This is a genomic window from Pseudomonas sp. FG35 (assembly GCF_057809295.1).
In genome coordinates, this window is the sequence record NZ_JBMDJR010000001.1 from 286,752 (window position 1) to 344,167 (window position 57,416).

A 57,416-nucleotide genomic window follows, 5' to 3' on the forward strand; every position below is an offset into this window, starting at 1 on the left:
TAACGAAAAGGTGTCGATCGGATTCGGGCCGACCATCAATCGTATCGGCGGAGAGATATCGGGCATGGTGCCCAATCCACTCAGCCCCGGGCGCAACGACGGCAAACTCAAAAGCACCGGCGATGACACCGCACTGGGCTTCAATGCTGGCGTGCTGGTGCAGGCGACCGATCAGACCCGCCTGGGCCTGACGTATCACTCCAAAGTCAGTTACCACCTGGACGCCAAAACCAAGGTCACCGATGGCATCTTCAGCGTGCTGGGCGTCAGCGGCCGTAGCTATGACGCATCGCTGGATGTGGACACGCCGGAGTCGGTGGACTTTTCGCTGACGCATCAATTCAACGACGACTGGACGCTCTATGTGGGCAGCACCTGGACACGCTGGAGCCGCTTCAAGGAACTGACCATTGAGAACAGCGGCTTGCCGCCGTTGCTGAGCGGGCAATTGGGGACGATCAGCGAAGAACAGAACTGGCATGACACCTGGGCTCACGCGATCGGTGCGGCCTATCGATTGAATAACCAATGGGTGCTGCGTGGCGGGTTTTCGGTCGATCAGTCACCCGCCAACAACACCAATCGGGGGCCGCGCATTCCGACGGGCGACCGTAAGGTTGTCAGCTTCGGCGCCGGCTGGACACCCGTGGACAATGTCACGATCGATCTCGCGTATTCCTATCTTTGGGAGGAAAGCGTCGAGGTCAACGACACCTCGGCATCGAGGGGGGCCTACCGTGCCAGGTACAAGAACAGTGCCAGCGGGTTCGGTACGTCGGTCAGTTATCGCTTCTAGTTGAGCGCCATCAAGCCAAATGCGGGTCGGGAGTACACGTGTCTCCCGACTCTTGAAGCGATCTGAGGTTGCTGCTCAGCGCGCCGCTACAGAACCCGGCTCAACGGGTTGCCATCCTCCACCGAGCGACTTGAATACCGCCACCGCCGCACGGGCCGATTCGGTCCGCGCTTGCGCTCTGGCGTCGGAGGCCTGCAACAGTGTTTCGTCGGCGTGCAGGACATCGATCAGGCTGGCGGTGCCTTTTTCATAGGCGGTGAACGAGGACTGGCGAGCTTGAGTCAGCGCCTCTTCGCCGCCGGTAAGGGTGGTGGTCTGAGTTTGCCGATTCACCAGTGAGGACAGCGCGTTCTCTACATCTTCGGTGGCGCGCAGTACTGACTGGCGATACGCGGCCAATGCTTCAGATTCCTGGCCTTTGGCCTGATCGATCCGGGCGTTGATGCGTGCGAAGTCGAATAGCCGCCAGCGCAAACCCAAGACACCGGCCGACTGGCTTGCGCCACTGGTGAAAAGATTGCCGCCGGAGACGGCTGTCGCGCTGCCGAGCAAGGCGCTGAGGGAAAATTTCGGGTAGTACTCGGCAATCGCTTCACCGATACGCGCGTTGGAGGCCGCAAGGCGGCGTTCGGCGACGATCAGGTCCGGTCTGCGCCGCAGCAGATCTGCCGGAGTGCCCAGCCTATTCAGCGACGGCACATCGGGAATCTCGCCCTCACGTGCCAGTTGCGTGCGGTGAGTGCCGGGAGGCGTGCCGAGCAGCACGTCCATCGCATTCATGGCCGCCTCCAGACCGCTTTGCAGTACCGGAACGGTCGCCTGGACTTGCGACAACTCACCCTCGGCCTGGCGCACCTGATACTCCGCGGCCAGACCCTTGCCGTAAAGCAGCCGGACCTTTTCCAGCAACGCGCGCCGGGTTTCGACTTGCCGGTTGGCAATCTCCAGCCGTGCCTGTAATCCGCGCAGGGTGATGTAGATATCGGCCGTTTGCGCAGCGATCGCCAACCTTGTAGCGGTGAAACCCGCTGCCGAGGACTGGTACTCGGCCAGTGCCGCCTCGCGTCCGCGGCGCAGTCCGCCAAATACATCTACTTCCCAGCCTGCCTCAAGGTTGGCCTCGTAGGCATTGCCGTAACGGTCGTAGCCGGGTGTTGAATTCAACACCTGGCCCAGTGGTGTCTCGACGGACTGATAAGCGCGTGCAGCCTGTGCGCTGATGCTCGCCGAGGGCAGCAGTGCTGCATTGGCGGCGCCCAGGCCGGCCCTGGCCTGGGTGACGCGCGCTGACGCCTGCGCCAGGTCCAGATTCTGCTGCAGCGCCTGGTTGATGAAGTCGGTCAGCAGTGGATCATTAAAGTTTTTCCACCAGGCGACAAGATTATCCGGCGTCGATTCGGACCGCGGTTCGACAGCGGACTGGCCGACGTAATGGTCCGAAATCGGGGCGTCCGGACGATGGTAATCCGGGCCTACCGCGCAACCTGACATCAAGCCGGCGGTAACCAAAAGAGCAATCGGGCGGAGGGGGGGCATGTGAGTTCCTTGGCGGGCTGTTTGTGACCATAATATGTTTTGGTCACAATCTGTCAATTAGCGACGCTCGTGAAGTTTGGCAGCTTTCAGAGGTGGGTAGAGGGTTTTCTGATTGGTAAAGCTCGGCAGGGCCTACGTGAAGTGACTATTGACGGTAATGGTCACAGGTATGAGAATATGATGATCATCCTATTTCAGTAAGGGAACCTATGCGCCGGCTCCGATCTTTCCCCATTGCCGCATGTCTGTTGCCACTCGCTCTGGTGGCGTGCGGTGATTCTTCCTCCGTAGTCGATCCGCGTACTCAAGCGCCTTTGGTCCGGGCCACCGCCGTTCAGTCAGCGGCCGACGGTTCCCGATCTTTTACGGGGGTGGTGACGGCGCGCATTCAGAGCGACCTGGGCTTTCGCGTATCGGGCAAGCTGCTCGAACGTCTGGTGGACACGGGGCAGACCGTCAAACGCGGTCAGCCGCTGATGCGGCTTGATCCCATCGACTTGGGGTTGCAGGCGCGCGCGCAACAGGAGTCGGTCACCGCCGCCCGGGCCCGGGCCAGGCAGACAGCCGATGACGAAGCCCGCTATCGCACTCTGGTCAGCGCGGGCGCCATTTCCGCATCGGCCTACGATCAGATCAGAGCCGCCGCAGATACCGCCAAGGCGCAACTAAGCGCTGCTGAAGCGCAAGCGGACGTAGCCCGCAACGCTTCCGGTTATGCGGTGCTGGTCGCCGATGCCGACGGCGTTGTGGTGGAAATACTCGCCGAACCCGGACAAGTCGTCAGCCCTGGACAACCGGTGGTTCGACTGGCGCGGGCAGGGCAGCGCGAGGCCATCGTGCACTTGCCCGAGACGTTGCGTCCCGCAGCAGGATCCACCGCGCAAGCCACGCTCTATGGTGATGCCTCGGGTGCTGTGACCGCGAAACTGAGGTTGCTTTCGGATTCGGCGGACCGCACGACGCGTACGTTCGAGGCCCGCTATGTACTGGAAGGCGCGCTGGCCAATGCGCCGATAGGTTCGACAGTCACCCTTAGAATCGCCGAGGGCTCGACACCTGCCGCGTCGTTGCAAGTGCCCATAGCCGCACTCTACGACGCCGGTAAAGGTCCTGGCGTGTGGGTCATCGCCGGGACACCGCCAACCGTGACCTGGCGTCCGGTTAAGGTGCTGGGTTTGAGCGATGATCTGGCGCGCGTGGCTGGCGATCTCCGGGTCGGCGAACAGATTGTGGCGCTGGGCGCTCATCTATTGCACGAAGGTGAACCCGTAAGAATGCCTGTGCCTGAAGCGGCCACCGTTGCCGGGAGTCGTCCATGAGCGAAGGACGATTCAACCTTTCCGCCATCGCCGTTCGCGAGCGGGCGATCACGGTCTTTCTGATTTTCCTGATTGCCGTTGCCGGCACCCTGGCGTTCTTCCAGTTGGGGCGTGCCGAAGACCCTCCATTTACGGTCAAGCAGTTGACCGTCATCACGGCATGGCCGGGGGCGACCGCACAGGAGATGCAGAATCAGGTCGCGGAGCCACTGGAAAAACGCCTGCAAGAACTCAAATGGTACGACCGCTCGGAAACCTATACGCGGCCAGGGCTCGCTTTCACGATGGTCTCGTTGCTCGATAGCACGCCGCCTTCGCAAGTGCAGGAAGAGTTCTATCAGGCGCGTAAAAAACTTGACGATGAAGCCATCAAGTTGCCGGCGGGCGTCATCGGGCCGATGGTCAACGACGAATATTCGGACGTGACCTTTGCGCTGTTCGCCCTGAAAGCCAAGGGCGAGCCACAGCGTCTGCTGGTACGCGATGCGGAGTCCATGCGCCAGCGCCTGTTGCATGTGCCGGGGGTAAAGAAGGTCAATATCATCGGCGAACAAGCCGAACGGATATTTGTTTCTTTCTCCCATGAGCGGTTGGCGACCCTGGGCTTGTCGCCGCAGGACATCTTCGCCGCGCTGAACAGCCAGAACGCACTGACCCCGGCCGGATCAATCGACACCAGCGGGCCACAGGTTTTTCTGCGTCTCGATGGTGCGTTCGACAAACTGCAGAAAATCCGCGACACCCCTGTGGTCCTGCAAGGGCGGACACTCAAGCTGTCTGATGTGGCGACGGTCGAACGCGGTTATGAAGACCCGGCCACCTTTATGGTGCGCAATAACGGTGAAGAGGCGCTGTTGCTCGGCGTGGTGATGCGCGAGGGCTGGAACGGTCTTGATCTGGGCAAGGCGCTGGATGCCGAGATCGTCAGGATCAATGAGGAAATGCCCTTGGGTATGACCCTCTCGAAAGTCACCGACCAGGCAGTGAATATCGACTCCGCCGTTGGCGAGTTCATGGTCAAGTTCTTCGTCGCGCTGCTGGTGGTCATGCTCGTCTGCTTTCTGAGCATGGGCTGGCGTGTCGGCGTGGTGGTCGCCGCTGCCGTACCTTTGACCCTGGCGATCGTGTTTGTGGTGATGGCGGCTACCGGCAAAAACTTTGACCGTATTACTTTGGGGTCGTTGATTCTCGCGCTCGGGCTGCTGGTCGATGACGCGATCATCGCCATTGAAATGATGGTGGTGAAAATGGAGGAGGGCTACGATCGCATCAAGGCGTCTGCCTATGCCTGGAGCCACACGGCGGCGCCGATGCTGTCCGGAACCCTGGTGACGGCGATCGGTTTTTTGCCGAACGGTTTCGCTCAGTCCACGGCCGGCGAATACACCAGCAACATGTTCTGGATCGTGGGCATCGCCCTCATCGCTTCGTGGGTCGTCGCAGTGGCGTTCACCCCTTATCTGGGCGTGAAACTCTTGCCGGACATCAAGGCTGTGGAGGGTGGACACGCGGCGATCTACAACACGCCGCGATACAACCGTTTTCGCCGGGTTCTGACCCGGGTCATTGCCCGCAAATGGCTGGTCGCGGGCATGGTCATTGTGCTGTTCTTTGTGGCCGCTGCGGGCATGGGCCTGGTGAAGAAACAGTTCTTTCCGACCTCTGACCGTCCTGAAGTCATGATCGAAGTGCAAATGCCCTACGGCACTTCCATCGAGCAGACCAGCGCCACGGCCGCCAAGGTCGAAGCCTGGTTGCGCCAGCAGGAGGAGGCAAAAATCGTCACGGCCTATATCGGCCAGGGTGCACCGCGTTTCTTCCTGGCGATGGCGCCCGAACTGCCCGATCCGTCGTTCGCCAAGATCGTGGTACTGACCGACAGTCAGGAGGCACGGGAAACCCTCAAGTTGCGTTTTCGTGACGCGGTGGCTCAAGGGCTTGCCCCGGAAGCGCGCCTCAGGGCATCGCAAATCGTATTTGGTCCTTATTCACCGTTTCCGGTGGCCTACCGGGTGATGGGGCCTGATCCGGCGAAGTTGCGCGTAATCGCCGAGCAGGTGCGGAGCGTGATGCAGGACAGCCCGATGATGAGAACCGTGAACACTGATTGGGGGCCGCTGACTCCGTCGTTGCATTTCAACCTGGATCAGGACCGTCTACAGGCAGTGGGGCTGACATCAACTGCGGTTGCACAGCAATTGCAGTTCCTGCTCAGCGGAGTACCGATTACGGCGGTGCGTGAAGATATCCGTTCGGTGCAGGTGATGGGGCGGGCAGCGGGCGATATCCGGCTCGATCCGCAGCAAATCGAAGGCTTCACCTTGGTCGGTGCGTCGGGACAGCGAATCCCGTTGTCGCAGATCGGCGAGGTCGATGTGCGCATGGAGGATCCGATCCTGCGCCGGCGTGATCGCACCCCGACCATCACCGTGCGCGGCGACATTGCCGAGGACTTGCAGCCACCGGATGTTTCCAGTGCGCTGCTGAAGCAACTGCAGCCGATCATCGAGAAGCTGCCTTCCGGTTACCGGATCGAGCAGGCGGGCGCGATCGAAGAATCCGGCAAGGCCGGCAAGGCGATCCTGCCGTTGTTGCCGATCATGATCGCCATGACCCTGGTCATCATCATTGTGCAGGTCCGTTCGATCTCGGCGATGATCATGGTGTTCCTGACCTCGCCGTTAGGCTTGATAGGCGTGGTGCCGACACTGCTCATCTTCAATCAGCCGTTTGGCATCAATGCGCTGGTCGGGTTGATTGCACTGTCGGGGATCCTGATGCGCAATACGCTGATTCTGATCGGCCAGATTCATCACAACGCGCAAGAAGGGCTGGATCCGTTTCACGCTGTCGTCGAAGCCACGGTGCAACGTGCGCGACCGGTACTGTTGACGGCCCTGGCGGCAATCCTGGCGTTCATTCCCCTGACGCACTCGGTATTTTGGGGGACGCTGGCCTATACCCTGATTGGCGGTACGCTCGTCGGCACCATCATGACGCTGGTGTTCCTGCCCGCGATGTACTCGATCTGGTTCAAGATCGGTCCTGACACCAGGCCGCCGGCTGCAACAGTCAAACCGGTGTAGCGATAAGTGCTGGAAATCGAGGCCTGATCCCGGAAACGACAAAGCCCTGAATAATCAGGGCTTTGTCGTATAAAAGATGGCTTCCGGCCTCACCACCCGGCGCCGCGCGGGTCGTCAATGTTCGCCGAATCGTTCTCGGCCGTTCCGATCCCGGTCCGGCGTGGCCTGTGCTTTCGAAAAACTGGATGGTAGCTGGGTCATTAGAGTAGAGCCTTCAATGAGTGGGGCGGGGCCGGGTAGTTACGCCGGGCACACCCCCTGCATTCACCGGTTCACCTGGCAGATCGATGCAGACATTCATGTGATGTGAGCGCCTGCCGCCTTCGTTGGGATCTCAAGAACGGCCCTGAGTGATTACTGGTCGACCCAGGTGCTTTTCATAATGACGAAGAAAGTGTTGCCACTCCGGTTCGCTCCAATAGGAATGGCGCCTGAGTTGCAAAATGTCGTGCCGAGCTGCCCGCAATGAGCTGATTCGCCCATGGGATTTCTCGAGATCGAGCAGCGCAAGCTCGAACTCGGGATCGCTCGACGAATTGCGAACTTTGATAAAAATGTGTTTTGAGCGCATGCAGCCATGTTGCCAGCGGCCGAGATGCATTCGTGCCATTAACGAAGCGAGTATTTCGAGCACATTGTCCAGTTGCTTGGGCGTGTATTGGTTTTTTGCACCTTCGTTGTACCAGGATTCCAAATCCTGGAAACCGTTCAAGTCCTTGGTAACCAAGATGCCGTGCCAGACCCCTTTGATTTTTTGCGCACCGTAGTAAACCGGTTGAGGGGCGTTGACCCCAAGATGGAGTAACTTTGTGAGCGCGCGGCCTTCGCGCAAGGTGGTGGGGCGCCCCAGTGGATATCTCAGGCTGCGAAACAAATGACCCGTCTGGCGCTTAACATAAACAGTGGCACCGTTATGCATCACTCGCTGCACTCCGCTCGTGCCACTCCTGCGTACGTTGGGTTCTTCTACCCAAGGGCCTGATGTATTCCACCAATAGGAAAAAAGTTGGTCGGTTTGGCTCATCGCGCACTCCATTCTTGTGTTGTTATCAGCTGCGCCATCGGCCTTTTTGTTGGCCGGCATCATGCCGTAATTCAAACAGACGTTTCAGTGCTGAGCTAGTTCCTTTTGATGACACGCTTATCCATTATTGAGCAGCAGCTACGGTTCAAAGGCAGTCGTGGGAGATGAAATGGTTTCGGCCAGGGCAGTCGTCCGCAGGGGGCAGCATTCGGCTGATAGCCATCAGTCAGGTGCCATCATCAAGGCCAGGGTCATCTTGATGAATTCCCGTATTACATGAAGAGTGTTTTATGTTCGGCAGGTCGCTGGAGAAGGGAGTGAAAGTTGCGGTTTGTGGAAAACATCCTGATGTCATCAGAATTTCTGGAACGTCAGAAACGACAAAGCCCTGAATAATCAGGGCTTTGTCGTATTTAAGATGGCGGAGGCGATGGGATTCGAACTCATGGACCTGTTACAGTCGACGGTTTTCAAGACCGTTGCCTTAAACCACTCGGCCACACCTCCGTTGCGTTGCGGGCGCCATAATACCTGAATGAAACACACTGTCAAACTCTGTGCATGGCTTGTTACAGAGCGTCTGTTATGATCTTTGCGACTGAACGTTTCAAACCAACAGGAGTGTCGCCATGCGCGAACAGGATTACGCAGTTCACAACAGCGTGCAGGCTGAGCAGCTAGAGGTTAGCCGCGTCCTGCGCAACACTTACGGTCTACTGGCGCTCACCCTCGCATTCAGCGGTGTGATGGCGTTCGTGGCCCAGCAGATGCGGGTCGGCTACCCGAACATTTTCGTGGTACTGATCGGTTTTTACGGTCTGTTCTTCCTCACCAACAAGCTTCGTGACTCTGCCTGGGGCCTGGTGTCGGCGTTTGCCCTGACCGGTTTCATGGGTTTCCTCCTCGGCCCGATCCTCAACCGTTACCTGGGCATGCAGGGCGGCGCTGAAGTGGTCAGCTCCGCGTTCGCGATGACTGCACTGGTGTTCGGTGGTCTGTCGGCCTACGTGCTGATCACCCGCAAGGACATGAGCTTCCTCGGTGGCTTCATCACCGCCGGTTTCTTCGTCCTGCTGGGCGCGACGCTGGCGAGCATGTTCTTCCAGATCAGCGGCCTGCAACTGGCGATCAGCGCAGGTTTCGTGCTGTTCTCGTCGGTCTGCATCCTGTTCCAGACCAGCGCCATCATCCACGGCGGCGAGCGCAACTACATCATGGCGACCATCAGCCTGTATGTATCGATCTACAACCTGTTCGTCAGCCTGTTGCAGATCTTCGGCATCATGAGCCGCGACGACTGATCGCTTTACCGCTACAAACAAGAAACCCGCGAAAGCGGGTTTTTTGTTGCCTGCGATAAAGAGAGCAGACGATCAATTGATCTCGATGCTGCCATCAGCCTGTTGCTTGTAGATCGTGTAGGGCAGCAGCAACGTATCGAGCACTCCCGACACGGCCGCATCGACCAGCAGACCCGGTGTCGCGTTCTTGTAGTTGAACGCATCGACGTCATCCGGCTTTTCGGCGTGCAGCATGCAGAAGTCGTACGTCACGCCACTGTAGATGCGCGGTACAGCGCCGCAGTAGGATTTTTTAGCCTTCAACTGGTCGGTGGAAAACTTATCGCTGAACGCCACGGTCTGAACCGTCCCGCACCCGGCCAGCATCAACACAGCCAGCATCGTTGCCTGAATTTTCATGCCGCCAATCCTTCGCCGGAAAAATCTCAATCTACGCCGCTCAGGCCATCGGCGGCAATCGACGTTTCACCGGGGTCTTCTTGACGATCGCGGTATTGGTTTCCGCCAGCGTATTCAGCCGGTCGAGCAAGGTGTCAAGTTGCTCCATCGAACGCACATGCAGGCGAGCGATAAAACAGTCCTCGCCGGTAACCTTGTCGCACTCGGTGAACTCGGGAATCGACATGATCTGCCGCTCGACTTCCTGCAATTGCCCCGGTAATGGCCGCACCCGGACAATCGCCTGCAACTGATAACCGAAGCATTTCGGGTCAATTTCAACGGTGTAACCCTTGAGCACACCGCGTTCCTCCAGCCGCCGCAGGCGCTCGGCCACGCTCGGCGATGACAACCCGCTGATTTGCGCCAGGGCCTTGAGCGAGCGCCGCGAATCCTCCATCAGGGCCCCGATCAGGATCTGGTCGATATCGTCGGTCATACAAGAAACTCCCGCATTAGGCGAATGGCACAAACTACCCTTGATAAAAAAGGCAGAAACCGAGTTTAGCCTGCTTTTTCCGCTGGAGAGGCCCCGATCTCGCTTGGCATACTTTTGCCACACATTAAGGAGATAGATGATGGACAAAACAATCCGTCGCGGCTCATTCGAAATGACCGCCGCCATGCTGATATCCGGGACGATCGGCTGGTTCGTGCTGGTGTCGGGGCAACCGGTGCTGGACGTGGTGTTCTGGCGCTGCCTGTTCGGCGCCGGCACCTTGTTGCTGATCTGCGCTGCGTTCGGCTTTCTGCGCCCAGGCATTCTGACCCGCACCACATTCCTGCTGGCGGTGCTCAGCGGGGTGGCAATCGTCGGCAACTGGGTGCTGCTGTTCGCCTCCTATTCAAGGGCCTCGATTGCCATCGGCACGGCGGTCTACAACGTGCAGCCGTTCATGCTGGTGGGTTTGGCGGCGCTGTTTCTCGGCGAGAGGATCACCCTGCAGAAGATGTTCTGGCTGGCGATTTCTTTCATGGGAATGCTGGCCATCGTCAGTGCCCACGGCGGGCAGGGCGAGGGTGGCAATGATTACCTGATGGGGATCGCGCTGGCGCTGGGGGCGGCGTTTCTGTACGCCATCGCCGCGTTGATCATCAAGCGCCTGACCGGCACGCCGCCGCACCTGATTGCGCTGATCCAGGTCTGCACCGGCGTGCTGTTGCTCGCGCCATTCGCCCATTTTTCAGCGATGCCCGAGGCACCGAGTGCCTGGGCCAGTCTAGTGACACTGGGCATCGTCCACACCGGTCTGATGTACGTGTTGCTCTACGGCGCGATCCAGAAGCTGCCGACCGCATTGACCGGCGCGCTGTCATTCATCTACCCGATCGCGGCGATTTTCGTTGACTGGTTTGCCTTCGGTCATCAACTGCAAACCCTGCAATGGATTGGCGTGGCGGCGATTCTATTGGCCGCTGCGGGCATGCAACAGGGTTGGGGATTGAAGGCGCGGCGCCTGGCCGCGCAGTAAGCCTCAGATGTTCCAGCGCGGCGCAGTCTTCGCCAGGCGCTGGCGCATCTCGCCGATGTTGGCCGCCAGTTGCCGGGTCAATAAACGGTAGCCATCCAGCGCGTTGTAGACCGGCGTGTCGAGGCCGGCGTCCGGCGATTCCACCGGGCGTCCCAATCGACCGGACGCACCGGTTTTCAACGCCCGGGCCATGCCGATCAATTGCACGCGAATATGCCGGTGCTCAGTCTTGAGCGCCGCTTGCAGGTGCGTCATGGCGTCGGGGTCGTTGGCGTCAGGGCGGATGTTGCCGAGGATTTCCAGGGTGCTGATGCACATGCGCAGGTTGCGCTGGATGGCGTCCAGCTCAGTCATCGAGACTTTGACTTCCTTGGACACCGACGGCATCAGCGAGCGCAGTTGCACCATCACCGCGTTCAGCCGGCTCATCAACTTCAAGTGCTCGTCGGCCGTCACCGGCTGGCCGCCGATGATCCGCCCGTACACCGTGGCGCAGTCACGCAGCGCGTCGGCCAGGTTGTAGCGCCACGAGTACACCGCGTACAGCGGCAGGGCGAAGGAAAAGGCCAGGGCCAAGGCGATACCGATCAGGATATCGACCCCGCGCCACAGCCCGTCGGTGATCGGGTTGTCGCCATGCCCGGCGACAATGAACACGGTAATGGCCGAGAGCAGGGCGGTGTAGCCGCCCTTGCCGATGGCGTGATACGAGAAAAATCCGCAGACCACTGCCATCGCAAAATAGGTCAGCCACGGCGTGCCCAGCCACGCCTGTTGCGCCACGATCAACAAACCGACGCCGGCACCGATCAAGGTGCCGGTGGCGCGCTCGGCGGCTTTCTTGCCGATGTTGCCGTGATGCTGCAAACCGCCGATCACCACCAGCATGGTCACCGATGCCCATTCGCCGTGGGGCAGATTGATGCCGGTGGTCAGCAGGATTGTTGCCAGCAACCCCAACGCGACCCGCACCGCGTGAATCGTTCGAGCATGGCGATAACGTCGATACGGGTCGAGCAACGGCCGCAGGATCCGCCGCAACAGCGGCGGCCAGCGGTGGGGGCTGAAAGTGCTCAGCGCTGATTCCTCCTCAGAAGATGTAGTCGGTGGCGATGAAGTTCGAATCCCGTCCGCGAATGATTTCGCTGATCAGATCCTTGTTGGATTCCTGGAACTTGGTCGCCACCAGGGTGCGGATCGAAAACACCCGCAGTGCATCGTGTACCGACAGCGTGCCTTCGGCGGAGTTCTTGCGACCGTTGAACGGGTAGGTGTCCGGCCCGCGCTGGCACTGGGCGTTGAGGTTGATCCGCCCGACCTGGTTGGCGAAGGTGTCGACCAGTCGGCCGACGGCCACCGGGTTGGTGCCGAAGATGCTCAGTTGCTGGCCGAAGTCCGATTCCAGCACGTAGTCGATCACGGTATCGAGGTGACGGTACGGCACAATCGGCACCACCGGCCCGAACTGCTCTTCCTGATAAACGCGCATCTGCGGCGTCACCGGGTACAGCACCGCCGGGTAGAAGAACGATTCCCGCGACTCGCCACCATTCGGATTGACCACCTGGGCGCCTTTGCTCTGCGCGTCGGCCACCAGCCCATGCAGATAGTCGACCTTGCCTGACTCTGGCAGCGGCGTCAGCGAAACCCCGCTGTCCCACGGCATGCCCGGTTTGAGGCTGGCCAGTTTGGCGTTGAATTTCTCGATGAAGCTGTCCACCACATCTTCATGCACGAACAGAATCTTCAACGCGGTGCAGCGCTGGCCGTTGAACGACAGCGAACCGGTGACCGCTTCGCTGACTGCGTTGTCGAGGTCGACTTCTGGCAGGACGATGCCGGGGTTCTTCGCATCCAGGCCCAATGCTGCGCGCAAGCGGTGTGGTTTCGGGTGCAGTTTCTTCAGGTCGCTGGCGGCCTTGTTGGTGCCGATGAAGGCGAAGATGTCGATCTTGCCGCTGGCCATCAGCGCACTGACGGTCTCGCGGCCGCTGCCGTAGATGACGTTGATCACGCCGGTGGGGAAGCTGTCGCGGAAGGCTTCAAGCAACGGACGGATCAGCAGTACGCCGAGTTTGGCCGGTTTGAATACCACGGTGTTACCCATGATCAGCGCCGGAATCAGCGTGGTGAAGGTTTCGTTCAGCGGATAGTTGTAAGGCCCCATGCACAGCGCCACGCCGAGCGGTACGCGGCGGATCTGGCCGAGGGTGTCCTGTTCCAGCTCGAAACGGCTGGAGCGGCGGTCGAGTTCTTTCAGCGCATTGATGGTGTCGACGATGTAGTCGCAGGTGCGGTCGAACTCTTTTTCCGAGTCCTTGAGGTTCTTGCCGATCTCCCACATCAGCAGTTTCACCACGGCGTCGCGTTGCTGGCGCATGCGCCCGAGGAAGGCTTCGACGTGCTGGATGCGTTCGGCCACGCGCAGGGTTGGCCACAGGCCCTGGCCCCGGTCGTAGGCACGTACGGCGGCGTCGAGGGCGGTGAGGGCGGTGTCGGCGTCCAGCAGCGGTGTGCTGCCGAGGATCACTTGTTCGTCGCCGTTATCGCCGTGCAGGTAGACCGGGCTGCGTACGGTGGCGAGCGGGCCGTCCCAGCGGCGCAACTGGCCATCGACCAGGTATTCGCGTTGCTCGACCTGACCGTCGAGGCGGTATTTTTCCGGGATGTCGCTGACAGAAGGGAACAGGTTGCCAAGGATGTTTGCTGTGGTCATGTCGCTACCCCGCGTCATTGAAAAAGTCTGTAACGGTTATACGCCTGAATGCGCCGAAATTTAAACCCGCAAATGTCACGCGAATGTCACCCAAAGGCGCAGGGCAGAGGGGATGACACCGCAGCTCCCACAGGTTTTCAGGAATACCCGATTCTTCAGGGAACCCGACTGGCCCCGGATGCCCCCCTCACTGTCCCGCAATGCCCTCAACCCGCCGCCGTTGCTGCCTTAAGGTGGGATCACAACAATAAGCGGCACCTCACGCGAGGATTTTTATGCGGGCATCCCGTTTCACCTGGCTGCTGTTGCTGGCCGTTGCACTGGCCGGTTGCGGCGAAGACGCCAAACCCCCGACCTCATCCGGCATCGCCCCTGGTGCCATGCCCTCCGACCCGGCGCTGGCGCAGATCTACGCCAACAGCTGCCAGCTCTGCCACGCCAACCCCGCCGCCAATGCGCCGCTGACCGGTGACCGCAAGGCCTGGGAACCGCGCATCCAGCAGGGTGCCGACACGCTGCTCGACCACGCCATCAACGGCTACAACGGCATGCCGCCGATGGGCCAGTGCGTCGAGTGCTCGGAAGAACAATTCCTTCAGTTGATCGGCTTCATGGCCGATCAGCCGCTCCCACAATAAGGATCCTGGCATGCCGATAGATCTGACACGCCGGCAGTTATTGCAACGGGCAAGCATCGTCGGCGCGTTCAGCGCGCTGGCCTGCAATCCGGCGCTGGGCCAGTTGATGCGCGCACCTCGGCTGATTCCCTGGCGCAACTGGTCGGGCGGGCAGAGTTGCCTGCCGGCGGCGCGAGTGGCACCGAAAAATCTGGATGAACTGACCGCAGTGATTCAGCAGGCACCGGGCAAGATTCGCCCGGTCGGTTCGGCGCATTCCTTCAGCGCGCTGGTGCCCACCGACGGCACGTTGCTGTCGCTGAGCTACTTCACCGGCCTGCTCGACCACGACCCGAAAACCCTGCAAGCCGAATTCGCTGCCGGCACGCCTATGTCGCGCATGGGCACGCCGCTCAAGGACATCGGCCAGGCCCTGCAGAACATGGCCGATATCGATTACCAGACCCTCGCCGGGGCCATTTCCACCTCGACCCACGGCACCGGCAAAACCTTCCAGTCCTATTCCGCCCACGTCTGCGGGATGCAACTGGTGACCGCCAGCGGCGAAGTGCTGGACTGCGACAGCCAGCGACATCCCGAAGTATTCAACGCCGCCCGGGTATCCCTCGGCGCGTTGGGCGTAGCCACCAAAATCCGCCTGCAAAACCGTCCGGCCTATCGCCTGCGGGAGCGCCAGTGGATCGCAAAAACCGAAGAACTGCTGGAAGACCTGGACAAGAACACCCGCGAAAACCAGCACTGGGAGATGCTCGTCGTCACCCATTCCGACTACGCCTTGTCGATTGCCCTCAACGAAACCACCGACCCGCCCACGCTGCCGATTCCGCCCGAAGAGGAGGGCGGCAACGAGTTCGTGACCCTGATCGAGAAGATCGACAAGTACGGCAGCGATTTCCCGAACCTGCGCAGTTCGCTGCTCAACAGCCTGCGGCATCTGGCGAGTTTCGACGACCGGGTCGGCGACTCGTTCGACATCTACGCCAACGTGCGCACCGTGCGTTTCAACGAAATGGAATATTCGGTGCCCGCCGAGCATGGCCCGGCCTGCCTGCGGGAGATTCTCAAACTGATTCGCGACAAGGACCTGCGCACCTGGTTTCCCATCGAGTACCGCTACGTCAAGGCCGACGACATTCCGCTGAGCATGTTCGAAGGCCGCGACAGCTGCTCAATTTCGGTCCACCAGCATTACCAGATGGACCATCACAACTTCTTCGCCGCCGTCGAGCCGATCTTCTGGAAGTACAGCGGCCGCCCGCACTGGGGCAAATTGCACACGCTCAATGCCCGTACGTTGCAAACGCTCTATCCGCGCTGGCAGGAATTCATTCAGGTACGCCAGGCGCTGGACCCGAGCGGCAAGTTTCTCAACGGGCATCTGTCGTCGATTCTGGGGGTGAGCTGATGGCGGTCAATCGACGTAATTTCGTGCTCGGAACTTTGGGTGTTGGCGCTTTGCTGGTGGGCGTGGGTGCGTTGTTAAGGCCGGGGGATCGCGGCGGGCCTTACAGTGACTATTTTCGGGCGCTGAACAACGAACTCAAGACCAAAGGCCCGATGCGTCCGGTGTTGCTGATCGACCTGGATCGCCTCGACCACAACATCGACGTGGTGATGCGCTCGGTCAAACGCGCGGGCAAGCAGTTGCGGCTGGTGGAGAAATCCCTGCCGTCACCGGGCCTGCTCAGCTATATCGGCCAAAGGGCGGGGACGCAGCGACTGATGTCGTTTCATCAGCCGTTTCTCAATCACGATGCGGTGACGTTTCCGCAGTCCGACATTCTGCTCGGCAAACCGCTGCCGGTGCGCTCGGCCGAGATTTTCTACCAGACTCACAAAGGCCCCTTCGACCCGACGAAACAACTGCAGTGGCTGATCGACAACCCCGAACGCTTGCAGCAATACCTCGCACTTGCCCAGGGCTTGGGCACGCGGATGCGGATCAACATCGAACTGGACGTCGGCCTGCACCGGGGCGGCGTCAGTGACGTGAACGTGCTCGGGCAGATGCTCGCGCTGATCGCCGCCAACCCACAGCACCTGGAGTTTGCCGGGTTCATGGGCTACGACCCGTTCGTGGGCATGGGCGTGCCGGGCATTCTCGGTTCGCCCGAGGAACTGTTCGCCAGGGTGATGGTGATTTATCAGCGCTGCGTCGATTTCACCCGGCAGCAATATCCGGCGCTGTGGCATGACGGCTTGTGCCTGAATACGGCCGGCAGCCCGAGTTATCGCATGCATGAAAACGAACGCCTGAGCAGTGAGGTGTCGGTGGGGACGGCGATGCTCAAGCCGACTCATTACGATCTGCCGTCGCTGGTCGAACATGAACCGGCCGCGTACATCGCCACGCCGGTGTTGAAAAGCACGGGTGCGGTGAACATCCCGGCGCTGGATGACAAGTCGAAACTGTTTTCGTGGTGGGACACCAACCAGCGCCAGACCTTCTTCATCTACGGTGGCAACTGGATGGCCGAATTCGAATCGCCGCCGGGGCTTCAGAGCAATGGCGTTTACGGGCGCAGTTCGAACCAGGAGATGGTCAACGGTTCGAATGCCGTGGGGCTGACTGTGGAGGATCAGGTGTTCCTTAGACCAACCCAGGCTGAAGCCGTCCTGTTGCAATTCGGCGACTTGCTGGCGGTGCGTGGCGGCAAGATCGTCGATACTTGGCCGGTTTATTCCTAACGCTGAATCGCGATGAAACCCTGTGGGAGCCAGCCGGCTCCCACAGGTTTTTTTATGCCCGCAATTCCCCGATCAATTTCTGTAATGAAGCTTTTATGACAAAAGTTCGGTAGCACATCGCCAGTCCGGTCATGCCTATGTAACGCGCTTGAGGGGCCCTGAGGGGCGCTTTTCACAAGCCGAGGCGGGACGCCGGGAGTGAGGCAATGGGGACTATGGAACGCTACTCGAAAGTGGGCATGCAGGAACTCGATCAACGCCTGTCGAAGATCGTCGAAGCCGCGCGCAAGAAGCCGGTTTCGGTGTATCGCTACGGCGCGCCGTGGGTCTGGATCGTCTCGCAGGATGACTGGCAGGGCGCCTTGAAAGAGGTCTCCAGCTACATTCCGCCGGGTCATTCGCTGGTGCTGCTGCGCCCGCAGATCGATGACTTGCTCGACGCCCACCGCGATCTCTTGCACGACCTCAATGCCCAACCCGGCATGCTGATCGCCCCGCAGACGGTCATGCACATCCTGCTGCTGCAACTGCTGTATTCGGTGCCCAGCGAGCAGCAGCTCTACGAACAGCTCAATTACAACCTGCTGTTTCGCTGGTTCGTCGGTCTGGGCCTGAACCAGAAAGTCTGGAGCTTCAACGTCCTCAGTCGCGACATCGCCACGCTGCTCAACGAGCCGCGTGCGGTGCAGCTCATCCAGAAAATCATCGGTGAAGTGTTCTGCGGCGCGCTGCTGCAAATGCCCGAGTTCTCCTTGAACTTCGCGCTGCTGCACACCTGGCTGGGCAAGCACACCGGGGCCTGCACTTCAGCAATCAAGAACGCCAGTAACTGACGCACACGCAAGGCGCATGAGCGCCAACAGGTCATCGAGAAATTCAGGGGGTAGTGTGGAGCAGATTTTCACGTCACGGCTGGCGCTGTGGGGCTGGCTGCTGGTGACGGCCGGCGCGCAGCCGGCGTTCGCCGATGAGGCCGGGAACGCAGCGGCGCAGCGTCTGGTGGACGTCAACGAATACTTCGTGCGCGGCAACACCGTGCTCGATGCGCGGGCGATCGAAGAAGCGGTGTACCCGTTCCTCGGCCCGCAAAAAGCCTTGAGCGATATCGAAGGCGCGCGGGATGCCCTGCAAAAGGCCTATCAGGAGCGCGGTTATCAATCGGTGTTCGTCGAACTGCCGGAGCAGGCGGTGGCCGACGGCATCGTCTACCTGCAAGTCAGCGAAACCAAGGTCGGCCGGGTGCGTGTGGTTGGCGCCAAACACTATTCGCCGCTGGATATTCGCGACAACGTCCCAGCTCTCAAAGAAGGCGAGGTGCCGGACTTCGCCAAGGTCCAGGGCGAACTGGCCCAACTCAACAAGACCCCGGGCCGCCAAGTGATGCCGCTGGTGCGTGAAGGTCAGCGCCCCGGCACCATGGACGTGGACCTGCAGGTCGAAGACCAGAACCCGTGGACCGCCAGCGTCGGGCTGAACAACGACTACAGCGCCGACACCGAAAAACTGCGCACCGTCACCAGTCTCGGCTACAACAACCTTTGGCAGTTGGGGCACAGCGTCAACCTGACGTTCTTCACCGCACCCCAGGAAACCGACAACGCCAAGGTCTGGTCGGGCTCCTACACCGCGCCGCTGACCGAGCGCTGGAGTGTGCAGTTCTCCGGTTACCAGTCCGACAGCAACGTCGCCACCATCGGCGGCAGCAACGTGCTCGGCAAGGGCCACTCCTACGGCGTAGCGGCGATCTACACGATCCCGTCCAGCGGCAACTGGTCGAACTCGCTGTCGGTGGGCATCGATTTCAAGGACTTCGACGAACGCCTGACCCTGTCCGGTGAGAGCGACAAGGTGCCGCTCAAGTACGCGCCGTTCACCTTCGCCTACAACGGCTATCGCTACAGCGAAAAGAGCCAGCTCGGCCTCGGCCTGAGCCTGGTCGCGGCCACTCGCAGCATCTTCGGCTACGGCAGTTCCGACGAAGACTTCGACTACAAACGCTACCGCGCCAACCCGAGTTTCGCCGTGCTCAAGGGCGATACCAACTTCACCTGGACCTTCGACAGCGACTGGCAGAGCGCAAGCAAAGCCGCGTTCCAGCTGGCATCGGGACCGCTGGTTTCCAACGAGCAATTCTCCGCCGGCGGCGCGACTTCGGTGCGCGGTTATCTGGCCGCCGAACGCACCGCCGATGACGGCTTCCTGCTGAGCGAAGAACTGCGCACACCGTCACTGGCCAAGTACGCCGGCACCTGGATGCAGGACTGGCGCTTCTACGCCTTCGCCGAAGGTGCGCAACTCTATCTGCGCGACGAACTGCCGGACCAGGACGCCAATTACGCCCTGGCCAGCGTCGGCCTCGGCACCCGCGCCAGCCTGAGCAAATGGCTGTCCGGCAGCCTCGACTGGGGCTACCCGCTACTCGAAGGGCCGAACACCTCGAAACAGGAATCGCGCCTGCACTTCAACCTTCAGGCCACTTTCTAACAGGAGCACTTTTCATGCAGCGCCTATTCCTTTCGTTGTTGATCTGCCTGGGCTTCGTGCTCCCGGCCACGGCTCAAGCCTGGTGGCAGGACGACTGGCATTACCGCAAACAGATCGCCGTCGACACCACGCCGCAAGGCGCCGCGATCAATCAGGCCCTGGGCCGCACCGCGCTGCTGGTGCGCCTGCACACCGGCAATTTCACCTTCGACGGCGTGAAAGAGGACGGCTCGGACCTGCGCTTCGTCGCCGCCGATGACAAGACCGTGCTCAACCACCAGATCGAAAGCTTCGACGCGCTGATGGGCATTGCGCTGATCTGGGTCGATGTGCCGAATGTCGAGGGCGGTCAGCGTCAGGACATCTGGATGTATTACGGCAATCAGAAAGCCCCGGCCACCGGCAACGGCCAACTGACGTTCGATCCGAATTACACCGCGCTCTATCACTTCGACGGCGCCACCGGCACTCCGGCGAAAGACACCACCGCCTACGGCAACACCGCGCAGAGCGCGACCGGCGCCGCGATTGACGGCGTAGTAGGGCGGGCCTTGCAGTTCAGCGGCCAGCCGTTGCTGTTGCCGGCCAGTCCGTCGTTGCAGCACAACGCCGGCAGCGCGTTCACCTTCAGTGCCTGGCTGCGGCTGGATCAGGCCAATGGCGAGCAACTGATCCTGGCCCGCCGCGAAGGCGCCAACAGCTTGCTGGTCGGGGTGAATCAAGGCGTGCCATTTGTGGAAATCGATGGCCAGCGCGCCGTTGCCACGCAGCCGCTGAATCCGGGCCAATGGCAGCACGTCGCACTGACCGCCGAAGGCGTAAAAGTGACGCTGTATATCAACGGTCGCGAAAGTGCGGCACTGGCTCAGGCAATGCCGGCGTTCAATTCGGTCATGGCCATCGGCGCCGATCTTCATGAAGGTCCTTTCCAGCCATTCGTAGGCGCCATCGATGAACTTCGCCTGTCGAAAGTCGCCCGCCCGGCGCCGCTGCTGCTGGCCGACGCCACCTCCCAGGGCGCCGAGTCGAAACTGGTCGCCTATGGCGTTGATGAAGAACAGTCCGGCTTCGGGTTCGGCAGCCTCGGCTTCCTGCTCAACGCGGTGCCGGTGGACGCTTGGGTGATCATCGCGGTGCTGGTGCTGATGATGTTCCAGTCGTGGATCATCATGCTGCGCAAGAACCGCACCCTCAGCCGTGTCACCGCCGCCAACGAAGACTTCCGCGTGCAGTTCGCCAAGGTCGGTACTCGCCTGGAAATGTTCGCCGACGACACCCAACTCGCCCAGCGATTGCAGCACTCGTCGCTGTGGCGCCTGTATCTGGTGGCCGTGAAAGAAATCCGCACCCGCCGCGAGCAGGGCGCCGATACCTCGTCGGTTTCCGCCGCAACCATCGAAGCGATCCGCTGCTCGATGGACGGCGTGCGCACCCGGGAAAATCAGCAACTCAGCTCGAAACTTTCGACCCTGTCCAACGCCATCGCCGGCGGCCCGTACATCGGCCTGCTCGGCACGGTGCTGGGGATCATGGTGGTGTTCCTCGGCACGGCCATGGCCGGCGACGTCAACATCAACGCCATCGCGCCGGGTATGGCGGCAGCCCTGCTGGCCACGGCCATGGGCCTGTTCGTCGCGATTCCGGCGCTGTTTGGCTACAACCGCCTGATCACCCGCAACAAGGAAGTCAGCGCCGACATGCGCGTGTTCGTCGACGAGTTCATCACCCGTCTGGCGGAGATGCACGGCGAAGGCCAGTCCAGTGAAGCGGCGCATCAGCGCGGCCATCACGCCAACCACTCCGTACCGGCCTGAGGAGCACTGACATGGCGTCCGTAAATGCCTCCCACGACGATGACGAAGATGCCGCAGTGGACAGCATCAACATCACGCCTCTGGTGGACGTGCTGATGGTGGTGCTGGTGATGTTCATCCTCACTGCCACCGCGCAGGTCTCCGGGATCCAGATCAACCTGCCCAAGGCCAGCGCCGCGGTGTCGTTGTCCGAAGCCAAGACCAAGGCGATTTCGGTCAACGACGGCGGCCAGGTGTTCCTCGACGCCTATCCGGTGACCCTGCCGGAGCTGGAAGAACGCCTGCGGATCGAGAAGGCGCAGAACCCGGACTTCCCGGTGATCGTGCGCGGCGACGCCACGGTGCAGTACCAGAAGGTCATCGAAGTGCTGGACCTGCTGCGCCGGCTCGAACTGTCCCAGGTCGGTCTCGTTACCGGCAAACCGACGCAGGGCTGAGTGATGACTGCACAACTGCCAATCGAGCCTTTGCCGGTGAAGAAGTCGCCACTGCGTTACGTGAAGTGGGGCGCCGGGCTGCTGCTGGGTGCCGTCGCGGCATTCCTGTTGTGGCAGTGGGCCAACGACATGAGCGGCATCCGCCGGGAAGCGCCGAAGGTGCCGACGATCATTCCGTTGCCGCCACCGCCACCTCCGCCGCCGGAGAAACCGCCGGAGCCGGAAACCCCGGTGGAAGAAAAAATCGTCGAGCCCGAGCCGACGCCCGAGCCGCAGGAAGTGAAACCCGAGGAAGAGGCGCCGCCATCGCCGGCGGACGATCTGGCCAACCCGATGCAAATCGACGGCGACGCCCAGAGCGGCAGCGACGCGTTCAACATCGGCGCGGGCAAGGGCGGCGGCATGGCCGGATCCGGCGGTGGGCGACTGGGCAACGGCACCTACAGCCAGTTCCTCGCGTTCACTTTCCAGAAGCTGCTGCGCGAGAACCCCGATCTGCGCAACCTCGCGTTTTCGCTGCAGGCCGATGTGTGGCTGAGCAGCGTCGGCGAGATCACCCGGGTCGAGCTGATCAAGTCCAGCGGCAACCCCGAAATCGATACGCAAGTGCTCGCCGCGCTGCGCAATGCGCCTGCTTTAAGCGAGCGGCCACCGGCCTCCATCACCTTGCCTGTGCGCATGTCCCTGCAAGGGCGGCGTCCGGGTTAACCGAATTCATAAAGCTGTATGAAAAGGAGTTGTGTGCAGATGATTTCCAACGTGAATCGATTGTCCCTGGCGGTCGGCATGGTCATCGCGACCCTGGTCGGTCAGGCCGCGGCAGCGCCTGCGCCCTCGGAGAACGCCACGATCAATCTGATCCGCTTGCTGGTCGAGCAGGGCATTCTGAAACAGGACAAGGCCGACGCGCTGATCGCCCAGGCCCAGAACGAAGCGGCCCAGGCCAAGCAGGCTGCGGCGTCCACTGCCGTGACGGCCGGGCCGGTCACCGCACCGGGCGATGTGCGGGTGCAATACGTGCCGGCCGCGGTGCGCGACCAGATCCGCGATCAGGTCAAGGCTGAAGTCATGGCCACCGCCAAGCAGGAAAACTGGGCCGCGCCCAACACCTTCCCGGACTGGGCGTCGCGCATCAGCTTCGACGGCGACATCCGTCTGCGTGACGAATCACGCTACTACTCGGGCAGCAACAGCAACGAAATCGTCGACTTCGCCAAACTCAACAACAACGGCCCGTACGACGTGAACCCCAACAGCAGCACCGCGTTGCCGCCGTTGCTCAACACCCGCGAAGACCGCGAAAACCTGTTCCGCCTGCGCGCCCGCCTGGGCATGAAAGCGGAGATTTCGCCGCAATGGACCGCCGGCATCCGCATCGGCACCGGCTCGGACAACAACCCGGTGTCGACCACCCAGAACCTCGGCGGCGGTTTCTCGAAAAAGGACATCTGGCTCGATCAGGGTTACCTGACCTGGAAGCCGTCGGAGGAGCTGACGCTGACCGGTGGCCGCTTCGCCAACCCGTTCATGTCCACCGACATGCTGTATTCCAACGACCTGAACTTCGACGGCGTGGCGGCGATTTTCGACCACAAGCTCAGCCGCGACTGGGGCGTGTTCGGCACTGTCGGCGCGTTCCCGGTGGACTACACCAACGACACCACCACCAGCAACGGCTTCGACAAGGAAGAAAGCGACAACAAATGGCTGTACGGCGCGCAGATCGGCGCCAAATGGGCGATCAACAGCAACAACCGCTTGAAAGGCGCGCTGGCCTATTACCGTTTCGACGACATCGAAGGTCAGCGTTCCAGCCCCTGCGAACCGTGGGCCGGCGCGCCGGGCTGCGACAGCGACGGCACCCGCGCAGCATTCATGCAGAAGGGCAACAGCGTGTTCCTGCTGCGTGACATCACGCCGAACCCGCTCAACCCGACCACCACGCCGCAACCGCAATTCGTTGGCCTGGCGTCCGAATTCAACCTGTTGGACCTCAACGTGGTGTGGGACGCCGACCTGCCGGAAGACTTCAAACTGCGCAGCCAGGGCAACTACATCCACAACCTCGGTTACGACGAAGGCGACATGCGCAAGCGTTCGGCCGGACAACTGGTCAACAACCTCGACAGCAACGGCAACATCGAAAGCGGCGCCAATGCGTGGATGGTCCAGTTCACCCTCGGCAACGCGCTGGAGCTGAAGAAGCAGGGCGACTGGAACCTGTTCGCCGGCTACAAGTACATCCAGCCGGATGCCTTGCCGGACGGCTTCAACGATTCGTCGTTCCACCTCGGCGGCACCAACGCCAAGGGTTACTTTCTGGGGGGCAATTACGGTCTTGCGAAGAACGTCTACGCCACCGGCCGCTGGCTGAGTTCGGAGGCGGTGTATGGCGCGCCGTTCGACATCGACGTCATGCAGCTTGAGATCAACACGCGCTTCTAAGGCGCCGGGAGAGGGTTATGAAAATCCGCTGTTTATGGCTTGGGCTCGGCATGTTGATCGCCACCGGGGCGAGCGCCGAAGGCATGGAGGAACGCCTGCGCACCCAGTTGCGCAGCACCACCCAGCAACTGCAAACCCTGCAAAGCCAGCAGGCCCAGGCCAGCGCCGCGCAACTGGCGGCGCAGAACGAAGCCAAGGCTGCGCAGGCACAAATCAAGCAATTGACCGCCGAACTGGCCAAGGCCAAAGGCCTCGCCGAGCAACTGGCCGGGCAGCAGCAAGCCCTGCACAGCCAGGCCCAGGCGCAAGTCGCGGCCAGCAACGAGCAGACCGGCAAATTCAAGAAAGCCTATGACGAGTTGTTGGTCATGGCCCGTGCCAAAGAGGCAGAACGGTCTAAGCTTCAAGCGCAATTGACTGAACGTGACACACAAGTGCAGCAATGTTCGGTCAAGAATCAGCAGATGTACGGCGTGGCCAAGCAGATTCTCACCGCCTACGAAAACATCGATGTGGCCGAGGTGATGAAAATCCGCCAGCCCTTCGCCGGCAGCGCCCGGGTCAAGTTTGATGAACTGGCTCAGGGCTTTGGCGACGAACTGTACAAGACTCAATTCGATGCGCCGCAAGCTGCGATCGCGCACTGATTAAAAGACTCATGGACAAGGAAGAAGTAATGACTCAATTGATCTCCCACGTATCCCCGCAATCCCTGACCGACGTTCTGCAAGCCGCCGGTTACCGCGTCAACCAGACCGAACAGAACGGCATTGTCCAGTTGCTCAGCGCCAGCCAGGGCATCGGTTATGCCGTGCGTTTCGGCAACCCGGCGGTGGCGGAGCAGGGCAGCTACGTCGACTTCACCTTCAGCTGCGCCTTGCGCGTGCAGGGCGAGTTGCCGGCCGGTGTGGCCGAGCAGTGGAACGCAACCCGCCGGTTTGCCCGGTTGTCGTTGCAGGGCGAATTTCTGGTGATGGAAATGGACGTGGTGGTGGCCGCTGGCGTGAGCAGCGATTACCTGCGCGGCAACCTGGAGCTGTGGGATCGCCTGCTTCAGGAGTTCATCGTGTACCTGCGTGATTTCACCCAGAACGCTGCCGCCGCCCAGGCTCCAAAGGTTGAGCAAGAGGAAGTCGCGCTGTGACAAAACCTGCCATGGTAATCAGCGCCGCTGCGGTGGCGCTGCTGGTGGTGGCCGTGGCGCTGGTGGTGCGGCCGGGCAATGACCCGGTCGCCGCCCAGCAACCGGCGCCGGTGATTGCGGCGAACAGTGGGCCTGCGGTGGCGCGGTTGGGCAATCAGCAGGTTTCACCGGAGGAGTTGCAGGCGTTGCTGGCGGCTGTTCCACCGCAAACCCGCGAGCAACTGCGCGGTAATCGTGAGGCGCTGGAGCGCTGGATTCGTTCACGCCTGGCTGAAAAAGCCGTGTTGGAGCAGGCCGACGCCCAGGGTTGGGCGCAGCGTCCGGACGTGGTTCGGCAAACCCGTGCCGCTACCGAACAGATCGTGTTTCGCGACTATTTGCAGTCGGTGAGTAAAGTGCCGGCGGATTACCCGAGCGCTGCCGAGTTGCAGCAGGCGTATGACGCGGGCAAGGCCAATTGGCAGACGCCGGCGCTGTATCGGGTCAGCCAGATTTTCCTCGGGGTCAACGAACCACAGAATCTTGAGGCGGTGCGCAAGCAGGCGACGGAGTTGAGCAAGAAAGCCCAGGCAACCTCGGCAGACTTTGCAGGCCTGGCCAAGGAGTTTTCCCAGGATCGGCTAACCGCTGAGCGCGGCGGCGACACCGGCCTGCAACCGTTGCAGCAACTGGTGCCGGAAGTGCGTGGTGTCGTGGCGCGGCTCAAGGTTGGCGCGGTTTCCGATCCCGTTCAAAGCAGCGGCGGCTTCCACGTGATCAAACTCACTGAGCAACAACCGGCCCGCACCGCGACCCTCGACGAATTGCGTGACCAACTGACCCAGGCCTTGCGGGCACAGCGTCAGGAACAGATCGCCCAGGCCTATCTGGACGGCATGCTCAACACCGCAACGCTGAGTATCGACGGGGCCGAGCTCAATAAGGTGCTGGAGACCAAACCCTAAGCGCGGCACACCAAAACAAAGATCGACAGGGAGTCATCGATGTCATTCACCGAACCCGCAGCACGACCGAGCAGCGCCGATTTCCGCTGGCCCCGGGACAAGGAAGAATCCTGGCTGGCGCAAGCGGCGACCCTCGACGGCGACGTCGCGCAATATTTTCTGGTCAGCGCCCGTTGCGGCTGCTTCATGCAAGCCGCCCGCAGCCTCAACGTGCGCTCGACCCTGCTGCGCAAACAACTGGCGCAACTCGAACAGCAACTGCAATGTGCGCTGTTCAGCTTTCAGGGCAGCGCCTTGAGCCTGACCCGTGAAGGCCAGCAATTGCAGGCGCAACTGATCGCCCTGGCTCACGAGCGCAAACTCCCGGTGATCGAGCAACCCCTGATAAGGCTGGCCGTCGCCGAATCGATCCTGCATGACATCCTCGGACGCGACCTCATCGCACTGTTGCGCCGCAACGCCAGCGTGCGCCTCGAGATCATCGCCCTCGACAGCGAACTGGCCCTGCGCGCCGTCAGCGCCGACATCGTGCTGTGGCTCGCCCACGGCGATACCCCGCACCCCGGCCCGACCTTCGCCACCAGCGAACCGCAACGCCTCGCGCAACTGGAATACCAGCCACACATTGCCAAGCGTTACTCCCGCGTGACTGCACGCCCGGAAAGCCCCGACGACCTCGCCGATTTCATGCTGGTGCAATGGCAGCATGACCGGCAGATCGACAGCTTTCGACCGTGGAATGAACTGGTCGCACAGCGGTTGGCCGGGGTAGTGCAGATGCAGTCTTATGAACTGATGCTGGAGATGATCCGGTGCAGCGCGTGTATTGGTTTGCTGCCGATGTACATGAGCCGGTTTGATCGCGGGTTGGTGGCGTTGCCGGGGTTGTTTGACGAGGCGATGCGGTTGCAGGCCTGGTTGGCGGTGAACAGTGAATCGCAGGAGGCTGGCGAGGTGCGGACGTTGGTTGAGTTGATTCAACGCACTTTCAATGAGCGGCAGGAGTGGTTCGAGTAATTTTTCTTAGATCGTTCCCACGTCGAAAGCGTCCGCGTGGGAATGCCTCAAGGGACGCTCCGCGTTCCAGCTCCGGGAGGGACGCGGAGCGTCCCGGGCTGCATTCCCACGCGGACGGTTCGACGCCTCGACGTGGGAACGATCAGGCGATCAGGCTATAGCGGAGCCTCGGCCTTCAACTCCAGATTATCCAGCGCCCGATTTACCGCCAGTTCACCCAGCATGATCAGTTGCGCAATGCCCAGCAGCACATGCCGATGCGAGCCGTCCACCAGCCCGGCGAAGTCGGTGGCCATGGTTTTGGCCGAAGTCAGGGTTTCGCAGGCGTCGGCCAGCAGTTCTTCGCTGTCGATGCCGGGAGCGATGAGGTAGCGGGTGTTGGGTTTGAGCAGGGGTTTTCTGGGGAGTAGAGGATTGAAGTAGTGATCGAGGGCGCGTTCGGCGGCTTCGTGGAAGGTCTTTGAATCGAGGGATTCGTAGGGCGAGGTGGTGTCGGTTTCGGGTGGGTTGGGTGTTGGTTTGATCATGGTGAAGCTCCTTGAGAAATGGAGCCGTCATCCACCGCTGCTAAACGAATGGGGTGGCGGCTGTACGCGGGTTAGCAGACCAGGCTCAAGGATCCCGGCGCACCGAAGTGCCCCACGCAAGCCGCCATAAAACAGAAATGGCGAAACCAGCGTGCCTTGAGAATTGCCGAGCTGCTAAACCCGATCGCTGATTCATCAGCGACCCGGAAACGATAGAGCCCGCCCTCAAGGCGCACAAGCCGGCGGATTCTGGCGGATGCGTAGGCAATGGCGCAAGCCGTTGTGGCTTGCCGGACGTTTCGGTCAACGGCTTTAAACAGTCATGGCGAATCCGTGAAGAAGCGGTTTACAGTGACCGGCCACGCACTGATCCAGGAGGGATCTTTCATGCCTGAGCACAACCCCGCCATTCACCTCGAACGCTTCAGCGAGTCCCACGTCGAAAGCGTCACCGCGCTTTACAACGACCCGGCCGTGACCCGGCAGGTGCTGCAGATGCCGTTTCAGTCTGCCGAGATCTGGCGCCAGCGGCTGATGCCCGAAAACGAACGGATGGTGAAACTGGTGGCGCTGCATCAAGGTGCGGTGATCGGGCATCTCGGGCTGGAGGCTTTTTCGCGAATTCGCCGTAGCCACGCCGGCAGTGTCGGCATGGCTGTTGCGGTGGCGTGGCAGGGCAAGGGTGTGGGTTCGAAGCTGTTGTCGGCGGCGCTGGACGTCGCCGACAACTGGATGAACCTGCACCGGGTCGAGCTTTCGGTGTATGCCGATAACGAGGCGGCCATCGGTCTTTACCGCAAGTTCGGCTTCGAGACTGAAGGCCTGTTCCGGGATTACGCCGTGCGTGACGGGCAATGGGTCGACACCCTGAGCATGGCGCGGCTGCGTCGGGTTACGGCTTGACCAGTTGGTCCGCATCGACGTACTGGAACGTTGCCTCGGTGGCAGGTGTGGCCGGCGGAAACAGGCGGATCACTGGCACCCAGATCTTCGGGTTTGTGGAGTCGTAAAAATCCTTTTGATTGCCCTGTGCTTCGGCAAGACCAGTATTGGTGCCGCCGGCCACGAAAAAGAACGCCATGAGCGGGAGTGTGTTTTGCAGGTTCTGTGGCCAGGTCTTGATCACGATTTCATTCTGCTCGGAGAAATGCGCGGGCATCTGGCTCAGCATTCCCCTTGCTCGTACAGATTGATAGAAGGGCACTCCCGCCGGTTTGCCGGTGGCTTCGGAAACGTCAAATCCGCATTGTCGAATGTGATGACTGTCGGGTGAGGTGTCCCATACGTTTTTCCATTGTTCGGCGGTGGAAACCCCGGCACTCTGGCAGCGCTGGCTTGTTGCGGGAAACGAGGCATGAGCACCGCAGGGTGTCGTGCGGTTCCAGGTCCAGCCATCAATCGGGAAGGAGCACAGTACATCAAGGTCGATCTTGTCGATGGGAGCGCCAAAGATGGGGTACAGCATGAAGCCGTTGCCTTTTCCCCATGCCAGGCGGCCGAATTTTGAGTCGGCCCTGAGATAGGAAAACGAAACACCGCCGTTTTTCACTGAGGTCGGGCTTGGGTTCCAGACATGGTGCGTGTCGCCGGGGTTCTTGTCAGTGACTCGAAAGATGATCCCGGAACAAAGAAAAGCAGGTCGATTGTTGTTTTGATCGCAGTTCGGAAATTTACGGTTGTAGAGCGTGTTCAACAACTCGATCACCTTAGGTCCGCTCATTTCGGCGTGAGGGTTGTTGCTCACGACCGGCAACGGTGGATTGGTGTCGACTTGAGTACAACCCAGAAGCGTTGCAAACAAAATCCCAAGGAAGATGTTTTTTGTATTCATTGCGCCCTTACTGTTCATGGCCCCGTTGCCTGCGCTCAGGGCGCGTCTTCAAGTAACGGCGTTTCGTGGTTACAGCCTTCTGCCACTGTTTTTGAAGGTCCAACGTCAGGGCGCCAGGGCTCCAGGTACCACTCAGGTTTGTTCCGGGCAACCATCAGATGACAGATCAACTGGTGGCGCAGGCCATGAGTGTTTGTCCAGTAACGGCTGTTGGAATAATCACGGGTGAGTTCATCCCATAAATAGGCCGTGCCTTCCGGTGGCGTTTGTCTGGCGCAGTCGGTCGGCTTGATGGAAAGTGCCCACTCGTAGTTCCGGTAGATCCATTGCGCGCTCGCGATGTAACTCTTACAGCGCTCCACTTTCTGGATGTAGCTGTCTGCGTTTGCGAGCTCGGATGCGCGCACGTCGTCCGGCGGAGTTGCCGCTTGCGCGCAAACAGCCGGCAGAGTCATCAACATTGCGCCAATTATTCTGTGCATGATGTGTACTCAGGTTTTTTACAGGCAAGTTGTGGAATTGTTGTGGCCAACAATGGTGTCCTTAAAAGGGTAAGTCTCAAAAACCAGGGAAAGATGATTTGATCTCCACTGTGCTTGTTGAAGAGAAACCAGAGTCCTTTCGACGCCTCGGTCGTAGTGGGGCCGATCCGGGTGACCTGCACTTTGATTTCATTGGGGCCATTCATTTCAGAACTCCAGAGTTCCATGTCGTGCAACTTGAAAAACGACTGCACTTATCAAAGCTCATGGAGTGGACGCTGCCTACTGTCAGATCTGACAGGTGAATACCGAAAAAAGCAGCCGTTCGTCGTATTTCATGAAGAGTCGTCGGTCAACTCGTCCGAGCTTGGTCGTACGTCCTGAGGCTGAACCTGCCATGATCGTCCTTCGCGGTATCGCTACTCTACGAGGGCAATCAGATGGACGACGTACAGCAACTGGGCGAGATGCTTCGCCACTATGCCGACAGCGAAGCGCACAAGAAGCAATTGTTCGAGACGCAGTCAGCGACCTGGGCCACCCGGATTACCGAGTTGTTCGGACAGATTCAGCAATGGCTGGAACCGGTGCAGGCGCCGGGTTTGCTGGAGGTCAGTCGCGAGGCTTATGTGGCGTTCGGGCCGAGCATTCCGGTTGAGACCTCAACCTTCAAGACTGAAAAATTGAGCATCGTGATTGCCGGCAAACCGGTGGAGTTTGTGCCGGACGTGATGGGCAGTGGCGGGCAGATTTCGCTGGCGGTGATGGGGTTGACGGCGGCGCGGTACGGGAGTGTTTCGTTGGTGGGGCTGCCCGATGGTGATTGGCAGTGGCGCAAGACCAATGGGTTGAAGGATCCGGATACCTTTGCCTTCGATGCGAATTTCCTCGCGCAGCAACTGCAGAGCCTGATTCCCAGAGACCGCACCTAAGATCAAGTGCCACCCCTCATCGGAACGCCGCCCGCCCAGCCCTCTCCCCAGAGGGGAGAGGGTGAAAGGGAGCAGATCTGCGTTGTTTTCAATCCTGAGTTCGACTGAGAGGGAGCAGATCGGGGCTTTTCAGCGCTTGAGTTCGGCTCGATATTTCAGGTCGGTGTATTACGGATAAACAACCCGGTCAGTTCCCTCTCCCTATGGGCGGTCCGACGTTTCGGGAGGGCTAGGGTGAGGGGCCGCTCGGCTGACACACCTCACATCTCAAGATTGACCCACCCCGGCTTCGCCACCTCCGGCGCCACCGCTTTCACGGTTTTACCGGTAGCCATCTCAACTCGCCGCGCCACCTCCGGATCATCGGCAAACGGCGTCAGACTCGCCTCATCCAGGCTCTCGCTCGTCTCATGCCGCAAGCAATACTCCACCGCCAGCCACAGAAACACCACACCCAACACATTCAAGAAAATATCGAACATGACCGGCTCCCTGCCTCAGGCGATCTGCGCTTCACGGTGGGCGAGTGCAACGTCGGCAACCCGCACCGTGCGCCACACGTTGTAGGCCATCAGCAACATGCCGCTGAGAAAGAACACCCCGCCGGCAAACCGTACGACAAACCCCGGATGACTGGCCTGCAGCGCTTCGACGAACGAATAAGTCAGCGTGCCGTCCTCGTTGATCGCCCGCCACATCAGGCCCTGAGTAATGCCGTTGACCCACATCGAAGCGATGTACAACACCGTGCCAATGGTCGCCAGCCAGAAGTGCAGGTTGATCAGCGGCGTACTGTGCATGCGCTCGCGGCCAAACACCTTGGGCACCATGTGATAGGTTGCGCCGAAGGTGATCATCGCCACCCAGCCCAGCGCCCCGGCGTGGACGTGGCCGATGGTCCAGTCGGTGTAGTGGGAGAGGGCATTGACGGTCTTGATCGCCATCATCGGCCCTTCGAACGTCGACATGCCGTAGAACGCCAGCGATAGAACCAGGAAGCGCAGGATCGGGTCGGTGCGCAATTTATGCCAGGCGCCCGACAGGGTCATCATCCCGTTGATCATCCCGCCCCAGCTCGGGGCCAGCAGGATCAGCGACATCGCCATGCCCAGCGACTGCGCCCAGTCCGGTAGCGCGGTGTAGTGCAAATGGTGCGGGCCGGCCCAGATGTACAGGGTGATCAGCGCCCAGAAATGCACGATCGACAACCGGTACGAATACACCGGCCGATTCACTTGCTTGGGCACGAAGTAATACATCATCCCGAGGAACCCGGTGGTGAGGAAGAACCCCACCGCGTTGTGCCCGTACCACCACTGCACCATGGCGTCGGTGGCGCCGGAATACACCGGATAGGACTTGAACCAGTCCACCGGGATCGACAGGTGATTGACCACGTGCAGCATGGCGATCACCAGAATGAACGCGCCGAAGAACCAGTTGCCGACGTAGATGTGCTTGGTTTTGCGCTGCACCACGGTGGTGAAGAACACGATGGCGTACGCGACCCAGACCACCGCCATCCAAACGGCGCCGGAGAATTCGATCTCGGCGTATTCCTTGGTGGTGGTGTAGCCCATCGGCAGGGTGACCAGCATGATCACGATCACCGATTGCCAGCCCCAGAAGGTGAAGGCGGCGAGCTTGTCCGAGTACAGCCGCACCTGGCAGGTACGCTGCACGGCGTAGTAACTGGCGGCGAATTGCGCGCTGCCGGCGAAACCGAAAATCACCAGGCTGGTGTGCAACGGTCGCAAGCGGCCGAAGGTGGTCCACGGCAAGTCCAGATTCATCTCCGGCCATACCAGTTGCGAGGCGATCCATACCCCCATCGCCATGCCCACGACACCCCAGAAAACAGTCGCGATGACGAATTGGCGGACGACCTTGTAGTTATAAGCCTGTCCGATTGTTGCTGTGCTCATGGTCAGTTCATCCACGGTTGCAAAGTCTTGCCAGGCCACCCGGTCTGGCACGAGCTGCACTGTAGAAACCCCACCGGAAACAAAACAGGCTCAGGAATTGTTCATTTATGCGGATCAGATCCAGGCGCTGCCTGCGGCCATCTGCCGCGCCCTGATACGGTTTTTATGCGTTCAGGTGAATCTGTTGTGCACTGCGCCGTTCGTCCATAGTCAGGGAAAATACTGTGGGAACGGGCGAACCCGAGATAGCGCCAGATGCGAACTGGCGCTATCTCGGGTTCGCCCGTTCCCACAGGAATTCATGTAATTCCTGATGAGGTAGTAGGCCGATGTATGAGTACGATGATTACGACCGGGCGCTGGTGTTCGAGCGCGTTGCGCAATTTCGCGATCAGGTCGAGCGCTTCATGGCCGGGGAGTTGAGCGAAGAGGAATTCCTGCCGTTGCGCCTGCAAAACGGCCTGTACATGCAAAAGCACGCGTACATGCTGCGCGTGGCCATTCCTTACGGCACGTTGAGCGCCGAACAGATGCGCACACTGGCGAGCATCGCCCGGGATTACGACCGGGGTTACGGCCACTTCACCACTCGGCAGAACATGCAGTTCAACTGGATCGAGCTGCACGAAGTGCCGGACATTCTCGAACGCCTGGCGCAGGTCAACATGCATGCGATCCAGACCTCGGGCAACTGCGTGCGCAACATCACCACCGAAGCCTTTGCCGGGGTCGCGGCAGACGAGCTGATCGATCCGCGTCCGCTGGCCGAAATCCTGCGGCAATGGTCAACGATCAACCCGGAATTCCTGTTCCTGCCGCGCAAGTTCAAGATCGCCATCTGCTCGGCGACGCAGGATCGCGCGGCGATCATGATGCATGACATCGGCCTCTACCTTTATCCCGGACGTGACGGCCAGATGCTGCTGCGGGTGATCGTCGGCGGCGGTCTGGGGCGCACGCCGATTCTCGGTCTGCAAATTCGCGATGGCCTGCCGTGGCAGCATTTGCTGTCCTATGTCGAGGCGGTGTTGCGGGTCTACAATCGCCACGGCCGGCGCGACAACAAGTACAAGGCGCGGATCAAGATTCTGGTCAAGGCGCTGGGCATCGAAGCGTTCGCCAAGGAAGTCGAGGAGGAATGGCAACACCTCAAGGACGGCCCGGCGCAATTGACCGAGGATGAATACCAGCGCGTCGCCAGTGCCTTCGTGCCGCCGAGCTATCGCACATTGGCGGGCACCGATCTGGATTTCGGCACGCATCTGGCGGAGAACCCGGCGTTCGCCCGCTGGGTTGCGCGCAACGTTCAGCCGCACAAGGTGCCGGGCTACACCAGCGTGGTGCTGTCGACCAAACCGGGCCTGGCCGCGCCGCCGGGGGACGTCACCGATGCGCAGATGCAGGCCGTGGCTGACTGGTCCGAGCGTTTCGGCTTCGGCGAAATCCGCATCGCCCACGAGCAGAACATCGTCCTGCCGGATGTGCCCAAATCCGAGCTGTTCGCGTTGTGGCAACTGGCGAAAGAGCAGGGGCTGGGCGCCGCCAACGTCGGTCTGCTGACCGACATCATTGCCTGCCCCGGCGGTGATTTCTGCGCGCTGGCCAACGCCAAATCGATCCCGATTGCCCAGGCGATTCAGGCGCGTTTCGACAACCTCGATTACCTGCATGATCTGGGCGACATCAGCCTGAATATCTCCGGCTGCATGAACGCCTGCGGCCATCACCACATCGGCAACATCGGGATTCTCGGCGTCGATAAAAACGGCAGCGAGTGGTACCAGATCACCCTCGGCGGCGCGCAGGGCAAAAACAGCGCACTGGGCAAAGTCATCGGCCCGTCGTTCAGCGCCGCCGAAGTGCCGCAGGTGATCGAGCGGATCATCGGCACCTTCGTCCGTTATCGCGAGGCCGAAGAACAGTTCGTCGAGACCGTGGCGCGCATCGGACTGGAGCCGTTCAAGGAGCGGGTCTACCCGAAAGCGCTGGAGGTGTCGGCATGAACAATCTGTTGCGCATTGAGGCGAGTGGGGCGCGGATCGTGCTCGATGATCCGTGGACGCTGATCCGCTCGCCCGAAACGGCTGACAGCACTGAAATGTTGATTCTGCCACTGGCCCACTGGCTCGAATCGCCCTCGACTCACGCGGTCTGGCTGGGCCCGGACGATGGCGTCGAAAGCCTGCTGCCATGGCTGACCTCACTGCCACTGATCGCCCTCGACTTCCCGAGCTTTCGCGACGGCCGCGCCTATAGTCAGGCTTATCTGCTGCGCAGTCGTTTCGGCTGGAAAGGCGAGTTGCGCGCCATCGGCGATGTACTGCGCGACCAGCTCAGCCACATGCGCCAGTGCGGTTTCGACAGCTTCGCCGTACGCGAAGACAAATCCGCCGAGGATGCGCTCAAGGGCCTGGCGGGGATGAGCGTGTTGTACGGGCGCTCGGTGATCGAGCCGCGACCGTTGTTCCGGCGCCGGTGATGCAGGGGAAACCCTTAGAACCCTGATGAATCGGGGATTTTTCCTTGGGTCGATGGTGGCCTTTTGGTAGAGTCCCCGTCGCCAGCGGGTTTTCGGCTGGACGACGGAACGAAGAAGGGAGTCTGATCAGTGAGTCCGGGAAAAAAAATTCTGGGCATCACCGCGTTGCTGTTGATGGTGACGCTGTGGGCCGGTTACATCTATGTGTTCAACGAAAACCGTGGCGGTCAGCTCGGCGGTGTCGGCGAAAGCACCGCGTGGTGCGGCACGCCGCCGAACACCGAAGCGGCGCTGCTGGGCAAGGATCAGCTGACCCTGCGCATCACCAACAACCTGCGCGGCGAGTTCATGCTCAGCGGCGCGGTAGTGGTTTCCGAGCGCACGTTCAACCGCTATGACCTGGGCCGCAACGAACTGCGTCTGCGCCTGGAACCGTTGCAGTGGTCGTTCGGCGTCACGCCGATCTTCCTCGAACAGGTGAAAGTCCTGCCCCTGAGCCGCAACCTCGCCTCGACCGACAAGAGCGCCTTTGCCGAACTTGAATCGCGGCCGATCAGCGTCCAGGGCCGGGTCACCGAATTTCCTTTCGACACCTATCGCTACGGCTACAAGCCAGTCCTGTATTACCTCAAGGGCAGCGAGCGCATCGACCTGCGCTTCAAGAACATCACCACGCTGATGGAGATGTCCAACACCTTCACGCCGATCCAGAAGTACAACCGCGCCGACTACATCAACGAGAAAAACTCGATGATCCGCGACGAGGACTACAAGGCCTACGGCCCCCACGAATGCGCGTTCAGCGTCGAGCGCAAAGGCTCGTTCAAGTTCGTGGTGCTGTTGATGTTGCTGGTGCTGTGCCTGCCGTTGCTGCTGGTGTTCTACCGCGATGAACCGGGGATCGACTTCCTCGCCACGCTGGTGGGGATCGGGGTGGTGCGCACGGTGCTGGTGGGGCCGGTGCAGGATTTCCAGCTGTACAACATTGATTTTCTGTTCGGTGCGGCGATTCTGCTGGTGGGAACGGTGTCGCTGATCAAGGCGATGCGGGCCAACAGCCGGCGGGAGATGGCGTTGAGAAGTGGTGAGACTTCGAGCTGGTAGAAGAAAGCCTTGAGCACCCGTGATGGTCCGGACCTTTCAAAGGTCCGGACCCGACGTTGTGCAATGTTCGGGTTTCTGATCGCAAACGGCGCGAATTTAGCTATACCTGTAACTCCCCCGACGCAATAAATTCGGCCTTCCGACAGGAGTTACAGCATGAAGCTAGCCGTAATGATGAGCACCCTGTGCATTGCCACGCTGGGCGTGGTGGGTTGCTCCAGCAAAACCGTCGCACCCGACGAGTACTCAGGCTTCCTCAAGGACTACAGCCAACTCAGGGAGGCCAAATCCCCGTCGGGGGCCGAAGTGATGCGCTGGATCGACCCGAAAGTCGACATCGGCAAATTCACCAGCTTCTACGTCGAACCGACCCAGCTCTATCCCAAACCGCAACCCACCGTGAAGATTCCGCAGCAGACCCTCAACGGCATCACCAGCTACTACGATCAGGCGCTCAAGCGTGAACTGGGCAAATCCCTGCCGCTGGCCTCAGGCCCCGGGCCGGGCGTGATTGTGGTGCGCGCGGCCATCACTGCCGTCAGCAGCAAGACCGAAGGCCTGCATGCTTATGAGGTGATTCCGGTGGCGTTGGTGGCGGCAGCGGTCAGCACCGCCAGCGGTATTCGCGATCAGGAAACCACGCTGGCGACCGAAGCGGTGTTCCTCGATGGCGGCACCAACAAGGTGGCGGCGCAGGTGGTGCGCAAGGGCACTGGCAAACCGCTGGAAAATGATTCGCAGGTGATGAAGGCCGATGACGTGAAAGGCGTGATCGACGGCTGGGCCTCGGACCTGCATCAGTCCTACCTCAAGCTCAAGGCCAAGTAAGGCTGGCTGCCGGATCGCTCATGGCGGGCGATCCGGCTGGCTGTCATCAGAACTCGGCTCTGGCTCGGCGGTTGTAGTAGCTGAGCAGTCCATCGTAGCGGCGGTTGATGGCGTAGAAATCATCACTCAGCCGTTTTGGCTCGGCGTGATTCCGCCAGTCCTTTTGCAGGGTATACAGCGCGTCGAGGTATTCGGTCCCGGGCTTGCCAATGTACAACCACAGGTCCCGCGCAGCATCGGTCTTGTTCTGGAAACCGCTCGTTTGCGAGCTCAGGAAGGGCTCCCGACGATTCCAGGCCTGTTGCAGCTTCGCGGTGGTGTCCGCCAGCAATTGCGGGGTCAGCGTGCGATTTTTCATGGCCGCTTCGAGCACATCGACAGTTTCCCGGGCCTGGATCATATAGGCCAGCAAATACCAATGAACGTCCCGGCCCTGGCGTGCTTCCAGCAGCCTGAGCTGTTCGGGCCGCTGCGCGGCGTCCAGCGGCAGGAGGGCTTGCCTGAGGCGTGTCGAGGCACTGGCGTAATCCTGCGAGACGCGCTCGATCATTGCCTTTTCTTCAGCGGACGGCTGTTGCGATGAGGAGATGAAGCTCGCTTCCCGGTAAAACCGTTGAGGCGGAAGCGTTGTCGTCACACGATTCAGCGCCAACGCATATTCATTGGCTACTTGCGCCAGCTCGGGTTGATAAGCCAGCAGTTCGAGTTTTTCGGTAAAACCTTGGGAGCAGACATCGCGCTGGATGTCTCGCACGTTGAGCGCGTCACTGTCCTCGAAATCGCTCAGGCTGGCGAACCATCGTTCATCGACCGGTGGACGTGGCTGGGGATGCTTGTAACGGTCGTAGGCCACTCGCCATTGCACGTCGATCCGGTTGACGCAGGCGATCACCGGGCTCAGGGCATTGGCCTGGGCGGTGACCGGCGCATCGCGCCCGTCCAGCCAGAGATCGAGTTGCAGGAAAGGACGGGTCGCACTCGTCAGCGCCATTATCACCAGCGCGAAGAAAATACCGAGGCAAAACATCATTCTCGAGCTCATGGGCGGGCCTCCTTGCCGTACCACTGTTCGACGGTGGCCGGTGCGCTGCATTCGGCGGTGGTGGCCGGCAAGCGACTGCACAGGCGTTCGGTCCAGGGTTGCAGGCCCTGATTGCGATTGACCGTGCCTTGGCTGGCGACCACTTTGAATACGCCGAGCACGAGGGCCAGCACCAGAATGCCGAAGATCGTCACGCCGACCTTCATGGCCGGACGGCTCTCTTCCCAGGACACCCGGGGCCTGGACTGCCAGCGGCGCACCAGTCCGAAGGTCGCCAGGATCGCGGCGTACACCACGCCGGCAATCGGGCCGAAAAACCAGCCGAGCCCGGCCACCATCAGCGCGCCGGGCATGAAGTCGCGCAGTACGCCGAATGGCGGCGAGTCTTTGAGGAAGCGCGGGCAGAGGCCAGTGCTGAGCCGGTCATCCAGCCGCCATACACGATGGGCAACGTTGTGCACCAGCCAATTGAGCCCGGCCACAATCACGCCGAACACCACGGTCGAGATCATGACGATATTGATCAGCCCGCTGAGGCGAATGCCCAGCGGAATGTAATGGGTGAATGCACCGATCAGGCAGGCCAGCACCACGCCCACGTAGGTCGGCCAGTCATTGAAGCTCAGTTCCCAGTCGCGCCAGAAAAACGCTGTGCCGCCGGGCATCTGCGCGCAGATCTTGGGGTGATTGGCGTACAGCTCCGAACTCAACTTGCGGCATTGAGCCCAGTCGTCCTCGCGCAGGCGCCGGGCCAGCGCGCGGCGGGCGCTGAACGAGCCGGTGCCGAGCAGCAGGCGGGCGGCGCGGTGTTCGGAGGTGACGGCGGGCTCCGTAGCCAGTTGTTGCTGGTGAGCCAGGAAAAGCGGCGCATTTTGTCGAGCCAGCAGGCGTTGCCATTCGCCGTCAGGGCAGAGATTCCCCGTGCTGCCGTGCCAGCCTTGACCAGTGCGCACCCGTTCGAAAATCTCGGGAGACCAGACTGGCGCATCCAGCAGCAAATGGCTCAGGGCACGGTTGAACCATTGCCGATGTTGTTCAATCGTCAGCCAATTGAAATCGGCACAACGGGCGTAGGCCTGGAAAAATCCGTCGACGTCTTCCCGTTCGAGGGCATCGCGCATCGGTTGCGCAATGCGCGCGCGTTGCTGATCCAGCAACAGGTCAATCGATATCTCGTCCAGCTCCAGGCGTTGCCAGGCGCTGAACCAGAAGAAGGTCGGTATGGCCCAGTCCACCAGCGTCTGCGAAGTCTCAGGGTGTTCAATGCAATGATGCAGCACCGTGTCTTCGAAGAAATGCGCGCAACCCTGTTTGAGGGTGACGGCATGGCGATGATTCAGCTCTTCAACGCTGAGCCCGTCCAGCGAGCGGGTCGCCAGTTGCAGGGCATCGACCTCAACCACTGTCAGGCCACTCAGATCCCAGGATTCTTCAATGCCCGGATCCTGCGCTTGTTCTTCATCCTGCTCGTGATACTGCTGCCATTCCTTGTACGCCAGCGCCTGCTCATAGGCATCGCGCAGCCGCTGGAAGCCCTCGGGGTCATCGTCGGGGCGGGTTTGTTTGAGCAGGACGGCATATTGGCGTTTGATAGCGCGCACATCGGCGTCGGCCGACAGGCCAAGGACGGTCCAGCAACTCATTGCGATGACAACTCCATGAAAACCGCGACGCGATCCAGTGGTGGCATTGTGATGTTGCGCACCCTACCTGTTTCGCGTCGAAAAGTCCTCGTGTCTCGCTCAGTCGTCACCGGCCTTACGGAAAATGCTGACGTGCTCGATTCGGGGCTTCAGTGTTTTTTGGCTTGCTCGCGTATGCGTTCTTCCTGCTCACGCAGTTCCGGGGTGAACTCGGTGCCGAAATCTTCCGCGCTGAACACCTGGCGAATCTCGATTTCCGATTCAGTGCCCGGCATGGGATTCGGGCAGCGCTTGACCCATTCGATGGCCTCTTCTTTGGATTTCACGTCCCAGATCCAGTAACCGGCGATCAGCTCTTTGGTCTCGGCAAACGGGCCGTCGATCACGCTGCGGTTTTCGCCACTGAAGCGTACGCGGGCGCCTTTGCTGCTGGGATGCAGGCCGTCGGCAGAAACCAGGATGCCGGCCTTGGCCAGTTGTTCGTTGTAGTTACCCATGTCGGTCAGCAACTGTTCGCTGGGCATCACGCCGGCTTCGGAGTCGTGGCTGGCTTTGACAATGATCATGAAGCGCATGGTGTTTCTCCGCAGGTGAGTGAGGGATTCATGGCCTAGTCGAACGGCCGGGATCTGAATCGACAGGTCGTTAAAGAAAAGATGCAGACTCGCGTTTTAACAAGCATCACCCTCTTTTAGAGCGGGGATGTGTGGGGGTACTGGAGAATGTGTATCCAGTTTTGCGTGCCAGCACATGACAATTTCAGTCCAGGCATAGGTCGTCGGACAATTTCGTGGTTAACTTCCGCCTCTTGCATGCTTTCCCAACAACGTTAAGAAGGACTCCGTTCATGGCTCAAGTCACGCTCAAAGGCAACCCGGTTCAAGTCAACGGCCAACTGCCACAAGCCGGTTCCAAGGCGCCAGCCTTTTCCCTGGTAGCCGGCAATCTGTCCGACGTCACCCTGAAAGACTTCGCCGGCAAGCGCAAAGTGCTGAACATCTTCCCAAGCGTCGACACCCCGACCTGCGCCACTTCCGTGCGCAAGTTCAACGCCCAGGCCAACGACATCAGCAACACCGTGGTGCTGTGCATCTCGGCTGACCTGCCGTTCGCCCAGGCTCGCTTCTGCGGCGCCGAAGGCCTGGAAAACGTACAAAACCTGTCGACCCTGCGCGGCACCGAGTTCCTCGAGAACTACGGCGTGGCCATCGCTGACGGCCCGCTGAAAGGCCTGACCGCCCGTGCGGTGGTTGTTCTGGACGAAAACGACAACGTCCTGCACAGCGAACTGGTCAAGGAAATTGCAGAAGAGCCTAACTACGAAGCGGCACTGTCCGTTCTGAAATAAGCGCTTTTACAATTGTTAACGGCCTGGCCCTGTCCAGGCCGTTTTCATTTGTGTATCAGTGTTTTGCCTCACACCTTGAAACGTAAGTGGAAGGTAAATTGCCGGTAAAGCTGCTTTGCTAAATCCCCACCAGTGCTTATCGTTCAGCCTCCCGTAAAAGAAGCCCACGCGCCCAATGGTTAATCAGTCCATGCAATCGTCTTCCCGAAACTCCCGTCGCTGGCTGTTGAGCCTGCTTGTCCTGCTGGTCATTGCCGGTCTGTGCTGGAAATTCTGGCCGTCCGGTTCGACCCACAAGGAGGGCGGCGAGAAGGCGCAGGCCGGCCACACCGGTCGTTCGGGGATGATGCGTCCGGGCTTCGGCGGCGCTGCAGGGCCGATTCCGGTGCGCGTGGCGCCGGCAGTCACCGGGGACTTCCCGCTGTACTACAAGGCCCTGGGCACGGTGACGGCGCTCAACACCATCAATGTGCGCAGTCGGGTTGGTGGCGAACTGGTGAAGATTTATTTCGAGGAAGGGCAAATGGTCAAGGCCGGTGACCTGCTGGCGGAGATCGATCCGCGTCCGTACCAGAACGCCTTGCTCCAGGCGGAAGGCACCTTGCTGCAGAATCAGGCGCAGTTGAAGAACGCCCAGGTCGATGTCGAGCGCTATCGCGGCCTGTACAAGGAAGACAGCATCGCCAAGCAGACGCTGGACACCGCTGAAGCGCTGGTCGGCCAATACCTCGGCACCGTGAAAACCAATCAGGCGGCAGTCAACGACGCCAAGCTCAATCTCGAATTCACCAAGATCCGCGCACCGATTGCCGGTCGCGTCGGCCTGCGTCAGCTCGACGTCGGCAATCTCGTGGCGGCCAACGACACCACGTTCCTCGCGGTTATCACCCAGACCCAACCGATCAGCGTGGCCTTCACCCTGCCGGAAAACAGCCTGGAAACCGTGCTCGCCCGCTACCGCAGCGGCGCCAAACTGCCGGCCGAGGCCTGGGACCGTGGCGACACCAAACTGCAAGCCACCGGTGTGCTGCAAAGCCTCGACAACCAGATCGACGTGACCACCGGCACCCTGAAATTCAAAGCGCGCTACGAGAACCGCGATCAGTCGCTGTTCCCCAACCAGTTCGTCAACGTTCACCTGCTGGCTGACACCTTGAAAGGTGTAGTGCTGGCGCCGTCGGCGGCCATTCAGTTCGGCACCAACGGCACCTTCGTTTACGCGCTGGACGGCGACAAGAAAGTCACCATCCGCCAGTTGAAGATCGGTGCCAGCGACGGCGAAAACACGGTGGTCACCGAAGGCCTGGCCGCCGGCGACCGGGTGGTGCTGGAAGGCACCGACCGTCTGAAGGAAGGCAGTGAAGTGGAAGTGGTCAACGACAGCAAGGATGTACCGACCACCCCGACCGAACACCTGCAAGGCAAGTCCGCCGCCACCGCGCCTGACGCCGCCGTCACCGACAAGGCCAAGAAGGGCGCATGAACATTTCGCGTCTGTTCATCCTCCGTCCGGTCGCCACCACGCTGAGCATGCTGGCCATCGTGTTGGCCGGTCTGATCGCCTATCGCCTGCTGCCGGTTTCGGCGTTGCCGCAGGTCGATTACCCGACCATCCGGGTCATGACCCTGTATCCGGGCGCCAGTCCGGACGTGATGACCAGCGCCGTTACCGCGCCGCTGGAACGCCAGTTCGGGCAGATGCCGGGCCTCACGCAAATGGCCTCGACCAGTTCCGGCGGCGCGTCGGTGCTGACCCTGCGGTTCAGTCTCGACATCAACATGGACGTCGCCGAACAGCAGGTGCAGGCCGCGATCAACGCCGCGACCAACCTGTTGCCGACCGACTTGCCCGCGCCGCCGGTGTACAACAAGGTCAACCCGGCGGACACCCCGGTGCTGACCCTGGCCATCACCTCGAAAACCATGTTGCTGCCCAAACTCAATGATCTGGTCGATACGCGCATGGCGCAGAAGATCGCCCAGATCAGCGGCGTCGGCATGGTCAGCATTGCCGGCGGCCAGCGTCAGGCGGTGCGGATCAAGGTCAACCCCGAGGCCCTCGCGGCCAATGGCCTGAATCTGTCGGACGTGCGCACGCTGATCAGTGCGTCCAACGTCAACCAGCCCAAGGGCAACTTCGACGGCCCGACCCGGGTGTCGATGCTCGATGCCAACGACCAGCTGACGTCGCCCAAGGATTACGCCAACCTGATTCTGGCCTACGCCAACGGCGCGCCGCTGCGGCTCAAGGATGTCGCGCAGATTGTCGACGGCGCCGAGAACGAGCGTCTGGCGGCATGGGCCAACCAGAATCAAGCTGTTCTGCTGAACATCCAGCGTCAGCCGGGCGCCAACGTGATCGAGGTGGTCGACCGGATCAAGGCGCTGCTGCCGAGCATCACCGACAACCTGCCGGCCGGCCTCGACGTCGTCGTGCTGACCGACCGCACCCAGACCATCCGCGCTTCCGTCACCGACGTGCAACATGAACTGTTGATCGCCATCGCGCTGGTGGTGATGGTGACGTTCCTGTTCCTGCGGCGTGCCAGTGCCACGATCATTCCGTCGGTGGCCGTGCCGCTGTCGCTGATCGGTACGTTCGGCGTGATGTACCTCGCCGGCTTCTCGGTCAACAACCTGACGCTGATGGCACTGACCATCGCCACCGGTTTCGTGGTCGACGATGCGATCGTGATGCTGGAGAACATTGCGCGTTTCATCGAGGAGGGTGATAGCCCGATGCAGGCCGCGCTCAAGGGCGCGAAGCAGATCGGTTTCACCCTGATTTCCCTGACCCTGTCGCTGATTGCGGTTCTGATTCCGCTGCTGTTCATGGCCGACGTGGTGGGGCGGTTGTTCCGTGAGTTCGCCATCACCCTGGCGGTGGCGATCCTGATTTCTCTGGTGGTTTCGCTGACCCTGACGCCGATGATGTGCGCGCGTCTGCTCAAGCGCGAGCCGGAAGCACATGAGCAGGGCCGTTTCTACCGCGCCAGTGGTGCGTTCATTGACTGGATGATTGCCGCTTACGGCCGCAAGTTGCAGTGGGTGCTCAAGCATCAGCCGCTGACCCTGCTGGTGGCCATCGGCACACTGGCCCTGACCGTTTTCCTTTATATGGTGGTGCCCAAGGGCTTCTTCCCGGTGCAGGACACCGGGGTGATCCAGGGCATTTCCGAAGCGCCGCAGTCGATTTCCTTTGCCGCCATGGGCGAGCGTCAGCAGGCGCTGGCCAAGGTGATTCTGGAAGATCCGGCGGTGGAAAGCCTGTCGTCCTACATCGGTGTCGACGGCGACAACGCCACGCTCAACAGCGGTCGGCTGCTGATCAACCTCAAGCCCCATGGCCAGCGTGACCTGACGGCGACCGAAGTGATTGCTCGCCTGCAACCACAACTGGACAAGCTTGTCGGCATCCGTCTGTTCATGCAGCCGGTGCAGGACCTGACCATCGAAGACCGCGTCAGCCGTACCCAGTACCAGTTCAGCATGTCGTCGCCGGATTCTGAATTGCTCAGCCTGTGGAGTGGCCGACTGGTCGAGGCGCTGGCCCAGCGCCCGGAACTGACCGACGTCGCCAGTGACTTGCAGGACAAGGGCTTGCAGGTGTTCCTGGTGATCGACCGCGACGCCGCTTCACGGCTGGGCGTGTCGGTATCGAACATTACCGATGCGCTGTACGACGCGTTCGGCCAGCGGCAGATCTCGACCATCTACACCCAGGCCAGTCAGTACCGCGTGGTGCTGCAGGCTCAGACCGGGGAGAAGATCGGTCCGCAGGCGCTGGATCAGATTCACGTCAAGACCACCGACGGCGGTCAGGTGCGATTGTCGAGCCTGGCCCACGTCGAGGAGCGGCAGGCGCAACTGGCGATCACCCACATCGGCCAGTTCCCGGCGGTGATGATGTCGTTCAACCTCGCGCCCGGCGTGGCGCTGGGGCATGCGGTGGACATCATCGAGCAAGTGCAGAAGGACATCGGCATGCCGATCGGCGTGCAGACCCAGTTCCAGGGCGCGGCCGAAGCGTTTCAGGCGTCGCTGTCGAGCACCTTGCTGCTGATTCTGGCGGCGGTAGTGACCATGTACATCGTGCTCGGCGTGCTTTACGAGAGCTACATTCACCCGATCACCATTCTCTCGACCTTGCCGTCGGCGGCGGTTGGGGCCTTGTTGGCGTTGCTGCTCAGTGGCAATGACCTGGGGATGATCGCGATCATCGGCATCATTCTGCTGATCGGTATCGTGAAGAAGAACGCGATCATGATGATCGACTTCGCCCTCGACGCCGAACGCACTCAAGGCATGGCGCCGGAGCAGGCGATCTATCAGGCGGCGCTGTTGCGCTTCCGGCCGATTCTGATGACCACGCTGGCGGCGCTGTTCGGCGCGGTGCCGCTGATGCTGGCCACCGGTTCCGGCGCTGAATTGCGTCAGCCGCTGGGTCTGGTGATGGTCGGCGGGTTGCTGGTGAGTCAGGTGCTGACCTTATTCACGACGCCCGTGATTTACCTGGCTTTTGATCGGTTGGGACGGCGTTGGGCGAAGTCCGGCACAGGAGAGGTTGCGTGAAGGGCGACGTGAATACAGCTGCAAGCGTCAAGCTTCGAGCTGCAAGAGAAGAGCGTACCGAAAGCTTGTTTTCAGCTTGCGGCTTGCAGCTTGCCGCTAGTGGTTGCCACCTATGAATCTTTCGGGTCCTTTCATCAAACGCCCCGTGGCAACCATGCTGCTTTCATTGGCGATCATGCTGCTGGGCGGTGTGAGCTTCGGCCTGCTGCCGGTATCGCCGCTGCCGCAAATGGATTTCCCGGTGATCGTGGTGCAGGCCAGCCTGCCCGGCGCCAGTCCGGAAGTCATGGCGTCCACCGTGGCCACGCCGCTGGAGCGCTCGTTCGGCACCATTGCCGGCGTCAACACCATGAGCAGCCGCTCCAGCCAGGGCTCGACGCGGGTCATCCTGCAATTCGACCTCGACCGCGACATCAACGGCGCGGCGCGGGAAGTGCAGGCGGCGATCAATGCCTCGCGCAACCTGCTGCCGAGCGGGATGCGCAGCATGCCGACCTACAAGAAGGTCAACCCGTCGCAGGCACCGATCATGGTGTTGTCGCTGACCTCGGATGTGCTGGAAAAAGGCCAGCTCTATGACCTGGCCTCGACCATCCTGTCCCAAAGCCTGTCCCAGGTGCAGGGCGTCGGTGAAGTGCAGATCGGCGGCAGCTCGCTGCCGGCGGTGCGTATCGAACTCGAACCTCAGGCGCTGAACCAGTACGGCGTGGCGCTGGACGATGTGCGCAAGACCATCGCCGAAGCCAACGTGCGTCGGCCCAAGGGCTCGGTCGAGGACGACCAGCGACTGTGGCAGATCCAGGCCAACGATCAACTGGAGAAAGCCAAGGATTACGAATCGCTGATCATCCACTACAACGGTGGTGCGGCCCTGCGCCTGAAAGACGTGGCCAAGGTCAGCGACGGCGTGGAAGACCGGTACAACAGTGGTTTTTTCAACGATGACGCGGCGGTGCTGCTGGTGATCAACCGCCAGGCCGGCGCCAACATCATCGAGACGGTCAACGAGATCAAGGCACAGTTGCCGGCGTTGCAGGCGGTGCTGCCGGCCAGCGTCAAACTGAACCTGGCGATGGATCGCTCACCGGTGATCAAGGCCACGCTGCACGAAGCGGAAATGACCCTGCTGATCGCCGTGGCGCTGGTGATCCTGGTGGTGTTCCTGTTCCTCGGTAACTTCCGTGCGTCCCTGATTCCGACGTTGGCGGTACCGGTGTCGCTGGTCGGCACTTTTGCGGTGATGTACCTCTACGGATTCTCGCTGAACAACCTGTCGCTGATGGCGCTGATTCTCGCCACCGGGCTGGTGGTGGACGACGCCATCGTGGTGCTGGAGAACATTTCCCGGCACATCGACGAAGGCGTCAAGCCGATGAAGGCCGCGTACCTCGGGGCCAAGGAGGTCGGTTTCACCTTGCTGTCGATGAACGTCTCGCTGGTGGCGGTGTTCCTGTCGATCCTGTTCATGGGCGGGATCATCGAAAGCCTGTTCCGCGAATTTTCCATCACCCTGGCGGCGGCCATCGTGGTGTCGCTGGTGGTTTCCCTGACGCTGACGCCGATGCTCTGCGCGCGCTGGCTCAAACCCCATAAGCCGGGTGAGGAAAACCGCCTGCAACGCTGGAGCCGCCGCACCAACGACTGGATGGTCGGCAAGTACGCCACCAGCCTCGACTGGGTATTGCGCCACCGTCGCCTGACCTTGCTCAGCCTGATCATCACCGTCGGAGTGAACGTCGCCCTGTATGTGGTGGTGCCGAAGACCTTCATGCCGCAGCAGGACACCGGCCAGTTGATCGGTTTCGTGCGCGGTGACGACGGCCTGTCGTTCAGTGTGATGCAGCCGAAAATGGAGACGTTTCGCCGTGCCGTGCTCAAGGATGACGCGGTCGAAAGTGTGGCGGGGTTCATTGGTGGCACCAACGGCACCAACAACGCCTTCATGCTGGTGCGCCTGAAACCGATCAAGGAGCGCAATATCTCGGCACAGAAGGTCATCGAGCGCCTGCGCAAGGAAATGCCCAAGGTGGCCGGTGCGCAACTGATGCTGATGGCCGACCAGGACCTGCAGTTCGGCGGCGGTCGCGAGCAGACCACTTCGCAGTACAGCTACATCCTGCAAAGTGGTGATCTGGGTGAGTTGCGCGAGTGGTATCCGAAAGTGGTCACCGCGCTCAGGGCCTTGCCCGAGCTGACGGCCATCGACGCCCGGGAAGGCGCGGGCGCGCAGCAGGTGACATTGATTGTCGACCGCGATCAGGCCAAACGCCTGGGCGTGGACATGGAGATGGTCACGGCGGTGCTCAACAATGCCTACAGCCAGCGGCAGATCTCCACGATTTACGACAGCCTCAACCAGTATCAGGTGGTGATGGAGGTCAATCCGAAATACGCCCAGGATCCGGTGACACTCAAACAGGTTCAGGTGATTACCGCCGACGGTGCGCGGATTCCGCTGTCGACCTTCGCTCACTATGAAAACAGCCTGGAAGACGACCGGGTCAGCCACGAAGGCCAGTTCGCCTCCGAGAGCATTTCCTTCGACATGGCCGAAGGTGTGACGGTAGAGCAGGGCAGTGCCGCCATCGAGCGGGCGATTGCCAAACTTGGCCTGCCGGAAGACGTGATCGTGAAAATGGCCGGCACCGCCGATGCGTTCGCCGCCACCCAGAAGAGCCAGCCGTTCATGATCCTCGGTGCGCTGCTGGCGGTGTATCTGGTGCTGGGCGTGCTGTATGAGAGCTACATTCACCCGCTGACGATTCTGTCGACGCTGCCATCGGCCGGGGTCGGTGCCTTGCTGTCGATCTACGCGCTGGGCGGCGAGTTCAGCTTGATCTCGCTGCTCGGGCTGTTCCTGCTGATCGGGGTGGTGAAGAAGAACGCGATCCTGATGATCGACCTGGCGCTGCAACTGGAGCGTCATCAGGGCATGGCGCCGCTGGAATCGATCCGCAGCGCCTGTCTGCAACGCTTGCGGCCGATCCTGATGACCACGCTGGCGGCGATCCTCGGCGCCTTGCCGTTATTGCTCGGCCGGGCCGAAGGCGCGGAAATGCGCCAGCCGCTGGGCCTGACCATCATCGGCGGGCTGATTTTCAGTCAGGTGCTGACCCTTTACACCACGCCTGTGGTTTACCTCTATCTCGACAAGCTGCGCCATCGTTTCAACAAATGGCGTGGCGTGCGCACTGATGCCGCTCTGGAAACTCCGCTATGACTGACCGTTCGCTTATCAATCTGGCTACCGTTCGCGGCTCGCGTCTGCTGAGCCTGTCGCTGTGCGTGGCGATGCTCAGTGCCTGCGCCGTCGGCCCGGACTACCAGCGCCCGCAGACCGCCGAAATCGCCCAGTACAAGGAAGCCGAAGGCTGGCGTCAGGCCAATCCGAGCGATTCCCTGGCGCGTGGTGCCTGGTGGGAGCTGTATGGCGATCGTCAGCTCAACCAGCTGATCGAGAAACTCAACAGTTCGAACCAGACCGTCGCCCAGTCCGAGGCCCAGTACCGTCAAGCCCAGGCGTTGGTACGCAGTGCACGCGGGGCGTTTTATCCGAGCGTCGATCTGAGTGCCGGCAAGACCCGCTCCAGCCAGGGCACCGGCAGCAGCAGTTCGAGTCTGAGCAGTTCCTCCAGCGGCATTCGTGACACGTACAACGCGCAACTGGGCGTGAGTTGGGAAGCGGATGTCTGGGGCAAGTTGCGTCGGGGCCTGGAAGCCAATGAAGCCAGCGCCCAGGCGAGCTATGCCGATCTGGCGGCGATGCGTCTGAGCCAGCAGTCGGAACTGGTGCAGAACTACCTGCAACTGCGAGTGATTGATCAGCAGAAACGCCTGCTCGAATCCACAGTGGCGGCGTACGAGCGCTCGCTGAAGATGACCATGAACCAGTACAACGCCGGGGTTTCCGGACGTGATGCGGTGGCGCAGGCGCAGACCCAGCTGAAAACCACCCAGGGCGATCTGGTGGACCTGATCTGGCAACGGGCGCAGTTCGAAAACGCCATCGCGGTACTGACCGGCCAGCCGCCTGCTGAATTCAACATTGCCGAAACTCAGGACATTCCCAAGCTGCCACAGATTCCACTGAGCCTGCCGTCGCAGTTGCTCGAGCGCCGTCCGGACATCGCCTCGGCCGAGCGCTCGGTGATCGCCGCCAACGCCAACATCGGCGTGGCCAAGGCTGCGTATTACCCGGATTTCAGCCTGAGCATGAGCGGCGGTTACAGCAGCAGTACCTCGCAGAACCTGATCAGCCTGCCGAACCGCTTCTGGTCGGTGGGGCCGAAAATGACCCTGCCGCTGTTTGACGGCGGCATTCGTTCGGCCGAAGTCGACCGCACCGAAGCCGTGTACGACCAGACCGTGGCCAAATACCGCCAGACTGTGCTCGATGGTTTCCGCGAAGTGGAAAACTATCTGGTGCAATTGAAGGTGTACGAAGACGAAGCGGCGGTGCGCCAGGAAGCCCTCGACGCGGCACGGGATTCGCTGCGCCTGACCGAAAACCAGTACAAGGCCGGGGTGATTGCTTATCTCGATGTAGTGACGGTGCAGGCGACGGCGCTGAGCAATGAACGCACGGTCCTGAATATCCTGCAGAGCCGTTTGATTGCCAGTGTGCAGCTGATTGCGGCGCTGGGTGGTGGCTGGGACGGGCAGCTGGAAACCACTGATAACCGCTGAAACAGAGCCGGGAGCGATCTGCTCAAGACACCGAAATTGAGCCTTGTCAGACGATCAAACAAGCGTTTCATCGGCTTGATGGCCATTTGATTACTTTGCCAGTGAATTCTTCTGCGCAATCAGTACAATCGGCGCCTTTGGCCCCGCTGAGAACGGACGCAGTACGGCGGGGTGGTCACGAGAATCCTCATGCTCATCGGTAGCTATTCCTTCACGCTGGTTTTCATTTCGCTGTGTGTGGCGATCCTCGCTTCCTACACCGCGCTCGATCTCACCGGGCGCATTGCCACTGCCAAGGGCCGCGCCGTGCATTTATGGACGGCCGGCGGCGCGTTTGCCATGGGCATCGGCGTCTGGTCGATGCACTTCATTGGCATGCTGGCGTTCAAGCTGCCGATCAGCCTCGGTTACGACATTTCAATCACCGCGCTCTCATTGCTGATCGCCGTGCTGTCCTGCGGTTTTGCCCTGTGGCTGGTCAGTCAGCCGAAACTGCCGGCCTGGCAACTGGCCTTTGGCGCGTTGATCATGGGCGCCGGCATCAGCGCCATGCATTACACCGGCATGGCCGCGATGCGCATGCAGCCGGGCATCGACTACGATCCGACGCTGTTTGGCGCCTCGCTGTTGATCGCCGTTGGCGCCTCGGCAGCAGCGCTGTGGATCGCCTTTCGTCTGCGTCAGCAGTCGCCTTACGTGCGGCTGTTCCGTGCCGGGGCGGCGATTGTCATGGGCGTGGCGATTGTCGGCATGCACTACACCGGGATGGCGGCGGCGCGGTTTCCCGACGGCAGTTTCTGTGGTGCGGCGCTCAGTGGCCTGAACGGCAATGGGCTCGACAATCTGGTGCTGATCACCACGCTGGCGGTGCTGGCGATCGCGCTGCTGACCTCGATTCTCGACGCGCGCCTGGAAGCCCGCACGGCTGATCTGGCCCATTCATTGACCGTGGCCAACCGCGAACTCACCCAACTGGCGCTGCACGACACCCTGACCGGCCTGCCGAACCGCATGTTGCTGGACGACCGGATCAATCAGGCGATGAAAAAGGTCAACGAGCAGGGCGGCTGTTTTGCGCTGATGTTCATCGATCTGGACGGTTTCAAACCGGTCAATGACGCGTTCGGACACCACATGGGCGATCAGTTGCTGCGCGAAGTCGCGGTGCGCCTGCGCGAAGATTTGCGCAGTCTCGACACGCTGGCGCGGATCGGCGGCGATGAGTTTGTCCTGCTGGTGCGCCTGACCGAGCCCAACGATGCACTGGGCCTGGCGGCGCGTCAGGTCGGCTTGATCGGCCAGTCGTTCCGGGTCGCCGAGCATGATCTGCAGATTTCCGCCAGCGTCGGTATTGCCCTGTACCCCGGCAACGGGGAGAACGCCCAGGAACTGCTGATGAACGCTGACGCCGCGATGTACCACGCCAAGGGCGGCGGCAAGAACGGTTACAGCTTCTTCGACGTTTCGATGAACAGCAACGCGCGCAAGCAATTGCAACTGTTGCAGGACCTGCGGGCAGCACTGGAGCACAGCGAGTTTTGTCTGCATTACCAACCCAAATTCCACGCCGCTGACGGTCACCCGGTCGGTGCCGAAGCGTTGTTGCGCTGGGAGCATCCAGTTCACGGCATGCTGATGCCGGACACGTTCATCGATCTGGCAGAGAAAACCGGTCTGATCATTCCGATTGGCGAGTGGGTGCTCAACGAAGCCTGCCGGCAGATGCGCGAGTGGTATGTACTGGGCCACACCGAATGGCGGATCGCGGTGAACCTGTCAGCGTTGCAGTTCTGCCACGCCGGACTGGTGCGCAGCGTAGCCAAGGCCCTGGCCACCCACCATTTGCCGGCCAACAGCCTGACCCTGGAAATCACCGAAACCACCGCCATGAGCGACGCCGATGCGAGCATGACGGTGTTGCAGGAGCTGTCCGACATGGGCGTCGATCTGTCCATCGACGATTTTGGCACGGGCTATTCCAGCCTGATGTATCTCAAGCGCCTGCCGGCCAACGAGCTGAAGATTGATCGCGGTTTCGTCCGTGATCTGGAACATGACAGCGACGATGCGGCGATCGTTTCGGCAATCGTCGCCCTGGGTCAGGCGCTCGGTCTGCGCATCGTGGCTGAAGGAGTGGAGACCGACTCGCAACAGGACTTCCTCACGCAACTGGGCTGCGATTCGCTGCAAGGTTATCTGCTCGGTCACCCGATGCCGGCGGATCGCTTTCTGCAGAATGTCGCGCGCGGCAAACCATTGGCGGTGAGCTGAGCCGCTAATCGCAGGTCATGCAAAACCCTGCAATGACGGTTATTCTTGCCCCGACTGTTACGTGTGTATCGGGGGAAAGGCCAGCATGGATAAAGTCATTGTGATCACCGGCGGTGGTCGTGGAATTGGCGCCGCCACCGCGCTGTTGGCTGCCGAGCAAGGCTATCGGATCTGCATCAATTACCAGACGGACGAACAGGCCGCTCACCACGTGCTCGACCAGGTCCGTGAACGCGGCGCCACGGCCATCGCCGTGCGCGCCGATGTCAGTATCGAAGATGAAGTGATCGCGCTGTTCAACCGGGTCGACAGCGAGCTGGGCCGCGTCACCGCCCTGGTCAACAACGCCGGCACCGTGGGACAGAAATCCCGGGTCGACGAAATGTCCGAATTCCGCATCCTCAAAATCATGAAAACCAACGTCCTGGCGCCGATCCTCTGCGCCAAGCACGCGATCCTGCGCATGTCGCCCAAACACGGCGGGCAGGGCGGCAGCATCGTCAACGTTTCTTCGGTCGCTGCGCGGCTGGGATCGCCCAATGAATACGTTGATTACGCGGCCTCAAAAGGTGCGCTGGATACGTTCACCATCGGTCTGTCCAAGGAAGTGGCGGGCGAAGGGATTCGGGTGAATGCGGTGCGTCCGGGTTACATCTATACCGATTTCCACGCGTTGAGTGGCGACCCCGATCGGGTCAGCAAGCTGGAGTCGGCGATCCCGATGGCCCGGGGCGGGCGGCCGGACGAAGTGGCGGAGGCGATTGTCTGGTTGCTGTCGGACAAGGCTTCGTATGCGACCGGGACTTTCGTCGATCTCGGCGGCGGACGCTAAGCCTCCAATGATCGTTCCCACGCAGAGCGTGGGAACGATCAGCGGCCACTCAAAACGACCGCACAATCCGCCCCAACGTCTCCATCGCTTTTTCCGCATCCTCGGTCCACGGGCTGCCGTAGTTCAATCGAATACAATTCCTGAATCGTTGAGTCGGCGAAAAAATCGGCCCCGGCGCGATGCTGATCCCCTGCGCCAGCGCCATCTGAAACAACTTCAACGAATCCATCTGCGGTGGCAGTTCCAGCCACAGGAAGTAGCCGCCGGCCGGTTGGCTCACGCGCGTCTGCGCCGGGAAGTAGCGGGCGATGGCCGCGAGCATTGCGCTTTGCTGTTCTTCCAGCGCGTAGCGCAATTTGCGCAGGTGGCGGTCGTAGCCGCCGTGTTGCAGATAGTCGGCGATGGCCGCTTGGGCCGGCATCGAGGCGCACAGCGAGGTCATCAGTTTCAGCCGTTCGATCTTTTGCGCATAGCGGCCGGCGGCGACCCAGCCGATGCGGTAGCCGGGGGCCAGACTCTTGGCGAACGAGCCGCAGTGCATCACCAGACCTTCAGTGTCGAAAGCCTTGGCCGGTTTTGGCGCCTGCTGGCCGTAATAGAGTTCGGCGTAGACGTCGTCTTCAATCAGCGGCACTTGGTGCTGTTTCAGCAGTTCCACCAGTTCCTGTTTCTTGGCCTCGGGCATGGTCGCGCCCATCGGGTTCTGAAAACTGGTCATGCACCAGCAGGCCTTGATCGGGTGCCGTTCGAGTGTCTGGGCGAGCACGCCGAGGTCGATGCCGTCGCGCGGGTGCACGGGGATTTCCACGGCTTTGAGTTTCAGGCGTTCCAGCACTTGCAGGCTGGCGTAAAACGCCGGGGCTTCGATGGCCACCAGATCACCGGGTTCGGTCACGGCTTGCAGGCACAGGTTCAGCGCTTCGAGGGCGCCGTTGGTGATCAGCAGTTCTTCCATCGGCAGCATCAGGCCGCCGACCATGTAGCGCAGGGCGATCTGCCGACGCAGTTGCGGGTTGCCCGGCGACATGTCGGTGACCACCATGCGCGGGTCCATCTCCCGCGCGGCGCTGGCCAGCGAGCGGGACAGGCGTTGCAGCGGAAACAGGGTCGGGCTGGGGAATGCCGAGCCGAACGGCACGGTGCTTGGGTCCTTGATCGATTCCAGTACCGAGAACACCAGCTCGCTGACGTCGACCTTGGTGGACTCGTTGACCTGGCTGCTGATCACCGGCTCCGAGAACGGGCTCGGGGCGTGGGTATTGACGAAGTAGCCGGAGCGCGGGCGGGCGCGGATCAGGCCGCGACGTTCCAGCAGGTAATAGGCCTGGAACACCGTGGACGGGCTGACGCCGTAAGTCTGGCTTGCGTAGCGCACCGAGGGCACCCGCTGACCGGGGCCGAGGACGCCGGAGCGGATCAGTTCAGCGATGTCGTCGGCGAATTTTTCGTAGCGTTTCATCGGGGGCCTTGGTGCTGGTTGAATGTGTAGAGTGTCAGGGAAAAGCCCCCTCACCCTAGCCCTCTCCCGGAGGGAGAGGGGACTGAACGAGTTGTTTGTTCGAGTTATGCCGACTTGAAAGTCCGGAGTCGAACTCGGGTTTGCAAGCAACTGAGATATGCTCCCTTTCCCCCTCGCCCCCTCGGGGGAGAGGGCTGGGGTGAGGGGGGAGATTCTAACGGCTCACCGATTCATCGGCGCAACAAACCGGCTCTTCGCCACGCTATAAACCTCAGGCTCATCACTGTCGGCAATCTTGAAACTCAAAGTCTGTGAGCTGCTGGCCGCACGTTCCGTGGTCATCGCCACGGACACCGGCACATCGACAATCTCGCCCGGCGCCAGGCTCAGTTCGGTCTTGCCTTGCAACTGGAAGCCGTCGCTGTCCACCAGCGTCAGGTTGTAGTCCTGGCGCTGCTGGGTTTTGTTGATGACCTTGAGGGTGTAGATGTTTTCGATCTGGCCCTGACCGTTCTCGCGGAACAGGCCACGGTCCTTGGTCACGTCCAGCGACACCATTGGCCGTTCAGCCAGCGCTAAGGCTAGGGCGCCGATCATGACCACCAGCACCGCCACGTAGCCGATCAGACGCGGGCGCAGCAGATGCGTCTTGCCACCCTGCAACTCACGCTCGGAGGTATAGCGAATCAAACCGCGGGGGTAATTCATCTTGTCCATGATCGAGTCGCAGGCGTCGATGCACGCCGCGCAGCCGATACATTCCATTTGCAGGCCGTCGCGGATATCGATGCCGGTCGGGCAGACCTGCACGCACAACTGGCAGTCGATGCAATCGCCGAGGCCGGCTTCGGCCGGTTTCACCTCGCGTTTGCGCGGGCCACGGTTTTCGCCACGGGCCACGTCGTAGGAAATCGCCAGGGTGTCCTTGTCGAACATCACGCTCTGGAACCGCGCATACGGGCACATGTGCATGCACACCGCTTCACGCAGCCAGCCGGCATTGATGTAGGTGGCGGCGGTGAAGAACAGCACCCAGAACAAGCTGACGCCGTCGATCTGCAAGGTCAGCAGTTCTTCGGCCAGCGGCCGGATCGGGGTGAAGTAACCGACGAAGGTCAGACCGGTCAGCACGCTGATCCCCAGCCACAGCGTGTGCTTGGCCGCACGCCGCGCCAGTTTGTTCAGGCTCCACGGTGCAGCTTGCAGCTTGATGCGCTGGTTGCGCTCGCCCTCGGTGATCTTCTCGCACCACATGAAGATCCACGTCCACGAACTCTGCGGGCAGGTGTAACCACACCAGACCCGGCCGGCGAACACGGTAATCGCGAACAGGCCGAACGCGGCGATGATCAGTAGCGCCGACAGCAGAATGAAATCCTGCGGCCAGAAGGTCGCGCCAAAGATGTGGAATTTGCTTTCGGAAAGGTCCCAGAGCACCGCCTGACGACCGCCCCAGTTCAGCCACACCGTGCCGAAAAACAACAGGAACAGAAACCCCGCACCGCTCATGCGCAAGGTGCGGAACAGGCCGGTGAAGCTGCGGGTGAAGATCTGGTTGTCGCTGGTGGCGTGTTTCGCCTTCATTGGGCGCGCCGGTACTTTTTTTATCTGGGGAGATGCTTCTACGGTTCGGACGGGGATTCGTTCGCTCATGGTCGTTCGCTCATCAGCCTCCATCAGGCCAGGGAACTATGAGCGCCGATCTGTTTGCATAACAGACTCAGGTATTTCAATAAAAAGCGTATCAGATGAGTTTTGCAGCCACGCCTGCGACAACTTGAAGCAGCCCGCAGACCAAGGCGCAGATGCCTATCCCAGACGCCTGCGCCGGTTGTTGATCGAGGTCAGTCAAATCACCGAATCACTGTCGTCGGCCTTCAGGTGTTCGCGTCCGTCCCGGGCGCCTGCGACGGTCAATGCATCAGCTTCGGCTTCGGTGACGTAGATGCGCCGTCCTTCCACTTCGACGAACGACATGGCTTTTTCGCTATCTGTTCTGACTTCCAGCGTGTCACAGATCCGGATTTCCTCACCGTTTTCAACGGCGAAAAAACAGACTTTCGATTCCGGATTGCTTTCATCGATACGAAGGGGCATGGGCTTGTCCTTTTTTCACGGGAGTCTGAGACGTTAGGGTGCGCGGATCTGCAGATCGT

The 57,416-nt window shown here is 60.9% G+C and carries 48 protein-coding genes and 1 tRNA gene (1 of these 49 only partly in view); 31 read left to right on the top strand and 18 right to left on the bottom strand.

The window, feature by feature from the left end; genetic code table 11:
* Nucleotides 1-796 carry the 3' portion of an OmpP1/FadL family transporter gene (locus ACODTD_RS01325; RefSeq protein WP_011333904.1) on the top strand. Its footprint begins 476 nt before the window's first position, so 796 of the gene's 1,272 nt are visible here — the last part of the coding sequence; the start codon falls outside the window, past its left edge; the stop codon is at nt 794-796.
* 75 nt (nt 797-871) lie between these two features.
* On the opposite strand, the gene ACODTD_RS01330 is transcribed toward ACODTD_RS01325, so the two are convergent.
* A complete protein-coding gene (locus ACODTD_RS01330) occupies nt 872-2,332 on the bottom strand; it encodes an efflux transporter outer membrane subunit (RefSeq protein WP_011333905.1) in 1,461 nt (486 codons plus the stop codon).
* A gap of 209 nt (nt 2,333-2,541) precedes the next feature.
* On the opposite strand from ACODTD_RS01330, the gene ACODTD_RS01335 reads away from it, so the two are divergent.
* Entirely contained in the window at nt 2,542-3,651 is a 1,110-nt protein-coding gene (locus ACODTD_RS01335) for an efflux RND transporter periplasmic adaptor subunit (protein WP_011333906.1), read from the top strand.
* Nucleotides 3,648-6,737 carry an efflux RND transporter permease subunit gene (locus tag ACODTD_RS01340; protein WP_489104347.1) on the top strand — a complete coding sequence of 1,030 codons (3,090 nt, stop codon included), beginning with the start codon at nt 3,648-3,650 and terminating at the stop codon, nt 6,735-6,737. Before ACODTD_RS01335 ends, ACODTD_RS01340 begins: the two co-directional genes overlap by 4 nt.
* A 334-nt stretch (nt 6,738-7,071) precedes the next feature.
* On the opposite strand, the gene ACODTD_RS01345 is transcribed toward ACODTD_RS01340, so the two are convergent.
* Together ACODTD_RS01345 and ACODTD_RS01350 are read right to left on the bottom strand one after the other, a co-directional pair.
* Nucleotides 7,072-7,761 (bottom strand): lipopolysaccharide kinase InaA family protein, encoded by a 690-nt coding sequence (locus ACODTD_RS01345; RefSeq protein WP_011333908.1) that lies wholly within the window; start codon nt 7,759-7,761, stop codon nt 7,072-7,074.
* 419 nt (nt 7,762-8,180) lie between these two features.
* A tRNA-Ser gene (locus ACODTD_RS01350) sits at nt 8,181-8,268 on the bottom strand.
* A gap of 122 nt (nt 8,269-8,390) precedes the next feature.
* Here ACODTD_RS01350 and ACODTD_RS01355 point away from each other — a divergent pair.
* Nucleotides 8,391-9,062, top strand: a complete 672-nt coding sequence (locus ACODTD_RS01355) for a Bax inhibitor-1/YccA family protein (RefSeq protein WP_007955123.1) — start codon at nt 8,391-8,393, stop codon at nt 9,060-9,062.
* A gap of 72 nt (nt 9,063-9,134) precedes the next feature.
* On the opposite strand, the gene ACODTD_RS01360 is transcribed toward ACODTD_RS01355, so the two are convergent.
* Both ACODTD_RS01360 and ACODTD_RS01365 read right to left on the bottom strand, forming a co-directional pair.
* A complete protein-coding gene (locus tag ACODTD_RS01360) occupies nt 9,135-9,461 on the bottom strand; it encodes a YceK/YidQ family lipoprotein (protein WP_221614754.1) in 327 nt (108 codons plus the stop codon).
* Nucleotides 9,462-9,501: 40 nt separating this feature from the next.
* Nucleotides 9,502-9,939 carry an Lrp/AsnC family transcriptional regulator gene (locus ACODTD_RS01365; protein ID WP_007955121.1) on the bottom strand — a complete coding sequence of 146 codons (438 nt, stop codon included), beginning with the start codon at nt 9,937-9,939 and terminating at the stop codon, nt 9,502-9,504.
* A 139-nt stretch (nt 9,940-10,078) separates the two neighbouring features.
* Between ACODTD_RS01365 and ACODTD_RS01370 the strand changes: the two genes are divergently transcribed.
* The gene (locus tag ACODTD_RS01370; RefSeq protein WP_064381846.1) at nt 10,079-10,972 is read left to right on the top strand and encodes a DMT family transporter; all 894 of its coding nucleotides are present in this window, start codon (nt 10,079-10,081) and stop codon (nt 10,970-10,972) included.
* 3 nt (nt 10,973-10,975) lie between these two features.
* On the opposite strand, the gene ACODTD_RS01375 is transcribed toward ACODTD_RS01370, so the two are convergent.
* Together ACODTD_RS01375 and ACODTD_RS01380 are read right to left on the bottom strand one after the other, a co-directional pair.
* The gene (locus tag ACODTD_RS01375; protein WP_489104520.1) at nt 10,976-12,016 is read right to left on the bottom strand and encodes an FUSC family protein; all 1,041 of its coding nucleotides are present in this window, start codon (nt 12,014-12,016) and stop codon (nt 10,976-10,978) included.
* 46 nt (nt 12,017-12,062) lie between these two features.
* On the bottom strand, nt 12,063-13,688 hold the full coding sequence (locus ACODTD_RS01380) for an NADP-dependent glyceraldehyde-3-phosphate dehydrogenase (protein WP_489104348.1): 1,626 nt from the start codon (nt 13,686-13,688) through the stop codon (nt 12,063-12,065).
* A 275-nt stretch (nt 13,689-13,963) separates the two neighbouring features.
* On the opposite strand from ACODTD_RS01380, the gene ACODTD_RS01385 reads away from it, so the two are divergent.
* From ACODTD_RS01385 to ACODTD_RS01445, 13 genes are all read left to right on the top strand, one after another.
* Entirely contained in the window at nt 13,964-14,326 is a 363-nt protein-coding gene (locus ACODTD_RS01385; protein WP_197868252.1) for a c-type cytochrome, read from the top strand.
* 76 nt (nt 14,327-14,402) lie between these two features.
* Nucleotides 14,403-15,731 carry a D-arabinono-1,4-lactone oxidase gene (locus ACODTD_RS01390; protein ID WP_489104521.1) on the top strand — a complete coding sequence of 443 codons (1,329 nt, stop codon included), beginning with the start codon at nt 14,403-14,405 and terminating at the stop codon, nt 15,729-15,731.
* Nucleotides 15,731-17,014: a DSD1 family PLP-dependent enzyme gene (locus ACODTD_RS01395; protein WP_489104349.1), complete on the top strand. Its 1,284-nt coding sequence runs from the start codon at nt 15,731-15,733 to the stop codon at nt 17,012-17,014. The genes ACODTD_RS01390 and ACODTD_RS01395 overlap by 1 nt, the downstream gene beginning before the upstream one ends.
* A gap of 206 nt (nt 17,015-17,220) precedes the next feature.
* The gene (locus tag ACODTD_RS01400) at nt 17,221-17,847 is read left to right on the top strand and encodes a transposase (protein ID WP_074690888.1); all 627 of its coding nucleotides are present in this window, start codon (nt 17,221-17,223) and stop codon (nt 17,845-17,847) included.
* A 55-nt stretch (nt 17,848-17,902) separates the two neighbouring features.
* A complete protein-coding gene (locus ACODTD_RS01405) occupies nt 17,903-19,498 on the top strand; it encodes a ShlB/FhaC/HecB family hemolysin secretion/activation protein (protein ID WP_285355504.1) in 1,596 nt (531 codons plus the stop codon).
* 14 nt (nt 19,499-19,512) lie between these two features.
* Complete coding sequence (locus ACODTD_RS01410; protein ID WP_489104350.1) at nt 19,513-21,312, top strand: DUF2341 domain-containing protein; 1,800 nt, start codon at nt 19,513-19,515, stop codon at nt 21,310-21,312.
* An 11-nt stretch (nt 21,313-21,323) separates the two neighbouring features.
* Nucleotides 21,324-21,749, top strand: a complete 426-nt coding sequence (locus ACODTD_RS01415) for an ExbD/TolR family protein (protein ID WP_007955109.1) — start codon at nt 21,324-21,326, stop codon at nt 21,747-21,749.
* A gap of 3 nt (nt 21,750-21,752) precedes the next feature.
* Nucleotides 21,753-22,457, top strand: a complete 705-nt coding sequence (locus ACODTD_RS01420) for an energy transducer TonB family protein (RefSeq protein WP_011333919.1) — start codon at nt 21,753-21,755, stop codon at nt 22,455-22,457.
* A 39-nt stretch (nt 22,458-22,496) separates the two neighbouring features.
* Nucleotides 22,497-24,194 carry a putative porin gene (locus ACODTD_RS01425; RefSeq protein WP_285355523.1) on the top strand — a complete coding sequence of 566 codons (1,698 nt, stop codon included), beginning with the start codon at nt 22,497-22,499 and terminating at the stop codon, nt 24,192-24,194.
* A 17-nt stretch (nt 24,195-24,211) separates the two neighbouring features.
* Nucleotides 24,212-24,841: a hypothetical protein gene (locus ACODTD_RS01430; protein ID WP_011333921.1), complete on the top strand. Its 630-nt coding sequence runs from the start codon at nt 24,212-24,214 to the stop codon at nt 24,839-24,841.
* Between the two features lie 29 nt (nt 24,842-24,870).
* The gene (locus ACODTD_RS01435; protein ID WP_007955105.1) at nt 24,871-25,338 is read left to right on the top strand and encodes a YbjN domain-containing protein; all 468 of its coding nucleotides are present in this window, start codon (nt 24,871-24,873) and stop codon (nt 25,336-25,338) included.
* Nucleotides 25,335-26,282, top strand: coding sequence for a peptidylprolyl isomerase (locus ACODTD_RS01440; RefSeq protein WP_221614748.1), 948 nt, complete (start codon nt 25,335-25,337; stop codon nt 26,280-26,282). Before ACODTD_RS01435 ends, ACODTD_RS01440 begins: the two co-directional genes overlap by 4 nt.
* 39 nt (nt 26,283-26,321) lie before the next feature.
* Nucleotides 26,322-27,299, top strand: coding sequence for a LysR family transcriptional regulator (locus tag ACODTD_RS01445; RefSeq protein ID WP_011333924.1), 978 nt, complete (start codon nt 26,322-26,324; stop codon nt 27,297-27,299).
* 155 nt (nt 27,300-27,454) lie between these two features.
* Here ACODTD_RS01445 and ACODTD_RS01450 read toward each other — a convergent pair whose 3' ends face one another.
* The gene (locus tag ACODTD_RS01450; RefSeq protein ID WP_039772362.1) at nt 27,455-27,826 is read right to left on the bottom strand and encodes a DUF6124 family protein; all 372 of its coding nucleotides are present in this window, start codon (nt 27,824-27,826) and stop codon (nt 27,455-27,457) included.
* A 387-nt stretch (nt 27,827-28,213) separates the two neighbouring features.
* Between ACODTD_RS01450 and ACODTD_RS01455 the strand changes: the two genes are divergently transcribed.
* The gene (locus tag ACODTD_RS01455) at nt 28,214-28,729 is read left to right on the top strand and encodes a GNAT family N-acetyltransferase (RefSeq protein ID WP_011333925.1); all 516 of its coding nucleotides are present in this window, start codon (nt 28,214-28,216) and stop codon (nt 28,727-28,729) included.
* On the opposite strand, the gene ACODTD_RS01460 is transcribed toward ACODTD_RS01455, so the two are convergent.
* Both ACODTD_RS01460 and ACODTD_RS01465 read right to left on the bottom strand, forming a co-directional pair.
* Complete coding sequence (locus ACODTD_RS01460; RefSeq protein ID WP_236676532.1) at nt 28,719-29,675, bottom strand: halovibrin HvnC; 957 nt, start codon at nt 29,673-29,675, stop codon at nt 28,719-28,721. The two genes, ACODTD_RS01455 and ACODTD_RS01460, sit on opposite strands and share 11 nt — an antisense overlap.
* 17 nt (nt 29,676-29,692) lie before the next feature.
* Entirely contained in the window at nt 29,693-30,118 is a 426-nt protein-coding gene (locus ACODTD_RS01465) for a DUF2599 domain-containing protein (RefSeq protein WP_489104351.1), read from the bottom strand.
* 461 nt (nt 30,119-30,579) lie between these two features.
* Between ACODTD_RS01465 and ACODTD_RS01470 the strand changes: the two genes are divergently transcribed.
* Nucleotides 30,580-31,071 (top strand): hypothetical protein, encoded by a 492-nt coding sequence (locus tag ACODTD_RS01470; protein ID WP_011333929.1) that lies wholly within the window; start codon nt 30,580-30,582, stop codon nt 31,069-31,071.
* 260 nt (nt 31,072-31,331) lie between these two features.
* Here the strand turns inward: ACODTD_RS01470 and ACODTD_RS01475 are convergent, their stop codons facing one another.
* Together ACODTD_RS01475 and ccoN are read right to left on the bottom strand one after the other, a co-directional pair.
* On the bottom strand, nt 31,332-31,553 hold the full coding sequence (locus ACODTD_RS01475; RefSeq protein ID WP_011333930.1) for a hypothetical protein: 222 nt from the start codon (nt 31,551-31,553) through the stop codon (nt 31,332-31,334).
* Nucleotides 31,554-31,568: 15 nt separating this feature from the next.
* Nucleotides 31,569-32,996 (bottom strand): cytochrome-c oxidase, cbb3-type subunit I, encoded by a 1,428-nt coding sequence (gene ccoN / locus ACODTD_RS01480; RefSeq protein WP_011333931.1) that lies wholly within the window; start codon nt 32,994-32,996, stop codon nt 31,569-31,571.
* Nucleotides 32,997-33,325: 329 nt separating this feature from the next.
* Between ccoN and ACODTD_RS01485 the strand changes: the two genes are divergently transcribed.
* The 4 genes from ACODTD_RS01485 (at nt 33,326) to ACODTD_RS01500 (ending at nt 37,407) form a co-directional block, all read left to right on the top strand.
* Nucleotides 33,326-34,999, top strand: coding sequence for a nitrite/sulfite reductase (locus ACODTD_RS01485; RefSeq protein WP_489104352.1), 1,674 nt, complete (start codon nt 33,326-33,328; stop codon nt 34,997-34,999).
* Nucleotides 34,996-35,475 carry a DUF934 domain-containing protein gene (locus tag ACODTD_RS01490; protein ID WP_201818298.1) on the top strand — a complete coding sequence of 160 codons (480 nt, stop codon included), beginning with the start codon at nt 34,996-34,998 and terminating at the stop codon, nt 35,473-35,475. The genes ACODTD_RS01485 and ACODTD_RS01490 overlap by 4 nt, the downstream gene beginning before the upstream one ends.
* Nucleotides 35,476-35,604: 129 nt before the next feature.
* Nucleotides 35,605-36,579 (top strand): hypothetical protein, encoded by a 975-nt coding sequence (locus ACODTD_RS01495; RefSeq protein WP_489104353.1) that lies wholly within the window; start codon nt 35,605-35,607, stop codon nt 36,577-36,579.
* A 156-nt stretch (nt 36,580-36,735) separates the two neighbouring features.
* Nucleotides 36,736-37,407 carry a DUF3313 domain-containing protein gene (locus tag ACODTD_RS01500; protein ID WP_221614743.1) on the top strand — a complete coding sequence of 224 codons (672 nt, stop codon included), beginning with the start codon at nt 36,736-36,738 and terminating at the stop codon, nt 37,405-37,407.
* Nucleotides 37,408-37,453: 46 nt separating this feature from the next.
* Here ACODTD_RS01500 and ACODTD_RS01505 read toward each other — a convergent pair whose 3' ends face one another.
* From ACODTD_RS01505 to ACODTD_RS01515, 3 genes are all read right to left on the bottom strand, one after another.
* Nucleotides 37,454-38,449, bottom strand: a complete 996-nt coding sequence (locus ACODTD_RS01505) for a DUF3829 domain-containing protein (RefSeq protein WP_221614742.1) — start codon at nt 38,447-38,449, stop codon at nt 37,454-37,456.
* The gene (locus ACODTD_RS01510; RefSeq protein WP_489104354.1) at nt 38,446-40,092 is read right to left on the bottom strand and encodes a J domain-containing protein; all 1,647 of its coding nucleotides are present in this window, start codon (nt 40,090-40,092) and stop codon (nt 38,446-38,448) included. The genes ACODTD_RS01505 and ACODTD_RS01510 overlap by 4 nt, the downstream gene beginning before the upstream one ends.
* 149 nt (nt 40,093-40,241) lie before the next feature.
* On the bottom strand, nt 40,242-40,667 hold the full coding sequence (locus tag ACODTD_RS01515; protein WP_011333938.1) for a YciI family protein: 426 nt from the start codon (nt 40,665-40,667) through the stop codon (nt 40,242-40,244).
* A gap of 272 nt (nt 40,668-40,939) precedes the next feature.
* Between ACODTD_RS01515 and tpx the strand changes: the two genes are divergently transcribed.
* From tpx to ACODTD_RS01550, 7 genes are all read left to right on the top strand, one after another.
* Complete coding sequence (tpx, locus tag ACODTD_RS01520; RefSeq protein ID WP_011333939.1) at nt 40,940-41,440, top strand: thiol peroxidase; 501 nt, start codon at nt 40,940-40,942, stop codon at nt 41,438-41,440.
* Between the two features lie 175 nt (nt 41,441-41,615).
* On the top strand, nt 41,616-42,923 hold the full coding sequence (locus tag ACODTD_RS01525; RefSeq protein WP_489104355.1) for an MdtA/MuxA family multidrug efflux RND transporter periplasmic adaptor subunit: 1,308 nt from the start codon (nt 41,616-41,618) through the stop codon (nt 42,921-42,923).
* Nucleotides 42,920-46,012: an MdtB/MuxB family multidrug efflux RND transporter permease subunit gene (locus tag ACODTD_RS01530; protein WP_489104356.1), complete on the top strand. Its 3,093-nt coding sequence runs from the start codon at nt 42,920-42,922 to the stop codon at nt 46,010-46,012. Before ACODTD_RS01525 ends, ACODTD_RS01530 begins: the two co-directional genes overlap by 4 nt.
* Nucleotides 46,013-46,124: 112 nt before the next feature.
* Nucleotides 46,125-49,232, top strand: coding sequence for an efflux RND transporter permease subunit (locus tag ACODTD_RS01535; protein ID WP_489104357.1), 3,108 nt, complete (start codon nt 46,125-46,127; stop codon nt 49,230-49,232).
* Nucleotides 49,229-50,698, top strand: a complete 1,470-nt coding sequence (locus ACODTD_RS01540) for an efflux transporter outer membrane subunit (RefSeq protein ID WP_011333943.1) — start codon at nt 49,229-49,231, stop codon at nt 50,696-50,698. Before ACODTD_RS01535 ends, ACODTD_RS01540 begins: the two co-directional genes overlap by 4 nt.
* Nucleotides 50,699-50,887: 189 nt before the next feature.
* A complete protein-coding gene (locus ACODTD_RS01545; protein ID WP_489104358.1) occupies nt 50,888-52,969 on the top strand; it encodes a putative bifunctional diguanylate cyclase/phosphodiesterase in 2,082 nt (693 codons plus the stop codon).
* An 85-nt stretch (nt 52,970-53,054) separates the two neighbouring features.
* The gene (locus tag ACODTD_RS01550) at nt 53,055-53,801 is read left to right on the top strand and encodes an SDR family oxidoreductase (protein ID WP_007955033.1); all 747 of its coding nucleotides are present in this window, start codon (nt 53,055-53,057) and stop codon (nt 53,799-53,801) included.
* Between the two features lie 49 nt (nt 53,802-53,850).
* On the opposite strand, the gene mapR is transcribed toward ACODTD_RS01550, so the two are convergent.
* The 3 genes from mapR to ACODTD_RS01565 form a co-directional block, all read right to left on the bottom strand.
* The gene (mapR, locus tag ACODTD_RS01555; protein ID WP_039772397.1) at nt 53,851-55,260 is read right to left on the bottom strand and encodes a GntR family transcriptional regulator MpaR; all 1,410 of its coding nucleotides are present in this window, start codon (nt 55,258-55,260) and stop codon (nt 53,851-53,853) included.
* 222 nt (nt 55,261-55,482) lie between these two features.
* The gene (gene ccoG / locus ACODTD_RS01560; RefSeq protein ID WP_489104359.1) at nt 55,483-56,913 is read right to left on the bottom strand and encodes a cytochrome c oxidase accessory protein CcoG; all 1,431 of its coding nucleotides are present in this window, start codon (nt 56,911-56,913) and stop codon (nt 55,483-55,485) included.
* 195 nt (nt 56,914-57,108) lie between these two features.
* The gene (locus ACODTD_RS01565; RefSeq protein WP_489104360.1) at nt 57,109-57,357 is read right to left on the bottom strand and encodes a DUF3203 family protein; all 249 of its coding nucleotides are present in this window, start codon (nt 57,355-57,357) and stop codon (nt 57,109-57,111) included.
* Between the last annotated feature and the right edge of the window lie 59 nt (nt 57,358-57,416).

Excerpts from the sequence above, each read along its gene's own strand:
- ACODTD_RS01330 (WP_011333905.1), bottom strand. The coding sequence starts at position 2,332 with ATGCCCCCCCTCCGCCCGATTGCTCTTTTGGTTACCGCCGGCTTGATG.
- ACODTD_RS01335 (WP_011333906.1), top strand. The coding sequence starts at position 2,542 with ATGCGCCGGCTCCGATCTTTCCCCATTGCCGCATGTCTGTTGCCACTC.
- ACODTD_RS01340 (WP_489104347.1), top strand. The coding sequence starts at position 3,648 with ATGAGCGAAGGACGATTCAACCTTTCCGCCATCGCCGTTCGCGAGCGG.
- ACODTD_RS01345 (WP_011333908.1), bottom strand. The coding sequence starts at position 7,761 with ATGAGCCAAACCGACCAACTTTTTTCCTATTGGTGGAATACATCAGGC.
- ACODTD_RS01355 (WP_007955123.1), top strand. The coding sequence starts at position 8,391 with ATGCGCGAACAGGATTACGCAGTTCACAACAGCGTGCAGGCTGAGCAG.
- ACODTD_RS01360 (WP_221614754.1), bottom strand. The coding sequence starts at position 9,461 with ATGAAAATTCAGGCAACGATGCTGGCTGTGTTGATGCTGGCCGGGTGC.
- ACODTD_RS01365 (WP_007955121.1), bottom strand. The coding sequence starts at position 9,939 with ATGACCGACGATATCGACCAGATCCTGATCGGGGCCCTGATGGAGGAT.
- ACODTD_RS01370 (WP_064381846.1), top strand. The coding sequence starts at position 10,079 with ATGGACAAAACAATCCGTCGCGGCTCATTCGAAATGACCGCCGCCATG.
- ACODTD_RS01380 (WP_489104348.1), bottom strand. The coding sequence starts at position 13,688 with ATGACCACAGCAAACATCCTTGGCAACCTGTTCCCTTCTGTCAGCGAC.
- ACODTD_RS01385 (WP_197868252.1), top strand. The coding sequence starts at position 13,964 with ATGCGGGCATCCCGTTTCACCTGGCTGCTGTTGCTGGCCGTTGCACTG.
- ACODTD_RS01395 (WP_489104349.1), top strand. The coding sequence starts at position 15,731 with ATGGCGGTCAATCGACGTAATTTCGTGCTCGGAACTTTGGGTGTTGGC.
- ACODTD_RS01400 (WP_074690888.1), top strand. The coding sequence starts at position 17,221 with ATGGGGACTATGGAACGCTACTCGAAAGTGGGCATGCAGGAACTCGAT.
- ACODTD_RS01410 (WP_489104350.1), top strand. The coding sequence starts at position 19,513 with ATGCAGCGCCTATTCCTTTCGTTGTTGATCTGCCTGGGCTTCGTGCTC.
- ACODTD_RS01415 (WP_007955109.1), top strand. The coding sequence starts at position 21,324 with ATGGCGTCCGTAAATGCCTCCCACGACGATGACGAAGATGCCGCAGTG.
- ACODTD_RS01420 (WP_011333919.1), top strand. The coding sequence starts at position 21,753 with ATGACTGCACAACTGCCAATCGAGCCTTTGCCGGTGAAGAAGTCGCCA.
- ACODTD_RS01425 (WP_285355523.1), top strand. The coding sequence starts at position 22,497 with ATGATTTCCAACGTGAATCGATTGTCCCTGGCGGTCGGCATGGTCATC.
- ACODTD_RS01430 (WP_011333921.1), top strand. The coding sequence starts at position 24,212 with ATGAAAATCCGCTGTTTATGGCTTGGGCTCGGCATGTTGATCGCCACC.
- ACODTD_RS01435 (WP_007955105.1), top strand. The coding sequence starts at position 24,871 with ATGACTCAATTGATCTCCCACGTATCCCCGCAATCCCTGACCGACGTT.
- ACODTD_RS01445 (WP_011333924.1), top strand. The coding sequence starts at position 26,322 with ATGTCATTCACCGAACCCGCAGCACGACCGAGCAGCGCCGATTTCCGC.
- ACODTD_RS01450 (WP_039772362.1), bottom strand. The coding sequence starts at position 27,826 with ATGATCAAACCAACACCCAACCCACCCGAAACCGACACCACCTCGCCC.
- ACODTD_RS01455 (WP_011333925.1), top strand. The coding sequence starts at position 28,214 with ATGCCTGAGCACAACCCCGCCATTCACCTCGAACGCTTCAGCGAGTCC.
- ACODTD_RS01460 (WP_236676532.1), bottom strand. The coding sequence starts at position 29,675 with ATGAACAGTAAGGGCGCAATGAATACAAAAAACATCTTCCTTGGGATT.
- ACODTD_RS01465 (WP_489104351.1), bottom strand. The coding sequence starts at position 30,118 with ATGTTGATGACTCTGCCGGCTGTTTGCGCGCAAGCGGCAACTCCGCCG.
- ACODTD_RS01470 (WP_011333929.1), top strand. The coding sequence starts at position 30,580 with ATGGACGACGTACAGCAACTGGGCGAGATGCTTCGCCACTATGCCGAC.
- ACODTD_RS01475 (WP_011333930.1), bottom strand. The coding sequence starts at position 31,553 with ATGTTCGATATTTTCTTGAATGTGTTGGGTGTGGTGTTTCTGTGGCTG.
- ccoN (WP_011333931.1), bottom strand. The coding sequence starts at position 32,996 with ATGAGCACAGCAACAATCGGACAGGCTTATAACTACAAGGTCGTCCGC.
- ACODTD_RS01485 (WP_489104352.1), top strand. The coding sequence starts at position 33,326 with ATGTATGAGTACGATGATTACGACCGGGCGCTGGTGTTCGAGCGCGTT.
- ACODTD_RS01490 (WP_201818298.1), top strand. The coding sequence starts at position 34,996 with ATGAACAATCTGTTGCGCATTGAGGCGAGTGGGGCGCGGATCGTGCTC.
- ACODTD_RS01500 (WP_221614743.1), top strand. The coding sequence starts at position 36,736 with ATGAAGCTAGCCGTAATGATGAGCACCCTGTGCATTGCCACGCTGGGC.
- ACODTD_RS01505 (WP_221614742.1), bottom strand. The coding sequence starts at position 38,449 with ATGAGCTCGAGAATGATGTTTTGCCTCGGTATTTTCTTCGCGCTGGTG.
- ACODTD_RS01510 (WP_489104354.1), bottom strand. The coding sequence starts at position 40,092 with ATGAGTTGCTGGACCGTCCTTGGCCTGTCGGCCGACGCCGATGTGCGC.
- ACODTD_RS01515 (WP_011333938.1), bottom strand. The coding sequence starts at position 40,667 with ATGCGCTTCATGATCATTGTCAAAGCCAGCCACGACTCCGAAGCCGGC.
- tpx (WP_011333939.1), top strand. The coding sequence starts at position 40,940 with ATGGCTCAAGTCACGCTCAAAGGCAACCCGGTTCAAGTCAACGGCCAA.
- ACODTD_RS01525 (WP_489104355.1), top strand. The coding sequence starts at position 41,616 with ATGGTTAATCAGTCCATGCAATCGTCTTCCCGAAACTCCCGTCGCTGG.
- ACODTD_RS01530 (WP_489104356.1), top strand. The coding sequence starts at position 42,920 with ATGAACATTTCGCGTCTGTTCATCCTCCGTCCGGTCGCCACCACGCTG.
- ACODTD_RS01535 (WP_489104357.1), top strand. The coding sequence starts at position 46,125 with ATGAATCTTTCGGGTCCTTTCATCAAACGCCCCGTGGCAACCATGCTG.
- ACODTD_RS01540 (WP_011333943.1), top strand. The coding sequence starts at position 49,229 with ATGACTGACCGTTCGCTTATCAATCTGGCTACCGTTCGCGGCTCGCGT.
- ACODTD_RS01545 (WP_489104358.1), top strand. The coding sequence starts at position 50,888 with ATGCTCATCGGTAGCTATTCCTTCACGCTGGTTTTCATTTCGCTGTGT.
- ACODTD_RS01550 (WP_007955033.1), top strand. The coding sequence starts at position 53,055 with ATGGATAAAGTCATTGTGATCACCGGCGGTGGTCGTGGAATTGGCGCC.
- mapR (WP_039772397.1), bottom strand. The coding sequence starts at position 55,260 with ATGAAACGCTACGAAAAATTCGCCGACGACATCGCTGAACTGATCCGC.
- ccoG (WP_489104359.1), bottom strand. The coding sequence starts at position 56,913 with ATGAGCGAACGAATCCCCGTCCGAACCGTAGAAGCATCTCCCCAGATA.
- ACODTD_RS01565 (WP_489104360.1), bottom strand. The coding sequence starts at position 57,357 with ATGCCCCTTCGTATCGATGAAAGCAATCCGGAATCGAAAGTCTGTTTT.